General features: G+C 69.5%; 45 protein-coding genes and 3 tRNA genes (1 of these 48 running past the window's edge). 19 read left to right on the forward strand and 29 right to left on the reverse strand.

The window, feature by feature from the left end; all coding sequences use genetic code 11:
• The 3 genes from J2851_RS22650 to J2851_RS22660 all read right to left on the reverse strand — a co-directional run.
• On the reverse strand, positions 1-113 hold a 113-nt coding region (locus J2851_RS22650; RefSeq protein ID WP_132295269.1), incomplete at its 3' end, for a GTP-binding protein.
• Between the two features lie 80 nt (positions 114-193).
• Positions 194-267: transfer RNA gene (locus tag J2851_RS22655), tRNA-Gly, on the reverse strand.
• Positions 268-331: 64 nt separating this feature from the next.
• Positions 332-417: transfer RNA gene (locus J2851_RS22660), tRNA-Tyr, on the reverse strand.
• Between the two features lie 144 nt (positions 418-561).
• Between J2851_RS22660 and rlmB the strand changes: the two genes are divergently transcribed.
• Positions 562-1,446: a 23S rRNA (guanosine(2251)-2'-O)-methyltransferase RlmB gene (gene rlmB, locus J2851_RS22665; RefSeq protein WP_209769081.1), complete on the forward strand. Its 885-nt coding sequence runs from the start codon at positions 562-564 to the stop codon at positions 1,444-1,446.
• Between the two features lie 24 nt (positions 1,447-1,470).
• Here rlmB and J2851_RS22670 read toward each other — a convergent pair whose 3' ends face one another.
• Positions 1,471-3,441 carry a bifunctional 2',3'-cyclic-nucleotide 2'-phosphodiesterase/3'-nucleotidase gene (locus J2851_RS22670; RefSeq protein ID WP_209769082.1) on the reverse strand — a complete coding sequence of 657 codons (1,971 nt, stop codon included), beginning with the start codon at positions 3,439-3,441 and terminating at the stop codon, positions 1,471-1,473.
• A 209-nt stretch (positions 3,442-3,650) separates the two neighbouring features.
• On the opposite strand from J2851_RS22670, the gene J2851_RS22675 reads away from it, so the two are divergent.
• From J2851_RS22675 to J2851_RS22685, 3 genes are all read left to right on the forward strand, one after another.
• Positions 3,651-3,726, forward strand: a tRNA-Thr gene (locus tag J2851_RS22675).
• An 85-nt stretch (positions 3,727-3,811) separates the two neighbouring features.
• Positions 3,812-4,264 (forward strand): hemerythrin family protein, encoded by a 453-nt coding sequence (locus J2851_RS22680; RefSeq protein WP_209769083.1) that lies wholly within the window; start codon positions 3,812-3,814, stop codon positions 4,262-4,264.
• 89 nt (positions 4,265-4,353) lie between these two features.
• The gene (locus tag J2851_RS22685) at positions 4,354-4,638 is read left to right on the forward strand and encodes a hypothetical protein (RefSeq protein WP_209769084.1); all 285 of its coding nucleotides are present in this window, start codon (positions 4,354-4,356) and stop codon (positions 4,636-4,638) included.
• 81 nt (positions 4,639-4,719) lie between these two features.
• Here the strand turns inward: J2851_RS22685 and J2851_RS22690 are convergent, their stop codons facing one another.
• Both J2851_RS22690 and J2851_RS22695 read right to left on the reverse strand, forming a co-directional pair.
• A complete protein-coding gene (locus J2851_RS22690; protein WP_209769085.1) occupies positions 4,720-5,289 on the reverse strand; it encodes a polysaccharide biosynthesis/export family protein in 570 nt (189 codons plus the stop codon).
• Between the two features lie 240 nt (positions 5,290-5,529).
• The gene (locus J2851_RS22695) at positions 5,530-6,822 is read right to left on the reverse strand and encodes an outer membrane beta-barrel protein (RefSeq protein ID WP_209769086.1); all 1,293 of its coding nucleotides are present in this window, start codon (positions 6,820-6,822) and stop codon (positions 5,530-5,532) included.
• An 863-nt stretch (positions 6,823-7,685) separates the two neighbouring features.
• Here J2851_RS22695 and J2851_RS22700 point away from each other — a divergent pair.
• The 5 genes from J2851_RS22700 (at position 7,686) to J2851_RS22720 (ending at position 13,016) form a co-directional block, all read left to right on the forward strand.
• Positions 7,686-8,126 carry a MarR family winged helix-turn-helix transcriptional regulator gene (locus J2851_RS22700; RefSeq protein WP_209769087.1) on the forward strand — a complete coding sequence of 147 codons (441 nt, stop codon included), beginning with the start codon at positions 7,686-7,688 and terminating at the stop codon, positions 8,124-8,126.
• A 206-nt stretch (positions 8,127-8,332) separates the two neighbouring features.
• The gene (locus J2851_RS22705; RefSeq protein WP_209769088.1) at positions 8,333-9,562 is read left to right on the forward strand and encodes an ABC transporter substrate-binding protein; all 1,230 of its coding nucleotides are present in this window, start codon (positions 8,333-8,335) and stop codon (positions 9,560-9,562) included.
• 144 nt (positions 9,563-9,706) lie between these two features.
• Entirely contained in the window at positions 9,707-11,548 is a 1,842-nt protein-coding gene (locus J2851_RS22710) for an ABC transporter permease (RefSeq protein ID WP_209769089.1), read from the forward strand.
• Positions 11,545-12,303: an ABC transporter ATP-binding protein gene (locus J2851_RS22715; protein ID WP_209769090.1), complete on the forward strand. Its 759-nt coding sequence runs from the start codon at positions 11,545-11,547 to the stop codon at positions 12,301-12,303. The genes J2851_RS22710 and J2851_RS22715 overlap by 4 nt, the downstream gene beginning before the upstream one ends.
• Positions 12,300-13,016, forward strand: a complete 717-nt coding sequence (locus J2851_RS22720; RefSeq protein ID WP_209769091.1) for an ABC transporter ATP-binding protein — start codon at positions 12,300-12,302, stop codon at positions 13,014-13,016. Before J2851_RS22715 ends, J2851_RS22720 begins: the two co-directional genes overlap by 4 nt.
• Before the next feature lie 104 nt (positions 13,017-13,120).
• Here the strand turns inward: J2851_RS22720 and J2851_RS22725 are convergent, their stop codons facing one another.
• Both J2851_RS22725 and otsB read right to left on the reverse strand, forming a co-directional pair.
• Positions 13,121-13,381 (reverse strand): hypothetical protein, encoded by a 261-nt coding sequence (locus tag J2851_RS22725; RefSeq protein ID WP_246500856.1) that lies wholly within the window; start codon positions 13,379-13,381, stop codon positions 13,121-13,123.
• Positions 13,382-13,460: 79 nt separating this feature from the next.
• Positions 13,461-14,285 carry a trehalose-phosphatase gene (gene otsB / locus J2851_RS22730; protein ID WP_246500857.1) on the reverse strand — a complete coding sequence of 275 codons (825 nt, stop codon included), beginning with the start codon at positions 14,283-14,285 and terminating at the stop codon, positions 13,461-13,463.
• 457 nt (positions 14,286-14,742) lie between these two features.
• On the opposite strand from otsB, the gene nagA reads away from it, so the two are divergent.
• On the forward strand, positions 14,743-15,885 hold the full coding sequence (gene nagA, locus J2851_RS22735; RefSeq protein ID WP_246500858.1) for an N-acetylglucosamine-6-phosphate deacetylase: 1,143 nt from the start codon (positions 14,743-14,745) through the stop codon (positions 15,883-15,885).
• A 249-nt stretch (positions 15,886-16,134) separates the two neighbouring features.
• Here the strand turns inward: nagA and J2851_RS35915 are convergent, their stop codons facing one another.
• Both J2851_RS35915 and J2851_RS22745 read right to left on the reverse strand, forming a co-directional pair.
• Positions 16,135-16,338, reverse strand: a complete 204-nt coding sequence (locus J2851_RS35915) for a hypothetical protein (RefSeq protein WP_246500859.1) — start codon at positions 16,336-16,338, stop codon at positions 16,135-16,137.
• A gap of 195 nt (positions 16,339-16,533) precedes the next feature.
• Complete coding sequence (locus J2851_RS22745) at positions 16,534-17,472, reverse strand: ROK family protein (protein WP_209769095.1); 939 nt, start codon at positions 17,470-17,472, stop codon at positions 16,534-16,536.
• A gap of 199 nt (positions 17,473-17,671) precedes the next feature.
• On the opposite strand from J2851_RS22745, the gene J2851_RS22750 reads away from it, so the two are divergent.
• On the forward strand, positions 17,672-20,221 hold the full coding sequence (locus J2851_RS22750; protein WP_209769097.1) for an ankyrin repeat domain-containing protein: 2,550 nt from the start codon (positions 17,672-17,674) through the stop codon (positions 20,219-20,221).
• Positions 20,222-20,400: 179 nt separating this feature from the next.
• Here the strand turns inward: J2851_RS22750 and J2851_RS22755 are convergent, their stop codons facing one another.
• The 16 genes from J2851_RS22755 to J2851_RS22830 all read right to left on the reverse strand — a co-directional run bounded on the left by J2851_RS22755 (position 20,401) and on the right by J2851_RS22830 (position 42,620).
• Complete coding sequence (locus tag J2851_RS22755) at positions 20,401-21,804, reverse strand: dipeptidase (protein ID WP_209769099.1); 1,404 nt, start codon at positions 21,802-21,804, stop codon at positions 20,401-20,403.
• A gap of 193 nt (positions 21,805-21,997) precedes the next feature.
• Positions 21,998-22,693, reverse strand: a complete 696-nt coding sequence (gene urtE, locus J2851_RS22760; protein ID WP_209769101.1) for an urea ABC transporter ATP-binding subunit UrtE — start codon at positions 22,691-22,693, stop codon at positions 21,998-22,000.
• Positions 22,694-22,884: 191 nt separating this feature from the next.
• Positions 22,885-23,631, reverse strand: coding sequence for an urea ABC transporter ATP-binding protein UrtD (gene urtD / locus J2851_RS22765; RefSeq protein WP_209769102.1), 747 nt, complete (start codon positions 23,629-23,631; stop codon positions 22,885-22,887).
• A gap of 1 nt (position 23,632) precedes the next feature.
• Positions 23,633-24,772: an urea ABC transporter permease subunit UrtC gene (gene urtC / locus J2851_RS22770; RefSeq protein ID WP_209769105.1), complete on the reverse strand. Its 1,140-nt coding sequence runs from the start codon at positions 24,770-24,772 to the stop codon at positions 23,633-23,635.
• Positions 24,773-24,776: 4 nt separating this feature from the next.
• Positions 24,777-26,390, reverse strand: a complete 1,614-nt coding sequence (gene urtB / locus J2851_RS22775) for an urea ABC transporter permease subunit UrtB (protein ID WP_209769106.1) — start codon at positions 26,388-26,390, stop codon at positions 24,777-24,779.
• Positions 26,391-26,583: 193 nt separating this feature from the next.
• Positions 26,584-27,891, reverse strand: a complete 1,308-nt coding sequence (gene urtA / locus J2851_RS22780; RefSeq protein ID WP_209769107.1) for an urea ABC transporter substrate-binding protein — start codon at positions 27,889-27,891, stop codon at positions 26,584-26,586.
• 212 nt (positions 27,892-28,103) lie between these two features.
• Positions 28,104-28,967, reverse strand: coding sequence for a sugar phosphate isomerase/epimerase family protein (locus tag J2851_RS22785; RefSeq protein WP_209769108.1), 864 nt, complete (start codon positions 28,965-28,967; stop codon positions 28,104-28,106).
• A gap of 313 nt (positions 28,968-29,280) precedes the next feature.
• Positions 29,281-30,462, reverse strand: coding sequence for a dihydrodipicolinate synthase family protein (locus tag J2851_RS22790; RefSeq protein ID WP_417281620.1), 1,182 nt, complete (start codon positions 30,460-30,462; stop codon positions 29,281-29,283).
• 15 nt (positions 30,463-30,477) lie between these two features.
• Positions 30,478-31,629, reverse strand: coding sequence for a Gfo/Idh/MocA family protein (locus tag J2851_RS22795; RefSeq protein ID WP_209769109.1), 1,152 nt, complete (start codon positions 31,627-31,629; stop codon positions 30,478-30,480).
• Positions 31,626-32,891, reverse strand: coding sequence for an enolase C-terminal domain-like protein (locus J2851_RS22800; RefSeq protein WP_307420182.1), 1,266 nt, complete (start codon positions 32,889-32,891; stop codon positions 31,626-31,628). The genes J2851_RS22795 and J2851_RS22800 overlap by 4 nt, the downstream gene beginning before the upstream one ends.
• A gap of 238 nt (positions 32,892-33,129) precedes the next feature.
• Positions 33,130-33,960 (reverse strand): ABC transporter ATP-binding protein, encoded by an 831-nt coding sequence (locus J2851_RS22805; RefSeq protein ID WP_209769110.1) that lies wholly within the window; start codon positions 33,958-33,960, stop codon positions 33,130-33,132.
• 155 nt (positions 33,961-34,115) lie between these two features.
• Entirely contained in the window at positions 34,116-35,126 is a 1,011-nt protein-coding gene (locus J2851_RS22810; RefSeq protein ID WP_209769112.1) for an ABC transporter substrate-binding protein, read from the reverse strand.
• Between the two features lie 48 nt (positions 35,127-35,174).
• Positions 35,175-36,023 (reverse strand): ABC transporter permease, encoded by an 849-nt coding sequence (locus tag J2851_RS22815; protein ID WP_246500860.1) that lies wholly within the window; start codon positions 36,021-36,023, stop codon positions 35,175-35,177.
• 261 nt (positions 36,024-36,284) lie between these two features.
• Positions 36,285-36,983, reverse strand: coding sequence for a TetR/AcrR family transcriptional regulator (locus J2851_RS22820; protein WP_209769114.1), 699 nt, complete (start codon positions 36,981-36,983; stop codon positions 36,285-36,287).
• Positions 36,984-37,217: 234 nt separating this feature from the next.
• Entirely contained in the window at positions 37,218-39,563 is a 2,346-nt protein-coding gene (locus J2851_RS22825; RefSeq protein ID WP_209769115.1) for a caspase family protein, read from the reverse strand.
• A 279-nt stretch (positions 39,564-39,842) separates the two neighbouring features.
• On the reverse strand, positions 39,843-42,620 hold the full coding sequence (locus J2851_RS22830) for an SUMF1/EgtB/PvdO family nonheme iron enzyme (RefSeq protein WP_209769116.1): 2,778 nt from the start codon (positions 42,618-42,620) through the stop codon (positions 39,843-39,845).
• 400 nt (positions 42,621-43,020) lie between these two features.
• On the opposite strand from J2851_RS22830, the gene J2851_RS22835 reads away from it, so the two are divergent.
• A complete protein-coding gene (locus J2851_RS22835; protein WP_246500861.1) occupies positions 43,021-43,281 on the forward strand; it encodes a DUF3126 family protein in 261 nt (86 codons plus the stop codon).
• A 169-nt stretch (positions 43,282-43,450) separates the two neighbouring features.
• Here J2851_RS22835 and J2851_RS22840 read toward each other — a convergent pair whose 3' ends face one another.
• On the reverse strand, positions 43,451-44,065 hold the full coding sequence (locus J2851_RS22840; protein ID WP_209769117.1) for a hypothetical protein: 615 nt from the start codon (positions 44,063-44,065) through the stop codon (positions 43,451-43,453).
• Between the two features lie 111 nt (positions 44,066-44,176).
• On the opposite strand from J2851_RS22840, the gene J2851_RS22845 reads away from it, so the two are divergent.
• The 5 genes from J2851_RS22845 to J2851_RS22865 all read left to right on the forward strand — a co-directional run bounded on the left by J2851_RS22845 (position 44,177) and on the right by J2851_RS22865 (position 53,071).
• On the forward strand, positions 44,177-44,554 hold the full coding sequence (locus J2851_RS22845; RefSeq protein ID WP_209769118.1) for a hypothetical protein: 378 nt from the start codon (positions 44,177-44,179) through the stop codon (positions 44,552-44,554).
• A 432-nt stretch (positions 44,555-44,986) separates the two neighbouring features.
• On the forward strand, positions 44,987-50,401 hold the full coding sequence (locus J2851_RS22850; protein ID WP_246500862.1) for an AMP-binding protein: 5,415 nt from the start codon (positions 44,987-44,989) through the stop codon (positions 50,399-50,401).
• Entirely contained in the window at positions 50,398-51,171 is a 774-nt protein-coding gene (locus J2851_RS22855; protein WP_209769119.1) for an ABC transporter ATP-binding protein, read from the forward strand. The genes J2851_RS22850 and J2851_RS22855 overlap by 4 nt, the downstream gene beginning before the upstream one ends.
• Positions 51,164-51,973, forward strand: a complete 810-nt coding sequence (locus J2851_RS22860; RefSeq protein WP_209769120.1) for an ABC transporter permease — start codon at positions 51,164-51,166, stop codon at positions 51,971-51,973. Before J2851_RS22855 ends, J2851_RS22860 begins: the two co-directional genes overlap by 8 nt.
• 120 nt (positions 51,974-52,093) lie before the next feature.
• The gene (locus tag J2851_RS22865; protein ID WP_246500863.1) at positions 52,094-53,071 is read left to right on the forward strand and encodes an ABC transporter substrate-binding protein; all 978 of its coding nucleotides are present in this window, start codon (positions 52,094-52,096) and stop codon (positions 53,069-53,071) included.
• A gap of 10 nt (positions 53,072-53,081) precedes the next feature.
• On the opposite strand, the gene J2851_RS22870 is transcribed toward J2851_RS22865, so the two are convergent.
• The gene (locus J2851_RS22870; RefSeq protein WP_246500864.1) at positions 53,082-53,408 is read right to left on the reverse strand and encodes a peptidoglycan-binding domain-containing protein; all 327 of its coding nucleotides are present in this window, start codon (positions 53,406-53,408) and stop codon (positions 53,082-53,084) included.
• A 207-nt stretch (positions 53,409-53,615) separates the two neighbouring features.
• Positions 53,616-54,738, reverse strand: a protein-coding gene (gene prfB, locus J2851_RS22875) for a peptide chain release factor 2 (RefSeq protein ID WP_209769123.1) whose coding sequence is annotated in 2 segments (ribosomal slippage) — positions 53,616-54,668 and positions 54,670-54,738 — 1,122 coding nt in all. Because the reading frame shifts where the segments join, the coding sequence is not laid out codon by codon here.
• 561 nt (positions 54,739-55,299) lie between these two features.
• On the opposite strand from prfB, the gene J2851_RS22880 reads away from it, so the two are divergent.
• Positions 55,300-56,739, forward strand: coding sequence for an MBOAT family O-acyltransferase (locus tag J2851_RS22880; protein ID WP_209769125.1), 1,440 nt, complete (start codon positions 55,300-55,302; stop codon positions 56,737-56,739).
• A 13-nt stretch (positions 56,740-56,752) separates the two neighbouring features.
• A protein-coding gene (locus tag J2851_RS22885) for an SGNH/GDSL hydrolase family protein (RefSeq protein WP_209769127.1) crosses the window boundary here: on the forward strand, positions 56,753-57,671 show its 5' portion. It continues 32 nt past the right edge of the window; 919 of the gene's 951 nt are visible here — the first part of the coding sequence; it begins with the start codon at positions 56,753-56,755; the stop codon falls past the right edge of the window.

The following is a 57,671-nucleotide window of genomic DNA, read 5'->3' on the forward strand; positions in this document are numbered from 1 at the left end:
TCGGCCAGCACCTTCGTGATCGCCGCCGTCAGCGACGTCTTGCCGTGGTCGACGTGGCCGATCGTGCCAATGTTGCAGTGCGGCTTGTTCCGCTCAAACTTTGCCTTCGCCATCGCTTTGGTCTTTCGTTCCCGACGTTCCGGACGCACACAATGGCCCGGCCGAGATCGATGTTTCCCTAAGCGCGCGGGATTGGAGCGGGTGAGGGGAATCGAACCCCCGTCGTAAGCTTGGAAGGCTTCTGCTCTACCATTGAGCTACACCCGCCTGCCGAGCCCCGCCCGGCGCTTGCGACCGGGAAATGCGATCACGGACAAGCCGTGGACGGTAGTGGTGGAAGGGGCTGGATTCGAACCAGCGTACGCGTACGCGGGCAGATTTACAGTCTGCTGCCTTTAACCACTCGGCCACCCTTCCTCAGTCCGCTGCGGGACGTGCCCGCCGCGGAGTTCGGCACTATGAGAATTTTTCGGGCCTTGTCAACACGTCTGAAGCGGTCCAAACCAGAAATGTGAAAATTAGCCCGTTGGGGCTGCGCCCCACCCTCTTCCGCCGGACACCATGACCCGCAAGACCAAGCCCCTCCCCCCGACCGGCCGAGCCGACACGCGCCCGGAGTCCGCCCCCAGGAACAACGCCGAGAACCGTCAGGAAGGGCGTCCGGGCGGGCGCTCCCAGGGCGGCCGCCATCAGGGCGGGCGCGGCGCCCAGGGCGTGCTGCTCTACGGCCTGCACCCCGTCAGCGCGGCCCTGCTGAACCCGGAACGGCGCGTGCACCGCCTGATGGCGACGGAGTCGGGCCGCACCGCGCTGGAGCCCGTGCTGGCCCAGGCCAAGGCCCGCGGGCTCGCCCTGCCCGGCCTGATGCCGGCCGACCGCACGGACCTCGACCGCATGCTGCCTCCGGGCGCGGTGCACCAGGGCGTGGCGCTCGACGTGGCGCCCCTGCCGGAGGTCGGGATCGAGGACATCTGCGCGGAGGCCGACTCGGACCACTCGGCCCTCGTGGTGGTCCTGGACCAGGTGACCGACCCGCACAACGTCGGCGCCATCCTGCGCTCCGCCTCGGCCTTCGGGGCCAAGGCGGTGGTGGTGACGGAGCGGCACGCGCCGGAGACCACCGGCGTGCTCGCCAAGAGCGCGTCGGGTGCCCTGGAGGCGGTGCCGCTGGTCCGCGTGACCAATCTCGCCCGCGCGCTGGCCGACCTTCAGCAGGCCGGTTTCTGGACGGTGGGCCTTGCCGAGTCGGGGGACAAGACGCTCGCCCAGTGCAACCTGACGGGCCGCACCGCGCTGGTCCTTGGCGCCGAGGGCAGCGGGCTGCGCCGGCTGACCATGGAGCGGTGCGACCTGATCGCGCGGCTGCCCACCCAGGGGCCGGTCGGCAGCCTGAACGTCTCCAACGCCGCGGCGGTGGCCCTGTACGAGGTGGCGCGGCTGCGCTGAGGCCGCCGCGCCCTCCCCTGCCCCCTATTGGCCGAGCTTGATCGCGTACTTGGCGAAGCCGTTCGCGGCCTCGCCGGCCGCGACGATCCGCCCGTCGGCCGGCAGCACGTCCTTGGCCTTCGGCGACGACTCGAAAGTGACCAGCGGGTTGCCGTCCAGCCGGGCGAAGGTCCAGTTGCCGTCGGACGACGGGTTGATGGTCTTCTGGTCGTAGATGTAGCTGATCAGCGCGGTGCGGTTCTCGTCCGGCGCCTCGATGGCGATGGTCTTGCCGTCGAGCGCCGGGAACTTGCCGCCACCGCCGGCACGGTAGTTGTTGGTCGCCACCAGGAACTTCCGTGCCTCGTCGATGGGCTTGCCCTGGTAGGCCAGGTTCTTGATCCGGTGCGCGTCGGGGTGCACCACCTTGCCGTCCATGTCGTAGCGCCAGGGCTGGCTGAGGTCGATCTCGTAGGTCACGCCGTCGATGACGTCGAAGTTGAAGGAGGGGAAGCCGGCGTTCAGCAGCGGCTGCTCCTCCGTCTTCTTCGGGTCGATGGTGTTGAACATGCCGGACGACATCTCCAGCCACTCCCGCACCTCGTCGCCGGTCACCACGACGGCGCGCAGCGTGTTGGGGTAGAGGTAGAGGTCGGCGGCGTTGCGGATGGCGATCGGCCCGGCCGGCACGTCGGTGTAGTAGTCGGCGCCGCCGCGCCCGCCCGCCTTGAAGGGCGCGCCGGCCGACAGGATCGGCAGCGTCTCCAGGTCCGTGCCCTTCACCAGCCGCTGCAGGTACCAGGCCTGCGCGTTGGTGACGATCTGGATGGACGGGTCGTCCTGCACCAGCGCGAAATAGCTCTGGATGCGCGCGGTGGTCTCGCCGACCGGCTTGCGGACGTAGGCCAGCGTCTCCTCATGGATCGCCTTGGCGCCCTGCTCCACCTCCGGGTCCGAGTCGACCAGCGCGACGCGCTGCTTGTCCTTCAGCTCGGAGATCGGGCGGGTCGCCGTCTGGGCGTCCGCGACCTTCCACCGGCCGCCGTCCTTTTCCAGCACGAGGTCGACGACGCCCAGGTGGCTGCCCCAGAAGCCGGGCATGACCACCGGCTTGCCGTTCACCGTGCCCTTCGCGATGTCGGCGCCGGGCAGCTTGGCGTAGATCGGGCCGGGGAAGACGTTGTGCTGGTGCCCGGTCAGCAGGGCGTCCAGCCCCTCCACCTGCGTCAGGTGGTAGGCGGCGTTCTCCTCGCCCTCCTGGGGCGGCTCGGCCGACAGGCCGCTGTGGGCCAGCGCCACGACGAGGTCGGCGCCCTCCGCGCGCATCCGCGGGATCAGCGCCTTCGCCGTCGCCACGATGTCGTGGGCCACCGCCTTGCCCTGCAGGTTGCTCTTGTCCCAGTTGACGATCTGCGGCGGGGCGAAGCCGATGACGCCGACCTTCAGCGCCTGCTCCTTCCCGGCCTCGTCGGTGACCTTGGTCTCGATGATCCGGTACTGCTCGAAATAGGGCTTGTCGTTGGACGGGTCCGAATCGCCGTCCGCGTGGAAGACGTTGGCCGAGAAGATGGGGAAAGCGGCGCCGGCCATCACCGTCGCCAGGAAGTCGAGCCCGTAGTTGAACTCGTGGTTGCCCAGCGTGCCGGCCGTGGTGCCCAGCTGGTTCAGCGCCTTGTAGACCGGGTGCACCTCGCCCGGCTTCAGCCCCTTCTCCCGCGCCACATAGTCGCCCAGCGGGTTGCCCTGGATCGTGTCGCCATCGTCGAACAGCAGCGTGTTCTTCGCCTCCGCACGCGCCTTGCGGATCAGCGTCGCGGTGCGCGCCAAGCCCTGCGAGGGGTCTTCCTTGTCGCTGTAGTAGTTGTACGGGAAGATCGAGTCGTGCAGGTCGCTCGTCTCCAGGATCCGCAGCTTCACCGTGCTTTCGGCGGCCAGCGCCGAACCGGCGAGCGTCGGCGCGGTCAGGGCCGTGGACGCGGCGAGCGCCAGCGCGAACAAGGCGGATGTGGGCTTCATGACGTCTCCCGGTGGTGGCGTTTGCGGTGCGCCGGTGTGTTGTCTGCTGCGGTCTCCGGGGGCTCCTCCCCAGCGGAAAACTGTCACCCAACGGAGACTGCCCCGCAACCGATCCGTCGTCGCCCCCGCCCTTGTGCCGGCAAATGCGGAGCTGATGCTTGTCCCCGGCGGCGCGGGACGCTAAGTTATGCGCCCGCCGCGAGCGGAGCGCCGGTTTAGCTCAGTTGGTAGAGCAGCGGTTTTGTAAACCGAAGGTCGCGGGTTCGAGCCCTGCAACCGGCACCATCCCCCGAAGGACGTCCCAACGGACCGGCTCCGCGCCCGGGATGCGCTCCTTGCCAAGGCTGTGGGGCCAGGGGGTGTGGACAGCATGACGCACGCCGTTTCCGGATACACGCTGCAGGCCACCGGCTCCGACGCCATCGACGCGGAGCACGGCGCGATCATGGACATCCTGGAGTCCCTGACCCGCGGCGGCCCGGTCGACACCGCGGGGCTGGTCGCCCTGCGCACGGAGCTGGCCCACCATTTCGACACCGAGTCGGCGGAGATGGCCGTCCTGCCGCCCGACCGGCGGGAGCAGCACGAGCACGCGCACCGCAGCTTCCTCGCCACCGTCGATTCGCTGGCCGAAACGGCGCGGAACGGCGGAACCGTCAGCGGCGACGAGGTGAACCGGCTGATGCTGTGGTTCATCGTTCATTCCAACACCGCCGACACGGAGCTGGTGGAGACCGCCCGGCGGGCCGCCGAACCGCCGCCGATGATCGACATGGCGGACTGGCTAGCCTCGCTCGACGATCCCGATCTGCGGGACGCCTGACCCGGCCCGGAACTGGTCATGGCCCGGAACCCGTTGCGCCCCCGCCCGGTTGGTACGGGATGCATCCGACACCAGACCGAGGTTCCCGCATGGCCGAGTCGCCCCCGGACCGTTCCAAAAACCCGCCGACCATGGCGGCGCAGCGCCTGCGCGACGCCACCGACAAGGGGCTGACCGGAGACAAGGTCCCAGCCGCCGATCCCGCGGCCTCGCCGCTCGGCACAGACGACGAAGCCGCGGGCACGCGCCCGCCGCCCGAGATCGCCACCGACATGGAGGTGCCGAAGGACCAGCGCACCCCGTCCGGCCACGCCAAGGGCGCCGACGCCTTCATGACCGGCGACTACCGCGGCCGGGACAAGCGGAACGAATAGCCGCGGCCCACAAACGAAAAAACCCTCTCCCCGGGTGGGGAGAGGGAGGCGTCGTTCCGCTGCTGCCGGCGGATGGAGGACTCAGAAATACCGTTCCGGCACGCGCAGCACGTCGTCCGGCATCACCTGCGTGGTGATCGGAGCCCGGCGCAGTTCCTTCTTCGGGTCGGCGCCGCGGGTGATCAGCACGTAGTCTTCCTTGGCGCGGTAGGTGTAGCCGCCGGCCATGGCGACCGCGGCCATCGCGGTCATCCCGTTCACGTACTGGTACTGGCCGGGGTTGCGCACCTCGCCCAGGATGAAGAAGGGACGGTGGTTCAGGACCTCGACGCTGACCTTGGCGTCCTTGACGTAGCCCTGCGACAGGCGCCTGGCGATGTCGGACTCCAGTTCGCGGGTCGTGTGGTTCTTGGCCGGCACCTCGCCGATCAGCGGCATGGCCACCTTGCCGGAGCCGTCGACGCGGAACTCGCCGGACAGCTGCTCCTCGCCGAAGACGATGACGCGCAGCGCGTCGCCGGAGCCCAGACGGTAGTCCGTCATCTGGCCGACATCGGCCGTCTCAAGGGGCGCATTCACACCGGAGCAGGCGGCCATGGCGACCGCGATCGCGGTCAACCCGAGCGCGCGGAACACGTGACGTCGTTTCATCCCTTACCCTTCCCTGGCTCGTGGGGACAACGGGGCGGGCCTGTCCTGGTGGACAGTCCGGCCCCTTTGCGGTCTCGGAGGGAGACTAGCAACTCGCACGCGCTTGGGAAAAAGTGGAGAGGAAGTAACGCCAACGGAGGAAAAGGAATCGCGCCTCTGCATATGCCGGAATACTAAAAGGGCGTCAGCCGGTCGGCCAACGCCCTTTTCGCAAGTCTCGCCTAAGTCCAGGCCGGCGGGTTACAACTGGGCGCCGACGCGGAGATAGACCAGGTTGTCCGAGTAATCGAAGCCGCTGAGGTTCGAGCTACGCTTTTCGTAAGTGTAGCCGCCGTTCAGGTACAGATAGCGGTTCAGCTGGTAGCTGGCGCCGGCGCCGGCCGTGTAGACGTTGTCGGTGCGGTCCACGCCGTTGAAGTCGTCCTGGCGATACTGCAGGCGGGCGTTCAGCAGCAGCGTGCGCAGAAGCTCGTGGTCCGCGCCCAGCGCGAAGACGGTGCGGTTGTAGCTCGACGCCTGCTGGACGCCACGGGTGAAGGTCGTCTCGCGGACCTGGCGGCTGAGGGAGGCGGTGACCGTGGTCAGCTGGGTGACCGTCCAGTTCAGCCGGCCGCCGATGGCCAGGCCGCTGAAGTCCTTCAGCGACGGGTCGTCGTACTTCTTGCTCAGGTAGCCGGCGTAGATCTCGCCGGTGATCAGGCCCGTCAGGTCGTTCGACAGACCGGCGACCACCTCGTAACCGTCCGAGTCGCGGTTGATGCCGCCGAAATCGGGGCTCAGCCGGTAGCGGGTCCAGGAGTAGGTGCCCTGGACGAAGGCCTCGTAGCCCTCGATGAACTCATAGCCCACGCGGCCGGTGGTGGCGTAGTCCCAGCGGTCGCGGTCCTCCTGCGACTCCGTCACGCCGTTGGTCAGCTTCGCGTCCTCGTAGGAGGTGTAGTGCGCGAGGCCCGACAGACGGAAGCGCAGGCGGTTGAAGCGCTGGTTGAAGGCGGCGTCGGCGCCGGTGGTGTAGTAGTTCACCGGCTCCGCGAAGCGCGAGGTGCCCGGCGAGGTCTGGATGTCCGGGTCGGACCGGCCTTCGTGGTCGCGGCGGTTGAAGATCAGGCCGCTGATCGAGGAATCGCGGGTGATGTCGTACCGCCCGTCCGCCTGGACGCGGTAGTCCTGATAATTCTCGCTGCTGTAGTCGAAGTAGTTGCCGAAGCTGCCGCCGGCCGAGAAGTTCAGCGCGTGATTGTTGAAGTCCGAACGGACGTCGACGCGCGGCTGGGTGACCCAGATCGCGTCGCTCTTGGTGTTGTTTTCCGTCGCGAAGACGTTGCTTTCATAGGTCACGCCGGTTTCCAGGCGCGGCAGGACGCGGAACGAACCGAGGCGGATGCCGAGCTGTTCGACCTCCGGCCGGCGGCGCTCCAGCACGGTCTCGCCGCGCTGCAGTTCCTGGGCGTTCGCGGGCTTGGACGCCGGCAGCGTCGTCAGGACGGTCGACGCGAGGGCGAGGGCGAGGAAGGACAGGGAACTGGGCTTCATGGGTCACCGCGCTAGGCTGAAATCAGTGGCACGTATCGGACGGGCGGCCGAATGGCCGGGCTATTCTGCAATCGCCGCTCCGGCAGAAGCGGTCAGTCGCTGCAAAGACAACTCATACCGTGATGTCAATGCAACAGTGAAGCTGACGGCGTGCGGTTTTTGCGCGTTTGTGTGCTGTTGGCGCAACAAGACTTGCGTCAGACGCGCGGACTATTGCTTTGCATGCCAACGCTTACATCGAACGTCATACGACTGGGCGCGGCGCGCGGTGGGGAACCGTCCCGGCGCCCGCCCGTTCAGCAGGGGATCAGTCCGCAGAACAGGAGACAGGCCACGATGACGAAGCGGATCGACACGCCCCCGCCGCCCAAGTCGCCCATCCACCCCAGCGACGACCGTATGCCCCCCTACACGCCCGGCAGCGTGCCCCCGCCCGAAGGGGACGTCCCGCGGTCGGACCGTGAAAAGACTCCGCCGCCCAATACATACCCGCCTAAGCAGAATCCCTAATTGAAATCCGGTCAACCGGCTTGGTAAGACCAGCCTAGGGCGCTCGACCGAAGAGACCGTCGCAAGGTCACACCGGCGACTGTTTGGACCCTACACCGTATTTTGGTAACGAATGCTTTAGGTTATTAAAAGGTGAATAATCCAGGACTGTGGCCCTATGCCGCAGAAACAAACGTTGCCCGTCAAAAATTGCGTACATAGGCTTCTCTGCGGAGCACGCACGCATTTGGCATACATTTGAGGTTTTCCCTCGAATCGACGCCTTGGTCCGAAAAGACACCCGCACGCGCCGCTCCGCAGCCCCTCCGCTGGTCCCGCTCCACGGGACGGCCATGCAAAGCTCGTGTGCGCACATGGATCACATCGCCCAAACGACGCCTGACGAATATTTGCTCACCGAACAGGTGCACTATCGCCTTCGCCGGGCTCATCAGCGCGCGTCCTCCATCTTCATGGACGTCATCGGCGACGCGCAGCTCACCCCGACCCAGTGGGCGGCCCTGGTGACGCTGCGGACCGAAGGCGCGCTGTCGCAGAACCAGCTCGGGCGCTTCACCTTCATGGATCCGGCGACCACCCAGGGCGTCATCCTGCGCCTTGTGGAGCGCAACCTGGTGGAGCGTCACCCCGATCCGCAGGATCGTCGGCGCACCAGCGTGCGCCTGACGCGCTCCGGGCAAACGCTTGTCGGCACGCTGCTCGCCAACGCGATGCAGGCGCATTTCCGGACGCTGGAGCCGCTGTCGGCGGACGAGCAGGCGACCTTCCTGTCGCTCCTGTCCCGGCTGATGTGACGCCTGCGCGGCGGTCGGACGGTCGACCCCGGACGGAGCGACCGACGATGGCGCGACGCAACGGAACGGTGACTTTTGCGGTGGGTTTGCTATGAACGCAGCCATCGCGTTCACGCGGCCACCGCGGTGGGTCTCCCTCGCAGGGGTTTCCGTTGCACAGGGTTGCGCCGCCGAATCCGCCAACCGCGCCGGGGTATCGCAGGACCATGAACCGCCGCCACACCCTTCTGCTTCTGGGCGCCGCCGCCCTTTTCGCCGTCGCCCAGCCCGCCGCTTCCTACGCCCAGACATCAGGCCCGGCATCCGGTGAGCCGATTCGCGTCGGCGAGGTGAACAGCTACACCGGCCTGCCGGCCTTCACCATTCCCTACCGCCAGGGCTGGCAGCTCGCGGTGGAGGAGGTGAACGCCGCCGGCGGCCTGCTCGGCGGCCGCAAGCTGGAGGTCGTCTCCCGCGATGACGCCGGCAAGCCCGACGACGCCGTCCGCGTCGCGCAGGAGCTGATCAGCAACGAGAAGGTCGCGCTGCTGGCCGGCACCTACTTCTCGCACGTCGGGCTGGCAGTCGCGGATTTCGCGGCGCGCAACAAGGTCCCCTTCGTGGCGGCGGAGCCGCTGACCGACGCCATCACCTGGACCAAGGGCAACCGCTACACCTTCCGCCTGCGCCCCAGCACCTACATGCAGGCCGCCATGCTGGTGGAGGAGGCGGCCAAGCTGCCGGCCAAGCGCTGGGCCACCGTGGCGCCCAACTACGAATACGGCCAGTCGGCGGTCTCCTGGTTCAAGCAGCTCCTCCGGGAAAAGCGCCCGGATGTGGAGTTCGTGGCGGAGCAATGGCCGGTCCAGGGCAAGCTGGAGGCCGGGCCGACGGTGCAGGCGCTGGCCGCCGCCAAGCCGGACGCGATCTTCAACGTCACCTTCGGCGCCGACCTCGCCAAGTTCGTGCGCGAGGGCGAGGGCCGCGGCCTGTTCCGCAACCGCCCCGTGGTCAGCCTGCTGACCGGCGAGCCGGAGTATCTGGAGCCGATGAAGGACGAGGCGCCGGAGGGATGGATCGTCACCGGCTACCCCTGGGAGCAGATCGACACGCCGGAGCACAAGGCCTTCCGGGACGCCTACCAGGCCCGCTTCAAGGAGCCGCCGCGCCAGGGCTCGGTCGTCGGCTACGCCACCTTCAAGGCGATCGCCGCCGCCGTCGCCAAGGCGGGCTCCACGGATCCGGAGAAGGTCGTGGACGCGCTGTCCGGCCTCCAGGTGACCAGCCCCTTCGGCCCGGTGACCTTCCGCGCGCTCGACCACCAGGCGACCATGGGCGCCTATGTCGGCAAGACGACCGTCAAGGACGGCCACGGCACCATGAAGGACTGGCGCTACGCCGACGGCGCCAACTATCTCCCCTCCGACGAGGCCGTGGCCAAGCTGCGGGCTGAGTGAGTGGAGAAGTCCTGGCGTTGGGCCCCCACCCTAACCCTCCCCCACTGACGCGGGGGAGGGAATATCTCCTCCCCCCGCGAAGTGGGGGGAGGTTGGGAGGGGGGCCCAACGCGAGCACGCCCCCAACCATGGCGCGGCCCTGACATGTCCTTCTACTTCGTCCAGTTCCTGAGCGGCCTTGCGGCGGCGGCGACGCTGTTCCTGGTGTCGTCGGGGCTGACCATCGTGTTCGGCGTGACGCGGATCGTGAATTTCGCGCACGGCTCCTTCTACATGCTCGGCGCCTACATGGGCTGGAGCCTGATCGAGCGCTGGGGCACCACGCCGCTGGGCTTCTGGGGCGGCGTCGCGCTCGCCTCCCTCGCGGTCGGGCTGCTCGGCGCGCTGATGGAGGTTGGGCTGCTGCGCCGGCTCTACCGCTCGCCGGAGCTGTTCCAGCTGCTCGCCACCTTCGGCGTCGTGCTGGTGGTGCAGGACGTGGCATCCGCCGCCTGGGGGGCGGAGGACCTGCTCGGCCGCCGCGCGCCGGGGCTGAAGGGCTCCGTCGACATCCTGGACCAGCCCTTCCCGCTCTACGACCTCGTGCTGATCGGCCTCGGCCCGGTCGTGCTGGGCCTGCTGTGGCTGCTGTTCAACCGCACGCGCTGGGGCACGCTGGTGCGCGCCGCGACGCAGGACCGGGAGATGGCCGCCGCACTCGGCGTCGATCCCGCCCGGCTGTTCACCGGCGTGCTGTTCCTGGGCTCGGCGCTGGCCGGGCTTGGCGGCGCGCTCCAGGTCCCGCGGGAAGCGGTGACCCTGCACATGGACATGGCCATCGTGGTGGAGGCCTTCGTCGTCGTCGTGGTCGGCGGCATGGGCAGCCTGACCGGGGCCTTCGTGGCCTCCCTGCTGATCGGGCAACTGCAGGCCTTCGGCATCCTGGTCTTCCCGCAGATCACCCTGGTGCTGGTCTTCCTGTTCATGGCGGTGGTGCTGGTGATCCGTCCCTACGGCCTGCTCGGCCGGGCGGAGGACGCGCCGCCGACCGCGGCCAGCCCGGGGCCGCCGCTGGTCCTCGCCGCCGGGCTCGGCCGCTGGGCGCCCGCCCTGCTGTTGGCCGTGCTGGCGCTGGTGCCGCTGGTCGCCGGCGACTACGCGCTGATCGTGCTGACGGAGGTGGTGATCCTGGCGCTGGTGGCGGCCAGCCTGCACCTGCTGATCGGGCTCGGCGGGCTGGTGTCCTTCGGGCACGCCGCCTATTTCGGGCTGGGCGCCTACGGGGCCGCGCTGATGGTCAAGCATCTGGCCGCGCCGATGCCGCTGGCCCTGGCCGCCGCCCCCCTGCTGGCCGGCGTGGGCGCTTTGATCGCCGGCTGGTTCTGCGTGCGGCGGTCGGGCCTCTATTTCGCCATGCTGACCCTGGCCTTCGCGCAGATCGCCTGGTCGGTGGTCTTCCAGTGGTACGGGGTGACGGGCGGTGACAACGGCATCCTCGGCGTCTGGCCGCCGGGCTGGGCGTCGGGCAAGGCGGCCTATTACTGGCTGACCCTGGCGCTGGCCGGCGGCGCGCTGCTCCTGCTGCGCCGCGCCGCCTTCGCCCCCTTCGGCTACACGCTGCGCGCCGGCCGCGACTCGGCGCTGCGGGCGGAGGCGGTGGGCATCGACGTGCGCCGGCACCAGTGGCTGGCCTTCGCGCTGGCCGGCTCCGCCGCCGGGCTGGCCGGCGGGCTCTATGCCTTTGCCAAGGGCAGCGTCTTCCCCACCCTGATGGCCGTCCCGGTGTCGGTGGACGCGCTGGTGATGGTGCTGATGGGCGGCATCCAGACGCTGAGCGGCCCGGTGGTCGGTGCCGCCGTCTTCCACCTGCTGGAGACACAGGCGATGAGCCTGACCGACTGGTGGCGCCTCGGCCTCGGCCTGATCATCGTGGTGCTGGTGCTGGCCTTCCCCAAGGGCATCGCCGGCTTCGCCCGCGACCTCTGGCTGCGGAGGGCGGAACGGTGAGCCGCCCCCAAAATTCCAAGCTGGTGGTCGAGAACCTGCAACGCGCCTTCGGCGGGGTGAAGGCGGTGCGCGGCGTGTCCTTCTCGCTCGCCGCGGGGGAGGTGCTGGCGCTGATCGGCCCGAACGGGGCCGGGAAGAGCACCTGCTTCAACCTGCTGAACGGGCAGCTCCGCCCCGACGCCGGCACGGTGCGGCTGGACGGGGTGGATCTGGTCGGGCTGCCGCCGCGCAAGATCTGGCGGCTGGGCGTCGGGCGCACATTCCAGATCACCGCCACCTTCGCCTCCATGACGGTGGCGGAGAACGTGCAGATGGTCTTCCTGTCGCGCGCCCGCCGCCTGCTCGGCCTGTGGACGCCCGCCGCCGGGGCCTTCCGCGACGAGGCCCAATCCCTGCTGGAACGAGTCGGCATGGGCGCGCAGGCCGACCGTCCCTGCGGCGTGCTGGCCTACGGCGACCTGAAGCGGGTGGAGCTGGCCATGGCGCTGGCCGGCGATCCGAAGATCCTGCTGATGGACGAGCCCACCGCCGGCATGGCGCCGGGGGAGCGGCAGGACCTGATGGCCCTGACCTCCTCCCTGGTGCGGGAGCGCGGGCTCGCCGTGCTGTTCACGGAGCACGACATGGACGTCGTCTTCGGCCACGCCACGCGCATCATCGTGCTCGACCGCGGCCAGCTGATCGCGGAAGGGCCGCCGGATGCCGTGCGCGCCGACCCGCGCGTGCAGGCCGTCTATCTGGGGAGTCCCGCATGACCGCCGCCCCCCTGCTGACGGTTGGGAATCTCCAGGCCTGGTACGGCCGCGCGCACATCCTGATGGGGGTGGACCTCCAGGTCGGCCGCGGCGAGGTGGTGGCCCTGATGGGCCGCAACGGCGCCGGCAAGACCACGACCATGAAGGCGGTCATGGGGCTGCTGGACGCCCGCACGGGTTCGGTCGGTTTCGACGGGCGCGACGTCTCCGCCCTGCCCCCGCACCGGATTGCCCGGCTCGGCCTCGGCTACGTGCCGGAGGACCGGCGGGTCTTCACCGACCTGACCGTGGAGGAAAACCTGGAGGTCGGCCGCCAGCCGCCCCGCGCCGGCGCCCCCGCCTGGACGCCGGAGCGGCTCTACGCCCTGTTCCCCAACCTCGCGGAGATGTGCGGCCGCCGCGGCGGCCGGATGAGCGGCGGCGAGCAGCAGATGCTGACTCTGGCGCGCACGCTGATGGGCAACCCGTCGCTGCTGCTCCTCGACGAGCCGTCGGAGGGGCTGGCCCCGCGCATCGTGCAGCAGATGGCCGACGCCGTCCGCGCCCTGAAGGCGGAGGGTCTGTCGATCCTGCTGTCGGAACAGAACCTTGCCTTCGCCGGCGCCGTCGCCGACCGCGCCTGCGTCATCGAGAAGGGCCGAATCCGCTTCGACGGCCCCATGCGGACCCTGCTGGACGACGAGGAGGCCCGCCGCGCCTATCTGGCTGTTTAATCTGGCGGTCTCGTAGGTTGGGTGGAGCGCCAGCGCAACCCAACACACTGTGCACAGCGACGATGTTGGGTTGCGCTGGCGCTCCACCCAACCTACGGGCGCGCTTATGCCAAAATGTCCAACACCCGCTTGGTGTTGTCGTCGGCGGCCTGCATGACCTTGACGTTGGCGGCGAAATCGACCTGCGCGCTGCTGAGGCTGACGACGACCGCCGGGTCGATGTTGCCGGCGGCAAGCTGCGTCCCGGCGTCCTCGGCGCGGGCCTGCGCGCCTTGCAGGCCGGCCAGGGCGGAGGCCTGCGGCTCCGGCAGATTCGGCAGTGGCATGTTTGTAAGGGAGGGCGCACCGATCGCGCTGATGCCCATGGCGGGGAACTCCTCTGGCTCAATCGCCGAGACTAAGCCGGAACCCATGACGCGTCGATGAATTTCCCGCGCCCCGCCGTCAGGAATCGGCGAGCCAGTCCGTCAGCCGTTCCAGGAAGGCGGCGGCCTCCGCCGGGTCCTTCAGGCTCCAGGCCGCCGCGGTGGCGCCCGGCGGGTCCATGACGCGGATGCCGATGCCGTGCCCGCGCTCGGCCAGCGAGCGGAAGGCGTCCTCGTCCGTCTCGTCGTCGCCCAGATAGAGCGGCGCGGTCCCCTCCCCCGCCAAGCCCAGCGTGTCGAGCAGGGCCAGCACCGCCCGCCCCTTGTCCCAGGGGATGTTGGGCCGCAGCTCGTGGATTTCCTTGCCGCCGGTCACGCGCAGCTGCGGATGGGCGGCGGCGACCGTGCGCACCGACTCCGCGACGGCGGACTTGTCCGGCTGGGCGACCCGGCGGGTGTGGACCGCGATGGCGAAGCGCTTGCGCTCGACCAGCACACCTTCGACGTCCGACAGCCCGTCCTTCAGCGCGGCCTCGGCGCTGTCCAGGTCGGCCAGATACTCCACGCCGATCTGGGTGCGCAGGCCGGGGCCGCGGATGTCGAAGCCGTGGCTGCCGGCGTAGACCAGCTCCTCCAGCCCCACATGGCGGGCGACGTCGTCCAGGTCGCGCCCGCTGACCACGGCGACCGGGCAGAGGCTGGCGAGCCGGCGGATGGTGGCCCGCACCTCCTCGCCCAGCAGGGCGAGGTCGGGACGCTCCACGATCGGGGTCAGGGTGCCGTCGTAATCCAGGAACACCGCCGGCTGCCGGCCGTCGAGCGCCGCGGCGAACGAGTCGAACCCGTTCAGCGCCGAAGGCTTCGCGGTCCCGCCGGGGGAATCGTCGGACGTCGGTTGGGTCAAGGCTGCCTTCTCCCTTTTCATCACCCACGTGGTGACAAACAACGGCGGGGAAAAGGCCTTGGGTCCGTGCGACGTCCGCAGGGAGGGGTCGGTTCGGCGCAGCGGAGCCATGTGGCAACCGCGCAACACCCTCTCCGGAAAAAGCTTCGGCCCCGCGAGGGGGCCGGCGCTTGGGGTTTGCACCCACGTAAGAACTTGTTAATTTTGCAGCGCAGCAAGCGATTGCTGCTTCGCCCTTCTTGGGCGTTTCCTCCCTAAACTCAGGCCGCTGCGTGCAGCGGCCTTTTTTCTGCCAGAAACCCATCCCCTCTGGCAATCCCTATCAAACGGCATACTCCAACAATTCCAACGGAGTAACCACATGAACTTTGTGGTTACAGGCGCGCATCCGACGCTTGCGCCGGTGCCGACAAGGCGCTTTCCTGTCGCCGCAACGCGCGCCAGCGGGGACAAGTCCTTGAAAGCATTGATCAACGCCACGATCCACACCGGCGATGCCGTGCACGACGGGGCCGCCCTGCTGATCGACGGGCCGCTCATCGCCGGGGTCGTGGCGCGCGACGCGTTGCCCGCCGGGGCGGAGGTGCAGGATCTGGGGGGTGGCCTTCTGGCGCCCGGCTTCATCGACCTCCAGGTCAACGGCGGCGGCGGGGCGCTGTTCAACGACACGCCCGACGTCGCGACGCTGCGGCGAATCGCGGAGGCCCATCGCCGATTCGGCACCACGGGCCTGCTTCCGACCTTCATCACCGACGACGCGGCCAAGCGCGCCGAGGCCGTCGCGGCGGTCCGCACCGCCATGGATGAGGGGGTGCCGGGTGTGCTGGGCATCCATCTGGAAGGCCCGCACATCGCGGTGGAGCGCCGCGGCGTGCACGACGCCCGCTTCATCCGCGCGCCGGACGACGCCGACCGCGCCCTGCTCGACTCACTGGCCGACCTCCCCGCCCTGGTCACCCTGGCGCCGGAGGTGGTGCCGCACGCCACCATCCGCGCGCTGGCCGCGGCCGGGGTCCGCGTCGCCGCCGGGCACAGCGCGGCGAGCTGGGCGCAGGCCAGGGACGGCTTTGCCGCCGGCATCACCGGCGTCACTCACCTGTTCAACGCCATGAGCCAACTCGGCTCCCGCGAGCCCGGCCTGGTCGGCGCGGCGCTGGCGGACGACGCGGTCTGGTGCGGAATCATCGTCGACGGGCACCATGTCCACGACGCCTCGGTCCGGCTGGCCTGGAAGGCGAAGGCGCCCGGCCGCCTGTTCCTGGTCACCGACGCCATGCCGCCGGTCGGGGCGCCGCCGGGGGAAGGCTTCCGCCTCTACGGGGAGGCCATCCAGGTGGCGGACGGGCGCTGCGTCACCGCGGACGGCACGCTGGCCGGCTCGGCCCTGGACATGGCGACGGCGGTGCGCAACGCGGTGCGGCGCGTGGGCATCCCGCTGGACGAGGCCCTGCGCATGGCCGCCGCCTACCCCGCCGACGTCATGGGCATGGCTGCGACACGGGGCCGCATCCGGCCGGGGCTCGCCGCCGATCTCGTGCATCTGGACGCGGATCTGACGGTGCGGGCGACCTGGATCGGCGGCGCCATGGCGGTGCCCTGAACGGAAACCCGAACAGAAACCCTGCACGCCCGCGCGAATCTGTCGTATAGAGACGCCAAACCTGGATCGAGGAGACTCCCATGGACATCGCCCTGATGGTCGCCGCCGTCGTGTTCTTCTTCTGGCAGACCATTTCCGAGTGATCGGGCGCCGGACGCACCCTCGACCGGGCGTGCGCAGGCATCGGTGAATGAGAAAGGGCGGCTCCGCAGGAAGCCGCCCTTTTTCCATTGCGGACCGCTATACCGGTCAGGTCGGCAGGGCGGCGGCGTCGCGCTCCGGACGGTCGAGCCGCGCATGGGCCGAGGCGACCAGCCGCAGAGTCTCCATGATGGACCCGATGGCCTCGTGCAGGTCGGCCTGTCCATCCGCGGTCGGCATCGCCGCGACCACCGATTCCAGCTCTTCCGCCGCGTCCTGCAGGCGGGCGCAGGCCTGCTCCAGGTGCCGCATGGTCGCAGCGCCGTTTGCAACACGCACAGGCGTCGCGCCTGCCATACCCTGATATGCATTTCGGTTTGCAAAATGCAGCGCTGTCGGGTTGGCGGCGGCACGAGAACCAGCTTTTCTGCGAAACATGGGGCAGCTCCCTTTCGTTCGCTCCTAACGGAGCAAGAGTCGCGCCAAATCACAGCAATTTTGTTTCGATTATGAATGGGTCGGCCACAGCCACGCCGCGCCGCGCACGCCGCTGTCCGCGCCGTGCCGCGCGCGGACGAAGCGGGTGCGCGGCGCCGGGCTCAGCGCCCAGCGTCCCCACAGGGCCGGCACGCTCTCATACAGCCCCGGCAGGCCCGACAACCCGCCGCCCACCACGATCGCGTCGGGATCGAGCAGGTTGATCACCGCGGCCAGCGCGCGGGCCAGCGCGTCGGCGTGGTGGCGGAGCGTCCCCAGGGCCGCCGCGTCGCCGGCCGCCGCGCGCGCTGCGATCTCCGGTGGTTCGATCGCCTCCCCGGTCCGCCGCGCGTGCAGCCGGGCGAGGCCGGACCCGGACAGCAACGTCTCCACGCAGCCGCTCCGGCCGCAGCCGCAGGGCTCCGGCGGGCCGTCCTCCGGCGTGCGCCAGGGCAGCGGCGTGTGGCCCCATTCGCCGGCCAGCGCGTTGGCGCCCGGCAGGATGCGCCGGTCGACCACGATGCCGCCGCCGACGCCCGTGCCCAGGATGATCCCGAACACGACGGAGGCACCGGCCGCGGCGCCGTCCACCGCTTCGGACAGGACGAAGGTGTTGGCGTCGTTGGCGATCCGCACCGGCCGGCCGAGCGCCCGCGCCGCGTCCTCCGCGAAGGGCCGCCCCTCCAGCCAGGGCAGGTTCACCGCCCGCACCGTCCCGGCGGCGCTGTCCACGACTCCCGGCAACCCGATGCCGACGGTGGCCCCCGCCATCTCCACCCTGGAGCCGGCTTGGCTCTCCAGCGCCCCGACGGCCTGCGCCAGCGCGGCGAGCGTGGCGTCATAGGCGCGCGGCGTGTCGGCGCGGTGCCGCGCCAGTTCCCGCCCGTCGGCGTCCAGCAGCGTGGCTGAGATCTTCGTCCCGCCGAGGTCGACACCGATGCGCGCGGGGGTCCCAGAGGCAGCGTCCATGGCAGCGTCCATGATGGGATCGGTTCTGGTGGAAAAGGAGGCAACCCTATACCGCCCCGCCGGCACCCGACCAGCCCCGACGCCGCTCCACCCTCTCCAAAAGAGGGGACGGCACCGCCCCTTTGCACCGTCGCAGGACGCGGGCGCGTCACTAGAGTCAGGATACATGTTTCATTCATTATGGATTGCGCGCGCCCCCATGGACCGAACCGCTCCGAAAGCCACGCCGTCCTCCACGCCGCAGCTGGGCACGCCCTCCCAGGCCGGGCGCCTGCGGCCCGACCAGATGGAGGTCTTCGACGGCCTTCTGCTGGCGCTTCTGGCGCGAAAGCGTCTGCTGCTTCTGGTGGGAGATGCCGGCTCCGGCCGTGCCGCGGTGTTCCGGCAATTGGTGGAGCAGGTCGAGTCCGACGGCGCCCTGGTGCTTCCGGTGTCGGCCAGCCCGGGCGCGCAGGTGGAGGATCTCGTCGGCTCCGCCGGCGACGCGGTGCTGCCGTCGGACAATGGCGAGCGCGATTTCGACACGCTGATCGAGGAGTTGGAGGAGCGGCTGGACCTCGCCGGGGCCGGGCTGCTGGCGGTGGAGAACGCCGGCGTCCTGACGCCGCCGGTTCTGGGCGACCTGATCGACCTGACCCGGTCGGAAACGGCCGGCGGGCGCTTCCTGCAGGTCCTGCTGTGCGGCACGCCGGAGATGGAGCGCTCTCTGGCCCGCCCGGGCCTTGCCGAGGCCGTGCGCGAGCTTGGCGTCATCTACCGCATGACCCCGGGCGCCGGCCCGTCGGTCACGCCGTCGGCCCAGCCCCCGGGCATGGGCAATGGGATCGGCGCCCCCGCCGCCATGCGGCCGATCGGCCCGCCCCCGCAACCGGCGCCCCCGCAACCGGCGCCCCAGGAACCGCCCCGCGAACCGACCCGCCGCGAGCTGCGCGCGCCCGCACCGGCGCCCGAGCGCATCAACGACCCGCGCGTGAACGACCCGCGCACCGCCGACCCGCGCACCGCCGACCCGCGCACCAACGACTGGCCGGCCAACGACTGGGACGCGCCGGACGGCTGGACCATTCCGGAGGCCGGCTCCCCCCTCGCCTCCGACATGCCGGTGGCGCCGCCGCGGCGGCGTCACGCCGCGCTGGCCGGTGCGGCGATCACCACGCTGATCCTGCTGGGCGCCGCCGGCGCCGCGGTGACGCTGGCGGTGCCCGGCGCCTCGCCGGAGAAAGCCCTGGACGCCGCCCGGCAGGGCTGGACCGACCTGCGCGCCTTCGTCACGGAGCATGTCGGCAACCCGCTGTCCGACACCGGCACGACCACGGCTACCCGCGATCCCGCCCGTGATCCCGCCCGTGATCCCGATGCGGTCGCCCTCGCCCGCGTGCAGAATCCCGCGACGGCGCCCGACAACCGGACGGTTCCGGCGAAGGGAAATGCTCCGGTCCGCTCCGACGCGCCGTCCGCCGCCCTGCCGCCCGGCATGGCCTCCGGAACGGGATCCCAGGTCGCGGCGCTCGACCCGGCAAGCGTTGCTCCGTCCCACAGCGCCCCGCCGCCGGTCGCCAAGCCGGAGCTGCCGCCGCTGGCCCCGACCATCACGGCGCCGCGGGTGCTGCCCCCGCCCAGCGACCCGCTGTCGGCGGAGCCTCCTCCGCCGAAGCCGCGCGCCGACCAGGGCGAAGGGCCGACGTCCGGCTCCGCGACCCTGCCGCCGCTGGTGGACGAGGGGCCGTCCGCCGCCGCGACCCAGGGCGCGGCCCCGGCGCCGGCCGCCCCCCTGCCGACGGACGGTGACGCCGGGCTGACCCAGCGCGTGCGCGGCCTCGTCGACCAGGCGCGCCGGCAGATCATCGCCAAGCGGCTGACCACCCCGCCGGGCGACAATGCCTACGAGACCGTGTCCCGCCTGCGCGAGGTCGCCCCCACCACGCCGGAGATCGGCGAGCTTCTGGGGACCATGGAGGAGACCTACCGCCGCTGGGCCGCCATGGCCGAGCGCGACAACGACTTCGATGAGGCCAAGCGCTTCTACGAGCGCGCGCTGATCGTGGCGCCGAGCAACGGCGACCTGCGCGAGCGCATCAAGGCCGCCAGCGAACACCGCGTCAGCCCGGCCGTACCCGCCGCTCCGGCCACCGCGACGGCGGGCGCCCCCACGACCACCACGGTCGCCAACCAGCCGCCCAGCCTGGACAGCCGCGACTCCGCCCTGTCCCTGCTGCGTCGGCCGGACGAGCTGAAGCGCCTGCTGGACGGCGGCGCCGACGCGAACAAGCGCGTGGACAACGGCAAGACCCTGCTGATGCTGGCCTCTGAACAGGGGCTGGCCGACGCGGTGAAGGTTCTGGTGGACCACCGCGCCCGCACGGAGCTGCGCACCGCCGACGGCGCCACCGCCGTGATGTACGCCGCCTGGGGCGGGCATGAGGCCGTCGTGCAGGCGCTGGCCGCCGCCGGGGCGGAGCTGGACGCCACCAACGACGATGGCAAGACCGCGCTGATGGCGGCCTCGGCCCGCGGCCACATGGGCGTGGTGCGCGCCCTGCTCGACCGCGGCATCGCGGTGGACCGCGTGGCGAGCCACGGCTGGTCGGCCCTGATGTACGCCGCCAACAACGGCCACGACCGCGTCGCCAAGCTGCTGGTGGAGCGCGGCGCCAACCCCTTCCGCATGGACACCGCCGGCAACTCCGCCCTCACGCTGGGCGCCCTGCAGGGCCACATGCAGGTGGTGGAAGCGCTGAAGCCGCGGTGAGTGCGGTCCACCGGGTCACAACAACCACTTCACGGATTTCGCGGATTTGGCCGCGGATGACACGGATTGATTTTTACTTGCCCCGTGCTGCCTGATTGATCAGCAAGCGCTCGGCACGTTCGAACAATCTCCGTGTCATCCGTGCTCAAATCCGCGAAATCCGTGAAGAATTGCAACCCTTACAACGCCGCGAACCGCGCCAGCATCGCCGCGTGGGAGCGGATGCCGTTGTGCAGGCACTTCACCTCGAACTTCTCGTTCGGTGAGTGGATGCGGTCATCCTCCAGCCCGAAGCCGACAAAAATGGAATCGAAGCCCAGCGCCTGCCGGATGTAGCCGCCGACCGGGATCGACCCGCCGCTGCCGACCAGCGCCGGCTTGTTGGCGTAGACGTCGCCCAGCCCCGCCATGGCGGCGCGCAGGTAGGGGCTGTCGGTCGGCACCTGGACGCCCGGCGAATGGCTGAACACCTTGAATTCCCAGCGGCCGTCGGCCGGCGTGCGCTCCTCCAGGAAAGCCTTGATGCCGGCCAGGATCTTCTCCGGGTCCTGCGCTGGCACCAGACGGCAGGACAGCTTGGCCGAGGCCTTGGCCGCGATCACCGTCTTGGAGCCCTCGCCGGTGTAGCCGCCCCAGATGCCGTTGAGGTCACAGGTCGGGCGCGACCACAGTCGCTCCAGCGCGCTGCGCCCGGCCTCGCCCACGGGCGTCTTCAGCCCGACGCCGGCCAGGAAGGCCGCCTCGTCGAAGCCCAGGTCGCGCCACATCGCCTTCTCCTCGTCCGTGGGCTCGGCCACGTCGTCGTAGAAGCCGGGGAAGCGGACGCGCCCCTGGTCGTCGTGGATCTGGCCCAGGATGCGGGTCAGCGCGTTGATCGGGTTCAGCACGGCGCCGCCGAACATGCCCGAATGCAGGTCGTGGCTCGGCCCGAACAGCGTCGCCTCGACGTAGAGCAGGCCGCGCAGCCGCGTGGTGATGGCAGGCGTCTCGATGTTCCAGCTGTTGGTGTCGGTGATGACGCAGACGTCGGCCTTCAGCTCCTCCGCGTTGGCCTTCAGGAAGGGCAGCAGGTTGGGGCTGCCGGTCTCCTCCTCGCCCTCCAGCAGGACGGTGGCGCGGATCGGCAGCGTGCCGTGCACGGCGTGCCAGGCGCGGAAGGCCTCGATGAAGGTCATCACCTGGCCCTTGTCGTCCACCGCACCGCGGGCGACGATGCGGCGGCCGTGCTCCGCCTCCACGATGGCCGGCTCGAAGGGTGGGCTGTTCCACAGCTCCAGCGGCTCCGCTGGCTGCACGTCGTAGTGGCCGTAATAGAGGACGTGCGGGACGTCCTTGCCGCCGCCGGGGCCCTGGTGGTGGGCGACGACCATCGGGTGGCCCGGCGTCTCGCGCACGGAGGCCTCGAAGCCCAGCGCCGTCAGCTCGCGCGCCAGCCAGTCCGCGGCGCGGCGCACGTCGCCCTTGTGGGCCGGGTTGGTGCTGACGCTGGGGATGCGCAGGAGGTCGCAGAGGCGGCCGACGGATTCTTCGAAGCTGCGGTCGACCTGTTCGAGGACGGGTTCGACGGAAAGGGCACGCGACATTCGGAACTGCCTTGGCAAAGAAAGACTGTCCCGATGGTAGCGCATCGCCGGCTATCGCCAAGGGCAACAATCGACAAGCCAGCCATCACAGAAGAAGCCATCCCCGCGGCGGCGGCGCTCCGGCTTCGCGTGGGAAGCACAGATCGCCAGGCCGGGCCGCTGCCGCCGCGAGGATACCGGGAGTGAAGGCGCGTCAGACGGTCAGGTACCGCCGAACCTCGCTCTCCACCAAGCCGTCGCGGCTGCCCGCCAGCATGACCTCGCCGCGCTCCATCACCGCCCAGTCGTCGGCCAGGTCGCGGGCGAACTCGAAATACTGCTCCACCAGCAGGATCGCCATGCCGCCCTTATCCCGCAGATAGGAGATGGCGCGTCCGATGTCCTTGATGATGGACGGCTGGATGCCCTCCGTCGGCTCGTCCAGCACCAGCAGCTTCGGCCGGGTCACCAGCGCCCGCCCGATGGCGAGCTGCTGCTGCTGCCCGCCCGACAGGTCGCCGCCGCGCCGGTCCAGCATGGACTTCAGCACCGGGAACAGCTCGAACACCTCGTCGGGGATGGAGCGGTCGGCGCGCTTCAGCGGCGCGTAGCCGGTCAGCAGGTTCTCCCGCACGGTCAGCAGCGGGAAGATCTCGCGCCCCTGCGGGACGTAGGCGATGCCGCGCCGGGCACGCTCGTAAGGCGCCAGCTTGGTGATGTCGCCGCCGTCCCACGTGATGGCGCCGCCGGACACCGGCTTCAGCCCGACGATGGCGCGCAGCAGCGAGGACTTGCCCACCCCGTTGCGGCCGAGCAGGCAGGTGACCTTGCCCACCTCGGCCGTCAGCGAGACCCCGCGCAACGCCTGCGCCGCACCGTAATGGAGATCGACCGAACGAACGTCGAGCATGCGCTTCGTGCCTCTTGTTTTCCCTCAACGCGTCGCGGGGCGGACGATTCACCACTAAGACACAAAGAACACTAAGAAGATCACAAAGACGATCAAAACCGGATCGGCCTTACCATCGGCCCGAATCCCTTAGTGAAATTCTTTGTGCCCTTTGTGTCTTAGTGGTGGAAACCCCTCACCGTCACGACACTTCACCGCCCCAGATACACGTCGATGACCTGCTGGTTCGCGCTCACCGCGTCCAGCGAGCCTTCGGCCAGCACCGAGCCCTCGTGCAGGACCGTCACCTTCACGCCCAGTTCGCGGACGAAGACCATGTCGTGCTCGACCACGATCACCGAATGCTTGCCGGCGATGTCCTTCAGCAGGCGGGCGGTCTGCTCCGTCTCCGCGTCGGTCATGCCGGCCACCGGCTCGTCCACCAGCAGCAGCTTCGGGTCCTGGGCCAGCAGCATGCCGATCTCCAGCCACTGCTTCTCGCCGTGGGACAGGCTGCCGGCTTGGCGCTCGCGCTTGGGCGACAGGCGGGTGATGTCCAGGATCTCCTCGATCCGCACGCGGTCGTCGCGGCTGACGGCGTAGGTCAGCGTCTTCAGCGGCCGGCGCGGCGCCTTCAGCGCCAGTTCCAGGTTGTCCCACACCGTGTGGTTCTCGAACACGGTCGGGCGCTGGAACTTGCGGCCGATGCCCAGGTTGGCGATCCCCGCCTCGCGCATCGCGGTCAGGTCGGTCTTGCCCTCGAACAGGATGGTGCCGGTGTCGGGCCGCGTCTTGCCGGTGATGACGTCCATCATGGTCGTCTTGCCGGCCCCGTTCGGGCCGATGATGGCGCGCATCTCGCCAGGCTCGATCAGCAGCGACAGGCTGTTCAGCGCGCGGAAGCCGTCGAAGCTGACCGACACGCCGTCCAGGTACAGCAGGGTGTCTTCGGCGCTCATGTCAAACCCCCTTCTGGTCGGCCGGCTTGGCGGCGACGGCACCGCGCGACGGCAGGCGCTGGCGCAGCTGCGCGGCGAGGCCCAGGATGCCCTTGGGCAGGAACAGCGTGACCAGCACGAACAGGCCGCCCAGCGCGAACAGCCACAGCTCCGGCAGGGCCGCGGTGAAGTAGCTCTTGCCGAAGTTCACCAGCACCGCGCCCAGGATGGCGCCGGCCAGCGTGCCGCGGCCGCCCACGGCGACCCAGATCACCGCCTCGATGCTGCTGGCGGGCGAGAATTCCGACGGGTTGATGATGCCGACCTGCGGCACGTAGAGGGCGCCCGCCACGCCGGCCATGCAGGCCGACAGCGTCCAGGCGAACAGCTTGTAACGCTCCGTCTCGTATCCCAGGAAGCGCACCCGGCTCTCCGCGTCGCGCACGGCAACCAGCACCTTGCCCAGTTTCGAGGCGACGATGCTGGAGGCCAGGACGTAGCCGATCGCCAGCGCCACCACCGTCGCCACGAACAGCCCGACGCGCGTCGAGGCGGCCTGGATGTCGAAGCCCAGGATCTCCTTGAAGTCGGTCAGGCCGTTGTTGCCGCCGAAGCCCATGTCGTTGCGGAAGAAGGCCAGCATCAGCGCGAAGGTCAGCGCCTGCGTGATGATCGACAGGTACACGCCCGTGACGCGGGAGCGGAAGGCGAACCAGCCGAAGGCGAAGGCCAAGGCACCCGGCACCAGCACCACCATGATCGCGGCGAACCAGAACTGGTCGAAGCCGTGCCAGTACCAAGGCAGCTCCTTCCAGTTCAGGAAGACCATGAAGTCCGGCAGGATCGGGTTGCCGTAGACGCCGCGCGGGCCGATCTGGCGCATCAGGTACATGCCCATGGCGTAGCCGCCCAACGTGAAGAAGGCGGCGTGCCCCAGCGACAGGATGCCGACGTAGCCCCACACGAGGTCGAGCGCCAGCGCCAGCAGCGCGAAGCACAGGTACTTGCCGAGCAGCGCCACCGTGTGGGTGGACAGGTGCCAGGCGGAGTCCGGGGCCGTGCCCAGCGCCATCACCGGCACCGCGACGGCCAGCAGGGCCAGGACCGCCAGAAGCACGCCGGCCTTCTTGTCGAGGCCCAGCAGAAGGAAACGGGTCAGCATCGGATCAGGCCTCCACCGCCCGGCCCTTCAGCGCGAACAGGCCGCGCGGACGCCTCTGGATGAACAGGATGATGAAGATCAGCACCAGGATCTTGCCCAGCACCGCGCCCGCGTAGGGCTCCAGGAACTTGTTGACCGAGCCGAGCGCCAGGGCGCCGACCAGCGTGCCCCACAGGTTGCCGACGCCGCCGAACACCACGACCATGAAGCTGTCGATGATGTAGCCCTGCCCCAGGTTCGGGCTGACGTTGTCGATCTGGCTCAGCGCCACGCCCGCCAGCCCGGCGATTCCGGAGCCGAGCCCGAAGGTCAGCGCGTCCACCCGCGCGGTGCGGATGCCCATGGCGCTGGCCATGTTGCGGTTCTGCGTGACCGCGCGGATGCTGAGGCCGAACCACGTCTTGCGCAGCGCCACCAGCAGTGCGGCGAAGACCAGGAAGGCGAACACCACGATCCACAGGCGCCCATAGGTGATGGTCAGCCCACCGACCTGAAAGGCGCCGGACATCCAGCTTGGCGCCCCCACCTCGCGGTTCGTCGGCCCGAAGAGGGAGCGCACCGCTTGCTGCAAGGCCAGCGACAAGCCCCAGGTGGCGAGCAGAGTCTCCAGCGGACGTCCGTAGAGCCAGCGGATCACGCTGCGCTCGATGACCACGCCGACCGCGCCGGAAACCAGGAAGGCGACGGGCAGCGCCACCAGGATGGACAGGTCGAACAGGCCGGGCGCCCAGGCCCGGAAGGCCTCCTGCACCAGGAAGGTCGCGTAGGCGCCGATCATCACCATCTCGCCGTGCGCCATGTTGATGACGCCCATGACGCCGAAGGTAACGGCGAGCCCGATGGCCGCCAGCAGCAGCACGGAGCCCAACGACAGCCCGTACCACAGATTCTGCGCCGCCCCCCACAGGGCCAGCCGGTTCTCCACCGCCGCGACGGCCTTCTCGGCCGCGGCCTTGACCGCGTCGCTGCCGCCACTCGCGGCGCCGTTCAGCAGGGCCAGCGCGTCCTGGTCGCCGCGGTCCTTCAACACCTCGATGGCGGCGAGCTTGTCGTCGTCCGGGGCGGAGGATCCCAGCAGCACGGAGGCGCGCGCCTGGGTCATGGCGCGCTTCACGCCCTCGTCCGTCTCCTTGGCCAGCGCCGCGTTCAGCGCGTCCAGCGCGTTCGCGTCGCGGCTCTTGAACACGGCCTCCGCCGCCTGCCAGCGCGTGCCGGCGTTGGGGCTCATCAGCGTGAGGGCGCCGAGCGCCGCGCTCATGGAGCGGCGCAGCGCGTTGTTGACCTTGATCTTCTCGACCGCGTTGCGGTCCGCCTCGCCGATCGGGGCGCCGGTGACCGGGTCGGTCAGCGCGTAGCCGTTGCCGGAGCGCTTGGCGACGACCACCGCGCCGTCGGGCTTGCGGACATGCAGGTCGCCGGCCTGCAACGCCTCGATCACCGGCACGGCGGCCGGGTCGCCCGTCTCGGCGAGCTTGGCGAGGGCCTTCTCGGTGTCGGCGTAACTCCCCGCGCCGAGCCCGCGGACCAGCGGTTCGAGGCGGGCATCCATTTCGGCGGCGTAGGCGGGAGCGGCCAGCGCCAGAAACGCGGCCAGCAGCCAGCAGAATGCGCGGTGCATGGAAGGTCCTTCGGAGTGTATGCGGGCGTGTCGCGTTGGGCCCCCCTCCCAGCCTCCCCCCACTTCGCGGGGGGAGGAGTTTGGCGCCGGAGCGGCGGCAGTCCCCTCCCCCGTCGAAGATGGGGGAGGGTTAGGGAGGGGGCCCAATGCTACGACCTACTCAGAACCCAAAGGGCTCAGAACCCAGGAGTCCTCACGACCCCTTGCCGCCGCACTTGCCGGTCTTCACGTTGAAGTTGCCGCAGGACATCGGCGCGCGCCAGTCGGAGATCAGGTCCTTGCTGTCCGCCAGATAGTCGGACCACTCGTCGCCGACCACGAGACCCGGGGTCTTGGACACGGTCTCGAACTGGCCGTTCTCCTGCACCTCGCCGATCAGGACCGGCTTGGTGATGTGGTGGTTCGGCAGCATGGCCGAATAGCCGCCGGTCAGGTTCGGCACGGCGACGCCGACCAGGCTGTCGATGACGGCGTTGCTGTCGGTGGTGCCGGCCTTCTCGACCGCCTTCACCCACATGTTGAAGCCGATGTAGTGCGCCTCCATCGGGTCGTTGGTGACGCGCTTGTCGTTCTTGGTGAAGGCCTTCCACTTCTTGATGAAGTCGGCGTTCTCCGGGGTGTCCACGGACTGGAAGTAGTTCCAGGCGGCGAGATGCCCGACCAGCGGCTTGGTGTCGATGCCGGCCAGCTCTTCCTCACCGACCGAGAAGGCGACGACCGGGATGTCCTGCGCCTTGATGCCCTGGTTGCCCAGTTCCTTGTAGAAGGGGACGTTGGCGTCGCCGTTGATGGTGGAAACGACGGCGGTCTTCTTGCCGGCGGAGCCGAACTTCTTGATGTCGGCGACGATGTTCTGCCAGTCGGAATGGCCGAACGGGGTGTAGTTGATCTTGATGTCCTCGTCCTTCACGCCCTTGGACTTGAGGTAGGCTTCGAGGATCTTGTTGGTCGTGCGCGGGTAGACGTAGTCGGTGCCGGCCAGCACCCAGCGCTTCACGCTTTCCTTTTCCAGCAGGTAGTCGACGGCCGGGATGGCCTGCTGGTTCGGGGCGGCGCCGGTGTAGAAGACGTTGCGGGAGGACTCCTCGCCCTCATACTGCACCGGGTAGAAGAGCAGGCCGTTCAGCTCCTCGAAAACCGGCAGAACCGACTTGCGGCTGACCGAGGTCCAGCAGCCGAACACGGCCGCGACCTTGTCCTTGGTGATTAGCTCGCGCGCCTTCTCGGCGAACAGCGGCCAGTTGGAGGCGGGATCGACGACGACCGGCTCCAGCTTCTTGCCGAGCACGCCGCCCTTCTTGTTCTGCTCTTCGATCAGCATCAGCATGACGTCCTTCAGGGTCGTCTCGCTGATCGCCATGGTGCCGGAGAGGGAATGCAGGATACCGACCTTGATGGTGTCCTGGGCCGACGCAGGCCCGGCGAAACCCGCCGCGAACCCGAGCGCGAGGCCCGCAGCCGCCACAAGGGAACGTCCCGTCTTAAGCCCCGACTTTAGCATTGTGAGTACCCCCCGTTCGTTGGACAGGCGCCCGCCTCAGGCGCCTCGGGGCACTCTTTCGCAAATGGGATGCCACACCGGGGGATGTTCCGAAAATCGTGCGATTCCAACAGGCCCGCCCGGGCGGCATCCGCATAAGCACTGTGCAACGTCATAGGACTTGCACGTATTTTAGGCTATTTCTGAAAAACGATCACATTTTAGGCATTGCGTCAGACCGCGGAGCGGTGACGCGCGATGCACGTGCGCAAAACCTCATCCATCGGCAGGCCCCACCAGCGGTTCGAGAAGATCTCGACCTCGGAGAAGCCGGCGAAACCGCACTCTTCCACCCAGCCGCGGATGCGCGGGATGTCGATCACGCCGTCGCCCATCATGCCGCGGTCGAGCAGCAGGTCGGTCGTGGGCACCAACCAGTCGCAAACGTGGAAGGCCAGCAGACGGTTCCGTCCGGCGCGGCGGATTTGCGCCTCCAGCTCCGGATCCCACCAGACGTGGTAGACGTCCACGGCGAGGCCCAGTGCGCCACTCCCCGCCGGGTCCAGCCGGTCGCAGAGGTCCAGCGCGTGGCGCATCGTGTTCACGCAGGCGCGGTCGGCGGCGTACATCGGGTGCAGCGGTTCGATGGCCAGCGGCAGGTTGGCGCCGCGGGCATACTCCAGCAGCTCCGCGATGCCGTCCTCCACCTGCGTCCGGGCCTGCGCGATGTCCTTCGTCTCCGGCGAGCCCGGCCGGGAATATTGCGGCAGCCCGCCGACCACCAGCACTAGGCACGGCGCGCCCAGCGCCACCGCCTCGTCCACAGCGCGGCGGTTGTCGTCGCGGGCCTCCCCCCGCTGGTCCGGGCCGGCCGGGAACATGCCGCCGCGGCAATAGCCGGACAGGGCGAGGTCGTTCTCCCGCACCGCCCGCACCGCCCGCTCCAGCCCCACCGCGGCCACCTGGTCGCGCCAGGGCGACACGCCGCGGATGCCGTGGCGCGCGCAGGCCTCCGCGATCTGCACGAGGTCGCCCTGCTTGCGCACTGTGGCGGTGTTGATCGACAGCCAGCGATGATCGCCGGAAAAGTCGCGCATGATCGTGTATCTCCCCGGAAATCCTGTTCCCTCTCCCCTCCGCTCTCGCGCAAACGAAGTTTGCGCTGACGCGGCAGGCGAACCTTTGGTTCGCCGAGAGCGGGGAGAGGGTTAGGGTGAGGGGGCACTCCCTCTCCCCCCTGGGGAGAGGGCCGGGGTGAGGGGGTTGCGCGCGTGCCGGACATTCGGCAATAGCGCAGCCCCCTCACCCGGCGCCTGACGGCGCCACCCTCTCCCCAGAGGGGCGAGGGTTTCCCCCTCACCCGGCCCTTCGGGCCACCCTCTCCCCAGGGGGGAGAGGGAAAAGCGCGGCTCACACCGCCTCCACACCCCTGACCGCCATCACGTCCGCCATGCGCCACACCGCCCGCTCCGGGTCGGTCAGCAGCCCGGCCTGGTCGGCCAGCCGGAAGATGTCCGCCAGATGCAGGGTGGAGCGTGCGCTCTCCTGCCCGCCGATCATGGTGAAGTGGTCCTGGTGGCCGTTCAGGTAGGCCATGAACACGACGCCCGTCTTGTAGAAGCGGGTCGGCGCCTTGAAGATGTGGCGGGACAGCGGGACGGTCGGCGCCAGGATCTCGTGGAAGGTGCCTTCGTTCCCCGCCGCCAGTTCGGCGAGCGCCGCCGCCGCCGCCGGGGCGATGGCGTCGAAGATGCCGAGAAGGGCGTGGGAGTGGCCCTGCTCGTCGCCGGCGATCAGCTCCGCGTAGTTGAAGTCGTCGCCGGTGTACATGCGCACGCTCGGGTCCAGCCGGCGGCGCATGACGATCTCCTTCTCCTTGTCGAGGAGGGAAATCTTCACCCCGTCCACCTTGGACGCGAAGTCGTTGATGATCCCCACCGCCGTGTCCAGCGCCACGGGGAAGTCGTTGGTCCCCCAGTAGCCGGCCAGCGCCGGGTCGAACATGTCGCCCAGCCAGTGGATGATCACCGGGTTGCGCACCTGGGACAGGATGCGGCTGTAGACGCGGACATAGTCCTCCGGCCCCGTCGCCACGCGGGCCAGCGCGCGGGACGCCATCAGGATCACCCGCCCGCCGAGATCCTCGACGGCCGCGACCTGCGTCTCATAGGCGCGGATCACGTCGTCGACGCTGCGCGCGTCCTCCGGCGCCAGATGGTCGGTGCCGGCGCCGCAGGCGATGAGAGCGCCACCGCGCTCCTTCGCCGCCGACAGCGACCGCCGGATCAGCTCCAGGGAGGCGTTCCAGTCCAGCCCCATACCGCGCTGGGCGGTGTCCATCGCCTCGGCCACGCCGAAGCCCAGGTCCCACAGATGCTCGCGGAAGGCAATGGTGCGCTCCCAGTCGATGGCCGGGGTCAGCCACGGGTCGTTGTCGGCCAGCGGGTCGGCCACCATGTGGGCGGCGGCGTAGGCCACGCGGTTCAACGGCCGGTCGGTGCGCGCGGGGAACCCCCGCGCGGGCGCCAGCGTGTAGGTCTCCAGCGAGCGGTCGGCCCGCGGCAGCTTGATGGTGTGCGCCATGGATGCCATGGATGAAGTCTCCCGTCAGGCCGTCAGCGACGGAACGTCGACCCAGCGGCGCTCCTTCCAGCTCTTCAGCGCGGCCTCGACCAGCTGCACGCCCTTGGCGCCTTCGATCAGGCCGTGGTTGAAGGGCGCGTCCTCCACCACATGGCGGATGAAGGACTCCCACTGGGTCTTGAAGCCGTTGTCGACCGGCTGGTTGTCGGGCACCGGCTGCCAGGTGCTGTAGAAGTCGATGGTCTGCTTCTGGTCCGGGTTCCACACCGGGCGCGGCGTGCCCTGGCGCGGTTGGATCACGCAGTCGGTCAGGCCGGCCACCGCCGAGCCCAGCGTCCCGTCCACCTGGAAGGTGACGAGGTCGTCGCGGTAGACGCGCGTCGCCCAGGAGGAGTTGATGTGGGCGATGACGCCGCCCTCAAGCTCGAAGGTCGCGTAGGCGGCGTCGTCGGCGGTCGCCTCGTAGCGCTTGCCCTGCTCGTCCCAGCGCTCCGGGATGTGGGTGGCGCCGAGGCAGGAGACGCTCTTCACTTGGCCGAACAGGTTGTCGAGCACGTAGCGCCAGTGGCAGACCATGTCGAGGATGATGCCGCCGCCGTCCTCCTCCCGGTAGTTCCAGGAGGGGCGCTGCGCCGTCTGCCAGTCGCCCTCGAACACCCAATAGCCGAACTCGCCGCGCACCGAGAGGATCTTCCCGAAGAAGCCGCTGTCGCGCAGCATCTTCAGCTTCTGCAGGCCGGGCAGGAACAGCTTGTCCTGCACGGTGCCGTTCTTCACTCCGGCCTGCTCGGCCAGCTTAACCACGCGCAGCGCCTCTTCCAGGTTGGTGGCGATGGGCTTCTCGCAATAGACGTGCTTGCCGGCGCGGATCGCCATCTCCAGCAGCGTCGGGCGCATCTGGGTGGTGCCGGCGTCGAAGAAGATGGTGTCGTCCGGGTTCGCCAGCGCCGCTTCCAGGTTGTCGGTCCAGCGCTCCACCCCGTGGCGCTGGGCAAGCTCGCGGATCTTCTCCGCGTTGCGGCCGACCAGGATGGGGTCCGGCATGACGCGGGAGCCGTCGGACAGCGTGACGCCGCCCTGCGCCCGGATGGCCAGGATCGACCGGATGAGGTGCTGGTTCATCCCCATGCGGCCGGTCACGCCGTGCATGATGATCCCGAGGCGCTTGGTGCTCATGGTGCGAACTCCCTGAAACTCTCTGGTTCTTTTAGTGGTGACAGCCGGTCCCACGCCGGCTGCGCCGCGCTGGCGAAGCCGGGGACGGCCAGGGTCGCGGTCGGCAGGCTCCCGCCCGCCGTGGCGAGGCGAACCGTGCCGCCCTCACCCGTGTAGAAGCCGGGGTGCGCCTTGAGGAAATCCTCGGCCTCCGGCGCCCCATCAAAGCCGTTCCCGTACTGGTGCCCGTTGCGCTCCGCGTGGCCGATGCCGAGCAGGGCGACCAGCGCGGTGTCCTGCTGCACGGCAAGCCCCGCCTGGCAGGTCAGGTCCTCCGCCGAGATGAAGTGCGGCGCACCCCAGGCGGCGCAGCGCGCACGGTTCAGCAGGGCCTTGTAGAGCCCCTTGCAGGACTTGGACGAGACACCCCGGTAGCCGACCTCCCGAGCCCTTGGAAAAGCGTCGTAGCCGTCGTCGCTCTCGTCGATGATCAGCGGCACACGCTTGGCAAGGCACCCCAACGGTTCACCCAGGGCCCGCTCCCGCGCGATCGGCTGCTCGACATAGAGCAGGTGCTGGCGGAAGACCGCCAACGCCGGATCGCGCTCCATGGCCTCCATCAGGCCGGCCAACGCCGCGGCGTCCGGATACTGCTCGTTGCCGTCCAGCGTGGCGCGGTAGCCCTCTGCCGCCGTGTCCAGGACGCGGGCGATGGCCTTCAGCCGCTCCACATCGGCGGCGACATCGCCGCCCAGCTTGATCTTGAAGCGGCTCAGCCGCTCCCGCTCCAGCAGGCCGCGCAGATCCTCCGGATCGTCCAGCAGCCCCACCGTGTGGCGGATCGCCACCGCGCCGAGCGGCCTCAGCCCGCCGAGGAACCCGTCCAGGTCGAAGCCGGCGAGGTCCGGCGTCAGCCGCGCGTCGAGCCCGGCGACGTTCGCCGCCATGCCCGTGAAAAAGTCCGTCCCCAGCGCCCGCAGCAGCCCGTCCAGCACCGCCTTGTCGATCAGCGCCGGCCCGTAGGCGGCGGTCAGGTCCGGCAGTCCCGCCGCGCGGCAGGCCTTCACCTGCGCGCCGTAGGCCGCCGCGTGGTGCCCGAAGGCGCTGTCCAGCCGGTCTTCGGCCCGATAGGCGTCCCGCGCGCTGCGCAGCGACCGCCGCAATCCGTCCACCGTCTCGGCCGGAGACCGGGAAGGGTTCTTGTCGAACCACTTCGGCATCATCATCTCGGCCGTACCGCCCCAAGCCTCGCCGACGCCCTCCACATCGACCAGAGCGCGCACAAAGGCCTGCGGGGCCGCCTCCACAGTCACCGCGCCGAAGCGGAAAGGCTTCGTGAACGGGACGGGGCGTTCGTAGAGGTCTATGGCGCGGATGCGGAGACGGGGTGCGGTGCCCCCTCCCGCCCGCTCCCGCGGGCACCCTCCCCCGCTTCGCGGGAGAGGGACGGGATCCCCTCCACCGCGAAGCGGGGGAGGGCTAGGGAGGGGGCCGCGTGGCGAGGTCATGATCGCGTCCGCCTCAGTCCAAATGCCCCTGCGCGTTGAAATGCGCGCGGATCCTCTGGGTCAGTTCGATGAAGACCGGGTGGCCCATGACGTCCAGCGTCCGCGGGCGCGGCAGCGGGACCTCGTAGGTCGCGGCGATGGTGCCCGGACGCTCCGACATCACCATCACGCGGTCGGCCAGGAACACCGCCTCGGGGATGGAGTGGGTGATCAGCATCACGGTCTTGCCGGTCTCGTGCTGGATGCGCTGCAGCTCCACGTTCATGCGCTCCCGCGTCATGGCGTCGAGCGCGCCGAAGGGCTCGTCCATCAGCAGGATCTTCGGGTCGTGGACCAGCGCCCGGCACAGCGAGGCGCGCTGCTGCATGCCGCCGGACAGCTGCCAGGGGTACTTGTTCTCGAACCCCTCCAGCCCGGTCATGCGGATCAGGGCGCGGGCGCGCTCCAGGTACTTGTCGCGCGGCAGCCGGCGGACCTCCACCGGCATCATGATGTTGCGCAGGACCGACCGCCAGGCCAGCAGCACCGGGCTCTGGAACACGATGCCCACGTCGTCGTGCGGCTCGGCCACCGTGGTGCCTTCGATGCGGATCGCGCCGGAGGTCACCGGCAGCAGGCCGGCGACCATCTTCAGCAGCGTGGACTTGCCGCAGCCCGACGGGCCGACCACCACCAGGAACTCCCCGTCCCGCACGTCGAAGGTGATGGGACGCAGGGACGGCACCTCCCCATCGCGGCTGCGGTAGGTCTTCGTCACGCCGTCGATCTGGATCAGGGTCTTCTGCGACAGGCGGGCGGTTTCCGCCTCGGCCGACCCGACAACTTTCAAATGAGGCTGTGCCATCCCTGCCCTCCCGGATTCTTTCTAGCCCCACTCCCCTTGTGGGAGAGGGGTTGGGGTGAGGGGTAAACGTCGGCGCGGAAACACCTTTCCGGCCTTCGGCCGCCCCCTCATCCCAACCCTTCTCCCACACAGGGGAGAAGGTCTTTGCGGCCGCGTTACTGGCTGCTGCCGCTGGTCGCCGCCGGGTCCGCCGGCAGGAAGTCGCGGGTGTAGAAGGCCTTCGGGTCCTTCTTGGCCGACGCGTCCACGCCGCCGTATTCGACCAGCATGGTGACGCTGTCGGCCATGTTGGCGTCGCTGACGCGGAAGGGCCGCATGTTCTTCGTCTCCGCGGTGCGGTACAGCGGCGTGGTCAGTTCGAAGCCTTCCAGCAGCGTCGCTTCCTGCCCGGCCTTGGGGTTCGCCTTCAGAATCGCGCCCACGGCCTCGCGCGGCGCCTTCTCCGCCCCCTCCACCGCCTTGGTGGTGGCGGCCATGAAGCGCTTCACGAGGTCCGGGTTGTCCTTCAACGTGTCCTTGTTGGCGATGATGCCGCTGGAAACCATGTTGACGCCGTAGTCGGAGAAGCGGATCGGCGTCACCGACTTGCCGGTGGCGTCCTTGATCTTCATGCTCTGGTCCATGACGTAGCCGAGCAGCAGGTCGGCCTGCCCGTTGATCACGGCGTTCAGCTTGGTCTGGGCGTCGCCCGACACGACGCGGAAATCGCTCTCCTTCAGGCCGGCCTTCTTCAGGAACAGCGGCCAGATCTGGGACATGCTGTCGCCCGGCGTCATGGCGACGGTCTTGCCCTTGATGTCCTCGGCCTTGGTGATGTTCTTCTCAGCAAAGCCCATGGCCGACATCGGGTTGACCTGGAGCAGAACGCCGGGGGAGATCACCGGCGCGCCCTTCACGGCCGCCTTGATCATGGTCGGCACGTCGACGTAGCCGAAGGTCACCGTCTTCGCGGCCACGGCCTGCGTCGTCACGGCGGACCCGCGGCCTTCCTGGATCTCCAGGTCGATGCCCTCGGCCTCGTACAGGCCCTTGTCCTTGCCGTAATAGAAGGGCGCGTGCTCGCCGTAGACGTACCAGTTCAGCATCAGCACGACCTTGTCACCGGCCTGGGCCGGCAAGGTCGTGGCGGTAAGCGCGCAGAGCGCCGCGAAGAGCGTCTTCCTCATCTCGTTTCCTCCCGTTGGATGCCCGGCCGGTTGTTTTCTTGTTGGCCGTTACGAAGTCGCGTTGAAGGTGTGGCGGTGGCTGGCGTGCCAGGGGATGACCAGCCGCTCGATGACGTCGATGATCCAGAAAAGCACCACCCCGATCAGCGCCAGCACCACCAGGGCGGCGAACATCAGGGGAAGCTCGAAATTGCCGATGGACCGCTGCAGCACGAAGCCGATGCCGGAGTTGGCGCCCACGAACTCGCCGACCACCGCGCCGACAACGGCCAGCGTGATCGACACCTTCAGGCCGGCGAAGATGGCCGGCATGGCGTGCGGTAGGCGGACCATCGTGAAGGTCTGGAGGCGCGAGGCCTTCATGGACTTCGCGAGATCCATCATGTCGGTGTCGACCGACTTGAACCCCTGCACCGCCGACACGACGATCGGGAAGAAGGCCAGCAGGAAGGCGGCGATCACCTTCGGCAGCAGCCCGAAACCGAACCACACCACGAACAGCGGCGCGATCGCCACCTTGGGGATCGACTGCGAGAAGACCAGCAGCGGGTAGACGTAGGCCTCCACCGTCCGCGACCCGGCGATCAGCATGGCGACCGGGATGCCGAACAGCACCGACAGCGCGAAGCCGCCCAGCGTCGCCAGCGTCGTCGGGACCGAGGCCGCGAGCAGCTGGTCCCAATCGGACATCAGCGCCAGCGCCACGTCGCCCGGCTTCGGGATCAGGTAGGCGGGGATCGCGAAGACCCGCACGGAGACGTCCCACAGGACCGTCAGGATCACCAGCAGCAGAACCGGCCGGAACCAGCCGGAGTTGGCGAGGCGCACCAGGAAGTTCAGCGGAGTGCCGGATCCGTCACCCGATCCCTTGGCGCGAGCCGCAATGCCGAATGCCATCGTCCTTCCTCCCGCCGGTCGGGCTGGGCGCGGTGGATGCGCTCTTTTAACCGGCTGGTTAAAAGTACGTCCGGGCGTGGCCGTGGGTCAACTACGCCAAAGGGGGTGGCGGATAATACGTTCGGCAAGCATTTGCATGTGGAAGCTTCGTAGGGCGCCGTAGGTTGGGTGGAGGCGCAGCCGCAACCCAACACCGCCGGCATGGCGACCATGTTGGGTTCCGCCTTCGGCTCCACCCAACCTACGAAAAACAAAGGGTTTTCAGGCGCGCAGCGAGGACAGGACCAGTTCGACCATGTGGGTCAGGCGGGCGGTCTTCTCGTTCTCGGCCAGCAGGTCGCGGCCGAAGATGACGGACAGCGTGTGCACGTTCGACAGGTAGAAGTAGGCCAGCCCGGCGATGGAGATGTAGAGCTGCACCGGGTCCACGCCGGGCCGGAACACGCCAGTGGCGACGCCGCGCTTCAGCACGTCGGCGATCATCTGCACGAAGGGGGAGTGCATGGCGTGCACCTTCTCCGACGTCTTCAGCAGCTCCGCCCGGTGCAGGTTCTCGATGTTCAGCAGCGCCATGAACTCGGGATTGTCGAGGAAATACTGCCAGGTGAACTGGATCAGCCGCGCGATGGCCTCCGGCGGGGTCAGCGTCTCCAGGCTCAGCGTCCGCTCGGCGACGCGGATGTGCTCGTAGGCGCCCTCCAGAACGGCGAGGTACAGGCCTTCCTTGTTGCCGACGTGGTAGTAGAGCATCCGCTTGTTGGTGCCGGCGACCTCGGCGATGCGCTCCACGCGGGCGCCGCCCAGGCCATAGCGCGCGAACTCCTCGGTCGCGGCGGCCAGGATGCGGGCGCGCGTCCCCTCCGGATCGCGCGTGACCTTCGGCGCGTCTGTGTCTCCGGCGGTCTTCCCGGGGCGGGGCTTGCGCGGCCTCGTCTTCTTCGGGTCGATCAGCGTCTCCATTCCCTCCCGTCCTCAGGCAAGGTCAACGGCACGAATCATTCAACACAAAGGCACAAAGAACACAAAGAGTTTCACAAAGAGCGCCCGCATGACCGGCCCTTTCCGGACCGCCGACGCTCCTTTGTGCCCATCTTCGTGGTCTTTGTGCCTTTGTGGTGAAAATCCCGACCACCAAAATTCCGTATGGCGAAAACCCTGCGCCCCCCGGTCAGTCGTCCCGATTCATCACCGCGATCACTCGCTCAGCAGCGTCGCGCCCCGCCAGATGCCCGGCCGCAGCGCGCCGCCGTCCATGATCGCAGCACCCGGCCCGTCCTGGATGCCGCCGCGGAAGACGCCGACATGCCGGGCGCCGCCGCGCATGACCAGTTCGCCGTTGCCGTTCGGCAGGCGGTCGACCACCACGCCGTCGTAGCGGTCGCCGTTGGTGAAGACCAGCTCGCCGTGGCCGTCGACGCGGCCCGCCTTGATCTCGCCGGCGTAGGAGTCGCCGTTGGCGAAGTGGTAGACGCCCGGCCCGTTCGGCACGCCGTTGCTGAAGGTGCCCTCGTAGCGGTCGCCGGAGGTGAAGGTCATCACGCCGACGCCGGACATCTGGTCGCCCTTCCACTCGCCCTCGTAGACCTGCCCGTTGGCGAAGCGGTAGATGCCGACGCCGTCCTTGCTCACCGTGCCGCTCAGCCCGAAGCCTCCGCTGCCCCGCCCCCAGGCGCCCTCGTAGACGTCGCCGTTGGGGAACTTGTAGACCGACGCGCCGCCGGACCCGCTGCGCCCCTGCTGCGCCGCCTGGCGGGCGGAGGCCTGGACCTGGCGCGCCCGGTTCTCCGCCGCGCGGCCGGCGTTGGCGGCGCTCGCCGCGCGGGACGCGGCACTCCGTCCGGCCTCCACCGCCTGGCGGTAGGGGGGCGCCAGACCGGCCGCCACCGGCTCGCGCGAGCCCGCCGAGCGGCCGGCCGGCTCGCTGGGCAGCGCCGCGATCTCGGTCGAGCCGGTCGTCCCGGCGAGCGAGCCGGCCAGCGGATCGACGTCGCCGCGCGTCACCGCCGGCGCCGGAGACGCGTTGGGCGCCAGGGACACCGGGCGCCCCGCCCCCGGTCCATCCGCCGCCGAAGCGCTCGCCCCGGGCACGTCGCCGACGCGGCCGGACAGGGTGCCGGTGGACACGTAGCCCTCGTTCCCGAAGCGGTCGCGCACCAGAGCCCAATTGGAGTCCGGCACCGATTCGACCAGCGTGACCAGCTGCCCCTGCTCCAGGTCGCGCACGCTCCGCGCGCCGAGCGTCGGGCGGGCGAACATGTTGGACTCGCGCAGCACCGCGTAGATGCCCGGCGCCGGCCCGGAGGCCGCCGGCGGGTTGCCCTGCGGCTGGCCCCCTTGCGGCGGCATCGCCGCGGAGGCGACGGGAGTCTCCGCCTTCGCCTTGTCCTCGGGCTTGGCGAGATTGGCGGCGTAGGCGTAGCCGGTCTTGCCCTCATGCTCGACGCGCAGCCAGCCGCCGTTCTTCTTCGGGCGTCCGGTGATCTTCACCTCGGCGTCGTGCCGCAGGCCGCCGATCACCGCCGCCTTGTTGTCGGGGCCGGCGCGCAGCTTGGTGTCGCGGGTCACGACGCGCGTCTCGTCGAGCGGGTCCACCTCGATCTCCGCGACGACGGGCATCGGGGCCGGCATCGGCGTCGGCACCACCGCCGGCTTGTCCTCCGGCTTCGGCTCGGGCCTGGCGGGAGCCGGCAGCGCGGCGACGGCCGGCCCGGTCTTCGGGGTGCCCGGCACCAGCACGAGGCCGCCGTTGAGCTGGTCCTGCAGCCAGGGGTGCTGCTCACCGCGGGTCTTGCCGACCACGGTCCGCGCAACCTCGCCCAGCGCGTCGAGCAGGCCGACGCCCGGCTTCACCATCTCCTGCGCCAGCGAGGCCGTGAAGACGCTCGGCCCGTTCCCGGACAGCGCAGCCGGCGGCGTCCCCGGCCGGTGGGAGTAGACGACGAACAGGTTGTCGAAGGCCGACGGCGCGGTCAGCACCGGCTTCACCGACCGCCCGGAGTCACCCATGGAGGACGCCAGCGTCTCGGCCAGCGGATGGCTGGGCACGGGATCGAACACCGCGACCGCCTTGCGCCCGCCGCGCTGGATTTCCTTCAGCACGTAGTCGAGTTCGATGGTGTCGAAGATGACGTCGTATTCGGAGGCGAGCTTGGCGTCGACCGGGACCAGGAAGCTCTTCGCCGACAGGCTCAGCGCCACGCCGGAATAGTAGAAGAAGCCCAGGTCGCCCTCGCTCAGCGCGTCCTGGAAGCGGCTGATCGCCGCCACCATCCCGCGGTGGTCCAGGTTGTCGGCGACCGTGACGGCGAAGCCGGCGCGCTTCAGCGCGTCGGCCATGGTCGAGGCGTTGGCCGCCACCCCGGCCGCGGTCCCGCCGTTGTGGTACTGCGCGTTGCCGACGACCAGCGCCACGCGCTTGTCCTGCGCGGCGGCGGCACCGGCCGACAGCAGGATCAGGACGACGCCCAAGACGACCTTGCCCAGGGCGACGTTCCGGCAAAGGGCGTTACGACACCAGCGCACCACGGTCATGTCCTCCATCAGACGAACTATGCAGCTAACCCCTTCAGATAAGCCGCCAGCACAAAAGCTGTAAAGACACTTACCGAATTGGCTGCTGTCATAGGCCCATTCGAACAGCAATGTACCGCACCCATTCCGCGGAAATTCTTGCAATTTCGGAGCATTTTCGCCGCAGAAGCGGCAGTGTGTCATGCGGACAACACAAAACAACGGCTAGTGTTGGTCTTTTCCAGTGACAAAGTCTGGGCGCGACTTTGTCACGGCGCTGTGGCGCGGGTCACAGATGCGGCGAAAGAATCAGTTCATGTCCCGCGCCACGCGGAAGCCGTCGGCCACGTAGCGGACGTCGGCGTCGTAGCCGATGCGCGTGGTGACCGCGATGGCGTCCAGCTCGTCGCGCCAGGATCCGCCGCGCAGCACGCGCTTGCGGCAGTCGCCGGTCGTCCAGGCGCTGCCGTCCGCCGGTGCGCCCTTGTAGCCGGGGTTCCAGCAGTCGGCGACCCACTCCGCCACGCCGCCGCTGGTGTCGTAGAGCCCGAAGCCGTTCGGCTGGAAACTGCCGACCGACGCCGGCCGCATCCGGTCGAAGGACCCGCCGCAGTCGCGGCAGTTCGCCTGCTGCACCCCCTGGGTCAGGCTCTCGCCCCAGGAAAAGCGCGTGCTGGCGCCGCCGCGCGCGGCGTATTCCCACTCCGCCTCCGACGGCAGGCGGTAGCGCTGGCCGGTCTTGCGGCTGAGCCACGCGACGTAGGCCTCCGCGTCCTCCACATGGACGTTGTGGATCGGCGTGTCGTCGGACACGTTGGCCATGCGCGGCATGGCGGCGCAGCCCCCGCCCTCCATGCAGGCGCGCCACTCCGCCACGGTGACCTCGTAGACGCCGATGGCGAAGGGCCGCGCGAAGGCGACGCGGTGCGCCGGCCGCTGCGTCGGGTCGCCCTTGTCGTTGCCCATGGTGAAGCTGCCGGCCGGGATGCGCGTCATCGGCGGGCACTGCGGGCAGTCCTGGAAACTGTTGCCATTCCCCTGCGCCCGCCTCTGCGACGGGCCGGTTCCGGGTTGGCCGCCCCCGGCTTGGCTATTGTCGGACGGGCTGCCCGGCGGGGCGGCCATGGCGAGCCGCTGGCGGTCGTCCGGCCCCGCGGGGCGCAGCGCCGGGCCGGGGATGAAGCCCTGCGCGCCGTCGTCCAGCGTCACCCGGTACCAGTCGGCGTCGGTGACGCGGCCGAGCACGCGGACATAGCCACCCTTGGCGACCCCGCCCACCGCGTCGGAGCGCGTGTCGGGCCCGGCCCGCAGCACCGAGTCGGAGACCGCCACATACATCCCCTCCCCCGTCGGCTCGACGCGCAGCTCCGCCGGGGCCGGGGTCTTCGGGGCCGGGCTCGGCTTGGCCGCCGTCTTGGCCCCGCCTGAGGATCCGCTGCCGGTGGCGCCGCTCCCCGACGAGCCCGCGGAGGCCACGCGCGCGGCCTCGACCTTCAGCACGTTCAGACGCTCGCGCGCCGGGGCGGTGAAGGGGCCGTTGTCGAACAGGCGCAGGAAGGCCTCGACCTCCGCCGGGTCGCGGCTGTCGCGGACGCGGCGCCACAGCGCCTCCTCCAGGTCGGCGGCGGGGGGCGAGGCGCCGGCCTCCTCCACCTCCAGCACGGAACTCAGCATCGTGCGACCGCCGCGCCCGTCCTCGACCAGCACGCTGAACACCCCGGCGCGGCCGACGGACGAGCGCTCGGGGTCGAAGTTCAGGGCGGTCAGCTGCTCGGCGGTCAGGCGGTCGCCGGCTTTCAGCACGGTCGTGCCGTCGCGCACCTTGCCGCGCTCCGGCACGCTGTTGACGATGAAGGACAGCGGGTCGCCGTCCGGGTCGGTCGGCAGCTCCAGCCGCAGGGCGTTCACCACGGTGCGGATGGTGCGCTCGGCCGCCGCCACCGGCGGGCGGTTGCTCGGCTTGATCAGCACCGGCACGCCGCCGCGCGCCACGCCGCCGCGGCCGTCCATCACCGCGAAGTCGAAGCTGCCGCCATCGCCCAGGTGGGTGGCGTCCGGCTTGAAGGTGGTGGCGACGAGCTGGTCGACCGTCAGGTAGTCGCCGATCAGCACCACCCGGTCGCCGATGCGCACGCTGCCGCCGCGCGGCAGCCCGGTCACCTGCGCGAACAGCTGGTCGTTGTCCGGGTCGGTCGGCCGGCCGATGCCCACCGGCTCCGCCCCGCCGCGGTCGAACACCTCCAGCGTCTTGACGTCGGCCAGCCTCGGCGGCCGGTTCTCCGGCAGCGGGTTGAAGTAGAAGGGCGCGGCGCCCAGCGACCCGTACAGGAACGGCTCCTGCCGCCCCTGGGTCAGCTGCATCACGTCATCGCGCACCCGGCGGAAGAACAGGCTCAGCTCCAGCCCCGGCACGTCGAAGTTCTTCAGCAGCGACAGGGTGTAGGGGCTGTGGTCGCCGCTGCCGTCCTCGGCCACCGCGTCGGCGCGGGTGGCCATGGCGACCAGCGTGTCGGTCGGCGTGTCGTCCACCCGCGCGAATCCGGAATGCACCTCGGTCTTCTTGGTGCCGGAGCGGACCAGACGGTCGGCAAAGGGGTTGTTGCGGCAGGCGTCGAGGATCAGGATGCCCAGCTTGCGCGCCTGGGCCAGCTCGCCCATCGGCAGGTTCAGCGGCAGCGCCTCGTAGACGAGGTCGCGTTCGCGCTCCAGCCGGGCGTCGGCGGGAATCAGGAAGTTGGTTCCGCCGACCTGCATGCCGTGCCCGGCGAAATACAGGAGCGCCACGTCCGCCTGCGCCGCCCGGATGCCGAATCCGCGCAGCGCCTCGGCCATGCCGCGGTTGTCGAGGTCGAACTTCTCCTCCACCGTGAAGCCCAGCTTGCGCAGGGCGGCGGACATGGCCTTGGCGTCGTTGCGGGGGTTGGGCAGTTCCGGCGCATGGACATAGGCGCCGATGCCGACGACGAGGGCGATGCGCTGCTCGGTCGAGGCCGCGCGCGCGACGGACCATGGGGCAACCCCGGCGGCGACGGCCACCAGGGCGCCGAACACGATCGTCATCACGAGACGGCACAGGCGAGCGACCATTGTCACCCCCATCGTCACCCCACAGGCGTGATGCCCCGATTTCGGACAGCCATCAGCTTGGCCGGAACGTGGTAATCCTCGTTCCTAATCGTTCAGTATTGGATCGCGACCCTCGGAACAAGCTGGCAAATGAGGGTACTGCGTTCCACCAGCCGGGTTCATACCCGACGGTTGCAACGACCGTGCCCCGCCTACTCCCTTTTCGGGGGATGCTGTCCGACGACTTCCGCGGTCGCGCCGCGGGCGGGGCTACGGCGCGGGGAATTCTTATACCGCCGCGGTCGATCCGGCTGTGAAGCGCTTAACACGGAATCGCCTTGCGCGGTCGATGGCGAGGTAGTGCTTTCCCTTTGCCCGAAAGCTTTCTATATGACCGCTTCGACAACACAGGGATCACGCCATGCCGCCCGCAAAGCCGACGGTCGCGAAGATGACCGAAACCGAAATCGCCCGCGTGCAGGCCTACCTGCGCAAGACGCTCGGCAACGACAAGATCACCATCGAGCCGCCGGAGAAGGCGGGGCAGTCCGCGGAAGTGATGCTGGCCGGCGAGTTCGTGGGCACGCTGCACCGCGACGTGGACGAGGGCGAGGTGTCCTACGCCCTGCACGTGGTCATCCTGGAGGAAGACCTCCCGGCGGCCCCGGCGACGCGGCGCTGAGGCGCCCAGGGCAGTCGCGTTTCACTCCCTCTCCCGCCCCGGGAGAGGGAAGGGGCCCACGCGAAGCGTGGGAAGGGTGAGGGTACCGGCGAGGATCAAGGCGCTGATCCTTGCTGCACCCTCACCCGGCCCTCCGGGCCACCCTCTCCCGGGGCGGGAGAGGGATTTATCAGGCCGCGGGGACGCTGTGCTTGCGCAGCTCCGCGGCCAGCCCCGCCAGAAGCGTCTCCCCGCCGGCGAGCGTCAGCCCGTGCACCAGCACGATGGCCGGCTGGTGGTTGCGCCGGTGCATGACCAGCCGGTAGCCGAGAGGCCTCGACGACTTCTTGCCAGGCCCCGCGGCGTCCAGCGCGACCGCCCCGCCGGCCAGCTCCAGTTCCGCCCGATGCTGCCGCGATGTGACCGGCTCCACCCGCGTGACGAACAGCGGGCGCGGGCTGCCCGGCGCGTAGAGCGCGAGGTCGCGGATCGTCTTGTGCGGGTAGACGTGCCCATAGGCCTTCAGCCCCTCCGCCGTCACCGTCAGACGGACGGCCCCGCGGCCGATCAGCCGCACCAGCACCACCGCCCACAACAGGATCAGCGGGATCGCCCCCATGGCGGCCAGCCAGCGCAGCATGGTCGCGGTCGGCTCGGCGGTCAGCTCGGCAGCAGCCACGAAGCACGCCTCCAGCAGCACCGCGTACAGCAGGACGCTGGCGCGCACCGGCGATTCGCGGTCGGTCGTCGCCTCGAACACCGTGTCCGCGCCGACCTCCTCGCGGGAAACCTCGACCCCGGCCATGCCGCCCACACCCTCGTCGCCTGCGCCCGCACGCCCTATACAGCCCGCGCGCGTAGTGCGCTATAGGGATGGTTCGCGCCGGGCTGTTTTGATTCGCACCGAGGGACCGTCATGAGCGACCCGTACCGCACCTCGCTGCGCACCGCGGCCGACTGGGGGCTGGTGGCGCTGGCAATCCTCGCGGCGGCGGCCCTGACCCAGCCGGTCGGCGCACGCGACGGCGCGGAGCTGTCCTGGTTGGCCGAGCCGATGGCGCTGATGTTCCTGCTCGGCACCGCGCTGGCCGTCGTCGCCGGCCGCACGGCCCCGTCGCGCGCCAAGGGCGCGGTGGTGGACATCGGCGGGGCGGCGCTCGCCTGGCTGCTTCCGCTCCACCTCGCGGGCAACGGCGTGGACATGGCGCGCGGCTGGGGCCTGTGGCTCTACCTGCTGGCCGCCACCTTGATGCTGGGACGCGCGCTGCGCCTGCTTCTGTCCGCTCGGCGCTGAAACCGGTCACCACAGAGACACGGAGGCACAGAGAATCCGCCCCCTCCGTGTCTCTGTGCCTCTGTGGTGAATCGCTCCCCACACCGTCCGGTATTCCGGGCACCTGTCCGGAACCGCGGACAGATCGCCCGGCAAGCTGACTTGCGCAAGGACCGAAAAGCACGCCTTTTCAATCGTTGCGCGGCTTGGCACACGCATTGCTTTGTTTGTCAACGAACCGTCCCATGGCCGCGTCGTTCCCTGCGGTCCTGGTGAACGATTCCTCCAAAGCATCTTGCCGGCCGCCCCGCAAAGGGCGGCCGGTCTTTTTTTGGGAATGACCCGCCCCCGCACGGCCCCATTGCAGCCCGGGGCGGGCGGCGGGCTATAGTGGTGGCCGCCGCGCAACGCCGCGGCCACGAACGAAGAAGTGCCCTCAGGGGGAGGAAACCCATGGACCAGTCCGTGACCGCGGACTCCGCCGCCCAGCCGCCGCTGCCGCGGGACGTGACCGTCAACCCGATCCGCTCCGCCGCCGATTGGCAGCGCCAGCGCGCCGCCTGCGAAGCCGACCCCGGTGCCTTCCACGGCGCCATCGCCGCGGAGACCATCCACTGGTTCGACGGCTCCAACTGGCTGATGCGCGACGCGGACGGCGTCTGGCGCGGCTGGAACGCCACGACCGGCGAGCCGGTGGAGCGCGCGGACTTCACGCCCTGGACCCAGGCCTTCGACGGCTCCGACGCCCCCTTCTACCGCTGGTTCGTGGGCGCGCGCACCAACGCCGCCTTCAACGAGGTGGACCGCCACGTCCTGTCCGGCCACGGGGCGGAGGTCGCCTACTGGTACGAGGGCGACCGCTGGGACGCCGCCGCCAACGGCGGGCGCGGCGCGCCGGTGCACCACGTCACCCTCACCCGGCGCGAGCTGCTGGTCCGCTCCGCCCTGGCCGCCCTGGCGCTGCGCGATCTGGGGCTGGAGCAGGGCGACCGCATCGCGCTGAACATGCCCAACATCCTCGACCAGATCGTCTGGACGGAGGGGGCGAAGCGGCTGGGCGTCATCTACACCGCGGTGTTCGGCGGCTTCTCCGACAAGACGCTGTCCGACCGCATCGAGAATGCCGGCGCCCGCGTCGTCATCACCGCCGACGGCGCCAGCCGCAACGCGGAGGTCGCCGCCTTCAAGGAGGCCTACACCGACCCCGCGCTCGACCGCTTCGTGGCCCTGCCCGCGGCCCTGCGCATCACCGAGGACGTGCTGCAAGCCAAGCTCGGCGACGTTGCGCTGATGGACCCCGTCCGCAAGGGCCTGGAGGGCGAAATCACCGTCGCCCCCGCCGACGTCATGCGCGAACTGGGCAAGGCGCTGGACCGCGCGGGCCATCTCGACGCCGCGACCATCGCCGACCTGCGCGCCAGCGTGGCCGAGGCGCTGACCGCCGCTCCGCCGCGCGTCGAAAAGGTCATCGTCGTCCGCCACGTCGGCCTGCCCGACATCGCCTGGACGCCGGGCCGCGACGTCTGGGCGCACGAGCTTCTGGCAAAGGCCGAGGAGACGCTGTGCCGCGCCGCCGGCCTGCCGGACATGGCCGCGCTCCGCGCGCTCGAAGACCGCGCGCTCTACGCCGCGATCTCCAAGGCGGTCCCGTCCGTCCCGGTGGACGCCGAATACCCGCTCTTCATCATCTACACCTCGGGCTCGACCGGGAAGCCGAAGGGCGTGGTGCACGTCCACGGCGGCTACGTCGCCGGCATCGCCCACACCATGAAGGTCAGCTTCGACGCCCTGCCCGGCCGTGACGTGATCTACGTGGTCGCCGACCCCGGCTGGATCACCGGCCAGAGCTACCTGATCACCGGCACGCTGGCCGCCCGCATCCCCGGCATCGTCACGGAGGGCGCGCCCGTCTTCCCCAACGCCGGCCGCTTCGCCTCGATCATCGAGCGGCACAAGGTCACCATCTTCAAGGCGGGCGTGACCTTCCTGAAGACGGTCATGACCCACCCGGAGAATCGGGCCGACGTGGAGCGCTACGACCGCTCGTCCTTGCGCGTCGCCACCTTCTGCGCGGAGCCGACCAGCCCCGCCGTGCAGGCCTTCGGCATGGCGGTGATGACCCCGCAATACATCAACAGCTACTGGGCGACGGAGCATGGCGGCATCGTCTGGACCCACCCCTACGGCAACCCCGACCAGCCGCTCCGCGCCGACGCCCACACCTACCCACTGCCCTGGGTGCTGGGCGACGTCTGGGTCCCCGAAGGCGAGCCCGACGCCGGGGGCCGCGTCCCCTACCGCCCCGCCGAGCCGGAGGAGAAGGGGGAGATCGTCGTCACCGCCCCCTACCCTTACCTGACCCGCACCATCTGGGGCGACGCGGACAATGTCGGCCAGCCCGGCTGGACGGGCGACCTCGACCGCTTCGCGAAGACCTACTTCGGCCGCTTCCGCGACGGGCAGGGCAACCCCGTCTGGGCCTACCTGCAAGGCGACTTTGCGCGGAAGTACGCGGACGGCAGCTTCAGCCTGCACGGCCGCTCCGACGACGTGATCAACGTCTCCGGCCACCGCATGGGCACGGAGGAGATCGAGGGCGCCATCCTCCGCGACAAGCAGATCAACCCCGACAGCCCGGTCGGCAACGTCATCGTCGTCGGCGCCCCGCACCGCGAAAAGGGCCTGACCCCCGTCGCCTTCGTCCTGCCCGCCAAGGGGCGGGACCTGACGGCCGACGACGAGCGCCGCATGAAGGACCTCGTCCGGCAGGAGAAGGGCGCGGTCGCCGTCCCCTCCGACATCCTGGTGGTGCCGGCCTTCCCGGAGACGCGCTCCGGCAAATACATGCGCCGCTTCCTGACGGCCATGATGAACGACGAGCCGCTGGGAGACACCTCCACCCTGCGCAACCCGGAGTGCCTGACCGACCTCGACGCCCGCATCCAGGCCTGGAAGCGCGGCCAGCAGCGCGCGGAGGAACAGACCCTCATCGAGCGCCAGCGCTTCCTGTCCGTCCAATACGACCGGCTCGCCGACGGCGTGCGCATGGCGACCGTCGCCATCGACAACCCGCCGGTCAACGCGCTGTCCGACCGCCTGCTGGACGAGCTGGACACGGCGATCTCCCACCTCGCCCGCCGGCCGGACATCCGCGCCGTGGTCATCACCGGCACCGGCCGCAACTTCGTGGCCGGCGCCGACATCCGCCAGCTGCTCGACGAGGTGCAGGACGAAGGCGAGGCGCGCGCCCTGCCCGCCAAGGCCCACGCGGTCTTCCGCGCCATCGAGGCCATGGACAAGCCGGTGATCGCCGCCATCCGCGGCGTGGCGCTCGGCGGCGGCTGCGAGCTGGCCATGGCCTGCCACCTCCGCGTCGCCGACCCGCGCGCCCGGCTGGGGCAGCCGGAGATCAACCTGTTCCTGCCCCCCGGCTACGGCGGCACCCAGCGCCTGCCGCGCCTGCTTCTGCGCAAGGACGCAGAGCGGGGGTATGAGCGCGCGCTGGAAATCCTGCTGTCCGGCCGTCAGATCGACGCGGAAACCGCGCTGGAATTCGGGCTGGTGGACGTGGTGGCGCGCGGTGCGGATGATGCACTGACGCTGGCGAAGAGCTTGGCGCGGGAGGCGGCACTTGCCCCCACCCTAACCCTCCCCCGCTTCGCAGGGGAGGGAACTGCCGCTGGAGCGTTGCAAGGGTCCTGTCTCCCTCCCCTGCGAAGCGGGGGAGGGTCGGGGTGGGGGCAAGACTCCCCCGAAATCGCACGTCTCCTGAAACAAGCCCACGCCGTCGGCCGCGGCCAAGTCGCCGACACCATCGTGGACCTCGTCACCACCGGCCTGCGCGACGGCTTCGACGCTGGCTCGCAAGCCGAGATCGCCGCCTTCGCCCGCTTCCTCCTTGACCCAACGCACGGCGCCAAGAAGGGCATCGCGCTGTTCCTGGAGAAGAAGTCCCCGCCCCTGCCCGCGCGCCCGCGCCGTGAGTCCCGCGACGGCGTCCTGCCCATCGGCAGCCCCTTCTTCCCCGGCGCGACACCCCTGCCGCAATGGCAGCTCGCCCAGGCCGTCGTCCGCGACCTGGAGACCGGGGCGGCATCCCACGGCGACCCCGCCGACGCGGAGCAGGAGGTCGTCGTCCCCGTGCCCGAACCGAGCCCCAACCAGGCGCTCGTCTACGTCCTGGCGTCGGAGGTCAACTACAACGACGTCTGGGCGCTGACCGGCATCCCCATTTCCCTGTTCGACGAGCATGACGAGGACGTGCACATCACCGGCTCCGGCGGAGTCGGCATGGTGGTGCGCATGGGCGAGGCGTTGCAGGCCCAGGGGCGGCTCGCCGTCGGCGACCTCGTCGCCATCTACTCCGGCGTGTCGGACGTGTTGGATCCGGAGGCCGGGGCCGACCCGATGTTCACCGACTTCCACATCCAGGGCTACCAGTCGCCGGACGGCAGCCACCAGCAGTTCATGCTGGCCGACGGCCCGCAGCTGTTCCACCTGCCGCCCGACCTCGCGCTGGAAGAGGCCGGCAGCTACATGCTCGCCGCCGGCACCGCCTACCGCGCGCTGTTCACCGCGCTCGACGTCCGGCCCGGCAAGCGCCTGCTGGTGGAGGGGGCGGCCGGCGGCACCGGCGCCTGGACGGTGGAGCTGGCGCTGGCCCGCCGCATGAAGGTGACCGGCATGGTGTCGTCGGAGCGCCGCGCCGCCGCCATCCGCGCCCGCGGGGCTGGCGCCGTGGACCGCTCCGTCGCCGAAAGCGCCTTCACCCGCATCCCCGCCGACCCGTCGCAATGGGCGGCGTGGGAGGAAGCCGGCCGGCCCTACCTCGACGCCCTGCGCGCGGCGAACGGCGGTGCACTGGTGGACTACGCCGTCAGCCACGCCGGCGAGGCGACCTTCCCGCGCACCTTCCAGTCGCTGGCCGAGGGTGGCGCGCTGACCTTCTTCGGCGCCTCCAGCGGCTATCACATGACCTTCCTCGGCAAGCCCGGCTCCGCCGAGCCCGCCGAGATGCTGCGCCGCGCCCGCCTGCGCCCGGGCGAGGCCGTGCTGGTCTTCTACGGCGCCGGCGCGGTCGGCCTGCGCGACGACATGGCCCTGTCGGCCATCGAGGCCGCGCGCGAGTCCGGCGCGCGGATCTGCGTCGTCACCGACCAGGACTCCGAACGCGACTTCGTGCTGTCGCTGGGCTACGGCGAGGCCCTGGCCGGTGCCGTCTCGCTCGCCGAGATTCGGCGCCGCGTGCCGCACTTCGTCTGGCCGGACACCATGCCGGACCTGCCCGACCCGCAGCGCGAGACCGCCGCCTTCAAGGAGGCCGTACGCCTCTTCACCGAGGAGACCTTCAAGCCGCTGGGCCAGGCGGTGGGCCGCATCCTGCGCTCCGCCGACAACCCGCGCGGCATGCCGGACGTGGTGGTGGAGCGGGCGCGGCGCGACACGCTGGCCGTCTCCACCATGCTGGTGAAGCCGCACACCGGCCGCGTCGTCTACTGCGGCGACATGAACGGAAAACGGTACAGCTTCTACGCGCCGCAAGTCTGGATGCGCCAGCGTCGCATTCTGATGCCCACAGCGGCCATCGTCGGCACCCACCTGTCCAACGCTGCGGAAATCGCAGGGCTGAACCGCATCATTGCGTCCGGGGCCGTTCGTGTGCCAACGACTTACCTCGGCGCCTGGGACGAGTTGCCCACGCTCCATCAGGCCATGTGGGAGAACTGCCTGCCCGAGGCGACGGGCGGGGCCGCCAAGGCGGTGGTGAACCACGCCCTGCCGGAGGCGGGCTTGAAGACCAAGGACGAGTTGCTGATCGCCTGGGCCGGCCAAGCCCAGGGCCAAGGGGCCGTCGGAAAGGAACAATGAGGCTTATCATCAAGGACCTGTGCCACCGCTACGACGACCTCGTCGTGCTGGAGGGCATCGACCTGACGGTGCGCGAGGGGGAGGTTCTGGCGGTCATCGGCCCCTCGGGCTGCGGCAAGTCCACCCTGCTGGGCATCGCGGGCGGCATCGTCGCCCCGACCTCCGGCACGATAGAGACAGCGGGCGCCGTTCCCGACGGCTGCCTGAACCCGGTCACCTTCATCTTCCAGGATTTCGCCCTGCTGCCCTGGCGCAGCGTGGAGGACAACCTCGCCCTGGTGCTGGAGCATCACCCCCTCCCAGCGGCGGAGCGGCGGGAGCGGATCGAGGCCGGCCTGCGCCGCATGGGGCTGTGGGACTTCCGCAAGGCCCTGCCGAAGCAGCTCTCCGGCGGCATGCGCCAGCGCGTCGGCATCGCCCGCGCGCTGGCCGTGCGCCCGGCCATGCTTTTGCTGGACGAACCGCTGTCGGCGTTGGACGCCCAGACGCGCGAGCTGCTGATGGAGGACTTCCTCGCCCTCTGGCAGCGGGAGCGGACGACCGCCCTCTACGTCACCCACAACCTCGACGAGGCGCTGCGGCTGGCCGACCGCGTGGTGGTGCTGAGCCGCCGGCCGGGCCGCCTGCGCGAGATCGTGACCATTGAGGAGCCGCGCGACCAGCGCCTCCAGCCCTCCGCCCAGGCCCATCTGGCGGAGGTGCGCGACCGCCTGTGGCACCTGATCCGGGCCGAGGCGCAGCTGGCCGACCGGGAGATCGCCAATGCCTGACACCAGTCTCCCGGTGACCCCGGCCCAGCCCGTCCGTTTCCGCGGCGGCGGCTTCACCGTCCGAACGCACCGCTGGGCGGCGCTGCTGGCCTTCGCGGTGCTGATCGCCGTCTGGGAATCGACCAACCGCTTCGGCCTCGTCAGTCCCCTGTTCCTGCCGCCGCCGAGCGCGGTGGCCAAGGCGCTGGGCGCCATGGTTGCCGACGGCAGCCTGTGGCAGCACCTGAAGGCCTCGCTGATGCGCATCGGCGTGGGCTGGGCCATGGGCACGGTCTGCGGCATGGCGGTGGGCTTCGCCATGGGCATCGGCTCGGTCGCGCGGGCGGTCGGCGTGCCGCTGGTGTCGGCCTTCTTCCCGATCCCGAAGATCGCGCTGCTGCCGCTGTTCATCCTGTGGTTCGGCATCGGGGAACCGTCGAAGTTCGCCACCATCGGCTTCGGCGTCTTCTTCCCGACGGTGATCGCCACCTACAGCGCCATCGATTCGGTGCCGCGCAACCTGATCCGCATGGCGCAGAGCTTCGGCCTGCCCTGGGCGTCGATCCTGCGCAAGATCGTGCTGCCGGGCGCCCTGCCCGGAATCCTGGCGGGATTCCGCATCACCGCGTCCATCGCGCTGATCCTGGTCGTGGCGGCGGAGATGATCGGCGCGGAATACGGCATCGGCGCCTTCGTGCTGACCGCCGGCAACCTGATGCTGACCGACCAGCTGCTGGCCGGGGTGCTGGTCCTGTCGCTGCTCGGCCTCGCCATCGGCACCGTGCTGTCGATCTTGGAACGCCGCCTGCTGAAGTGGCGGTAAGCTGTTGAAATCGCAAACCTGTTGGGTTGCGGCTGACGCCTCCACCCAACCTACGAAAACACTAGGGAGAAGACACTGATGACTGTCGTGCGTTGGGGCCGTCGGACGGTATTGGGAGTTATGGGCGCTGCGGCCCTGGCGCTTTCGGCCGCGCCGGCCTTCGCCCAAAGCCTGGAGAAGACCTCCATCGGCGTGCTGGCGCTGGCCTCCTCCGGGCCGATCTTCATCGCCAAGAGCAAGGGCTACTTCGAGAAGGAAGGGCTCGACGTCGACCTGAAGATGTTCACCTCGGCCCAGCAGGTGCCGGTGGCCGTGGCGTCGGGCGACGTGGACTTCGGCGTCACCGGCCTGACGGCGGGCTTCTACAACCTCGCGGCCAAGGGTGCGGTCACCATGATCGCGGCGCAGAGCCGTGACGAGCCGGGCTTCGAACTCAGCGCCTACGTCGCGGCCAACACCGCCTTCGCCGCCGGGCTGAAGAAGCCGGCGGACCTGAAGGGCAAGCGCATCGCCATCACCACCGTGGGCTCCACCTTCCACTACATGCTGGGGCTGCTCGGGCAGAAATACGGCTTCACGGTCAAGGACCTGACCATGGTGCCGCTGCAGGACGTGCCGAAGATGACCGCCGCCTTCAAGGGCGGGCAGGTGGACGCCATCGTGGCGCCGGTGACGGTCGCCCGCCAGATGGTCGCCGATGGCGCCGGCACGATCATCGGCTGGGTCGGCGACGAGACGCCCTGGCAGCTCGGCGCGCTGTTCACCGGCCCGAAGACGATCGCCCAGCGCCGCCCGACGGTGGAGAAGTTCATCCGCGCCTACCAGACGGCGCTGGCCGAATACCACGCAGCCTTCAACACCAAGGACGCGTCGGGCGCTATCGTGAAGGGCCCCGGCTACGACAGCCTGCTGGCCATCATCGCCGAGGCCACCAAGCAGAAGCCCGAGGTCGTCGCCGCCGGCCTGCCCTACGTGGACCCGCAGGGCAAGCTTCTGATCGACGACGTCGTCAATCAGGTGAAGTTCTGGCAGGCCGAGGGCCAGGTGGACAAGGCGCTGGACGCCAAGTCCATCATGGACCTCAGCTTCGTGAAGTAAGCGGGAGCGCTCAGCGCTTGCCCGGCGCGTAGACCTTCGGCTGGGCGAAGTTCAGGTGGTCCAGAAGCTCCTTGGTGACGCAGCCGTCGACGGGGAGCTTCGCCGCCTTCTGGTAAGCGCGGACGGCGGAGCGGGTGTTGGGCCCCATCTTGCCGTCCGCCGTGCCGGCCTTGAAGCCGTGCTCGTTCAGCGCCGACTGGGCGCCCTGCACATAGGCGTACCGCATGTCGGACGGCATGTTCTCGTCCGGGCAAACCGCGAAAGCCGGGGATGCCGCGAAGGCGGTGAGGGCGATGCAGGCGGCAATGGCCCTACGGGTCATGGTTGGGCGGGTCATGGTTGGTCTCCGTTCTTGTTTGCGGAGATCAACACGGCAGAGGCCGCGATGCTTCGGAAGGGATAAAAATTGGTGGCGTCCGGTGCCCCCACCCTCCCCACTTCGTGGGTCCCCTCCCTCCCCCGCTTCGCAGGAGAGGGCCAGATCCCCTCCCCTGCGAAGCGGGGGAGGGTTAGGGAGGGGGCAATACGCTGCCGATGCTGAACATTACGCCGCCGCCTCGTCGCCCTGCCCCTTCAGCCGCGCCGCCAGCGCCGCTTCCAGGAAGGGGTCGAGCGCGCCGTCCAGGACCGCCTGGCTCTGCGACGTCTCCACGTTCGTGCGCAGGTCCTTCACCATCTGGTACGGGTGCAGGACGTAGGAGCGGATCTGGTGGCCCCAGCCGATGTCGCTCTTGGTCGCCTCCAGGGCGGCCGCGGCGTCCTCGCGGATCTTCAGCTCCCGCTCGTACAGGCGGGCGCGCAGCATGTCCCACGCCTTGGCGCGGTTCTTGTGCTGCGAGCGCTCCTGCTGGCAGGCCACCACGATGCCCGTGGGCAGGTGGGTGATGCGGATGGCCGAGTCGGTCTTGTTGACGTGCTGGCCGCCGGCGCCCGACGCGCGGAACGTGTCGATGCGGCAGTCCTTCTCGTTGATCTCGATGTTGATCTTGTCGTCGATCACCGGCGAGATCGAAACGGCGGCGAAGCTGGTCTGGCGGCGGGCCTGGCTGTCGAAGGGGCTGATGCGCACCAGACGGTGCACGCCCGCCTCGGTCTTCAGCCAGCCATAGGCGTTGTGGCCGCTGATCTGCACGGTGGCGGACTTCAGGCCGGCCTCTTCGCCGGGGCTCTCTTCCAGCCACTGGGTCTTGTAGCCGTGCTGCTCCGCCCAGCGGGTGTACATGCGCACCAGCATCAGCGCCCAGTCCTGGGCTTCCGTGCCGCCGGCGCCGGCGTTCACCTCGACGAAGCAGTCGTTGGCGTCGGCCTCGCCCGACAGCAGGCTTTCGATCTGCAGCTTGGCGGCGCGCTCGCGCAGCGCGTAGAGCTGGGCCTCGGCGTCGGCGACGACGGTGGCGTCGCCCTCGGCCTCGCCCATCTCGATCAGCTCCAGGCTGTCGGACAGGTCGCGCTCCAGCGCGCGGTAGCCGTTGACCGAGGCCTCCAGCTGGGTGCGCTCGCGCATGATGGTCTGCGCGCGCGTCGGGTCATCCCACAGCTTGGGGTCCTCGGAGAGGTCATTCAGTTCGTCGAGACGACGCAGCGCGTTATCCCAGTCAAAGATGCCTCCTCAGCAGCGCCAGCGAGTCTCTGATCTCGCCAGCGGCCGCTTCGATCTCGGCCCGCATCGCGGTACCTCCTCGTCAGCCAGAGTTGATTCCAAAGTCATGCGGCCGGCCGCATGACCCTTTCGCACATGGCTGCGCCATGTGCTGTCGGGTATTAACCGAAGGCGTTTGATGGAAGCCATCAAACGCCTTCGGTATCAGGCCCCTATGTAGCGAGTTACGGCCGGCGTTGCACCCCCTTATTCCGCCTTTGCAAAAGGCCAAGCGGTCCCCATGGGCGCCCAAGTCGACCGGCCAAAAGGCGCCGCGCCGCCGGTCGGCTCCGACCCCGGTCGTAGAAAAACCGGCGAAGACGCATATCCGCTCCGAATAGCGGTCGGTCGTTCCAGGTGAGTACGTCCAATTCGGCCCCGCGAGGACCCGTTCGCGGCGGGATTAAACGGACGCTTGCTGTGATAGCGTCCTGCCCGTTCTGTGCCTCTACTTGAAAGAACGCATGGTTCGAGCACAGCCGCACCCACAAGGGAAACAGGCGCCCGGTCTGTCACCAACGCCGCCGGAACGCCCCGGTTCCCTTTGCCGGCCACAATCGTCGTCAACAACCGAGAAGCGCGGCCCACGATGAACTTCACGAGCCTTGGTTTCCTTGTGTTCATCACGGTCTTCACGGCGGCCTTCATGGCGCTGGCGCGCACGCGGCTGTTCACGCCGCTCCTGCTGGCGTCCAGCTACATCTTTTATGGATTTTGGGACTATCGTTTCTGCACGCTGCTCGCCCTGACGACCCTGATCGACTTCTATTGCGGATTGCGGATCGCCGACGCGCCGAACCGGGCCACCGCCCGGCTGTTCATGCAGCTCAGCCTCGGCACCAACCTCGGCGTCCTGTTCTTTTTCAAATACTTCAACTTCTTTGTCGACAGCGCGCACATCGCCCTGTCGTCGCTCGGCATCGACATCGGGGAGCGCACCCTGTCGATCATCCTGCCGGTCGGCATCTCCTTCTACACCTTCCAGAACCTCAGCTACGCGCTGGACCTCTATCTCGGCCACCTGGACAAGCCGGAACGGTCGCTGCTGCGCTACGCGACCTTCGCCTCCTTCTTCCCGCAGCTGGTGGCCGGCCCGATCGTCCGGGCGCGCGACCTGCTGCCGCAAATCCAGAACGGGCCGAAGCACGACGTCCCCTTCGCCTTCCGCTTCGCCGGGCTGGAGAAGCTGATCTGGGGCTATTTCCTGAAGCTGGGGCTGGCCGACAACGCCGCCGCCGTCGTGGACGCGCGCTTCGCACAGCCGGAGTTCTTCAACGCGCTGAACCACGTCATCGGGCTGATCTGCTTTTCCCTGCAGATCTACGGCGACTTCGCCGGCTACTCGCTGATCGCCATCGGCCTGTCGCAGATGTTCGGCTACACGCTGTGCGAAAACTTCAACCGCCCCTACTTCGCCCGGGGCATGCGCGACTTCTGGCGGCGCTGGCACATCTCGCTGTCCACCTGGTTCCGCGACTACGTCTACATCCCCATGGGCGGCGGACGCTCGGGCTGGCTGCGCATCCGGAACATGACCATCGTCATGCTGGTCTCCGGCCTGTGGCACGGCGCCAACTGGACCTTCGTCCTGTGGGGGGCCATGCACGCCGCGCTGATGGCGGCGGAGGACGGCGCCCGCTGGCTGGCGGCGCGCAGCCCGATCCGCCTGACCGGGATTCCCCTGGCGGCCGGGCGCCTGCTGACCATCGGCCTGGTCTTCCTGCTGGTGACGCTGACCTGGCTGCCCTTCCGGGCCAACGACCTGCACACGGTCTGGACCATCCTGGGCATCATCGGCGACGGCGACTTCAGCCTGCCGCGCGGAATGCAGCAGATGAGCTATTTGGTCCGCGTGGTCGTCTTCGCCGGCGTGGTGCTGATGATCGACGCGATGATCGAGCTGGGGGCCAACCGCCGCTACGCCGGGGTCAACGTGGTCGCCCGCTCCATGGCCTGCTCCACGCTGGTGTTGCTGCTGCTTCTCTTCGGCAATTTCGCCAACCGATCCTTCATCTACTTCCAGTTTTGAGGGAGCCCCTTCCATGATCCGCCTTCTGGCAACCCTGGGCCTGATCCTGGGCATGGTCGTCACCATGGACCGCGCCTTCGCGTCCTGGCTGGGCGAAACGCTGCGCCACGCGAGCGACCGCTTCATGACCGTGTACCAGGACGGTCCGCCCGCAGACGTGGTCGTCCTCGGCAACTCGCGCGCCGACAACCACTTTCCGGTGTCCGACCTCCAGCGGCTGACCTGCTGGAAGGCGCTGAACCTCGGCATGGGCGGCGCCCCGACCACGGTCGGCGACCTGCTGTGGCAGGACTATGTGGAGCGGCACGGCGCGCCGCGCCTGCTGTTGCTGGAGCCGACCAGCGTGGTGGACGACCCCAACGCGCTGGCCGACCTGCCGCTGCTCGCCTACTACTCGAACCGGGTGGACGGCTTCATCCGCAAGGTCGACCCGACCATGTGGGCGTCGAACAAGCTGTTCAACACGTTGATCTTCAACAATAACCAGACGATCCGGCTGGCCGTGGAGCGCGTGCGTCCGACCGGCGGCGACCGCACGCTGAGCGGCAGCATATCGCCCATCCTGAAGGCCCAGATCGCCCACGCCCCGACCGAGGTGATGGAGGGCTTCCAGCCGAACTGGGAGGCTCTGGACCACATCATCGCGACGGCGCAGGCGCACGGGACCAAGGTCGCCGTGGTCATCACCCCCTACTTCCCCGGCTACATCGAGAAGCTGACCAACTTCGACGCCTTCTTCGACGACCTGAAGCAGCGCCTGCCGGCCGATGTCCCGGTGATCGACACCCGCCGCGCGATGACCGACGAGGCGCATTTCGTCGACGCCCTGCACATCAACCAGGAGGGCGTCCAGGCCATGCTCGCCCACATGGAATCCGACCTCCGCCCGCTCGGCGGCTGCACCGGCGACGCCATCGCCCAACTCGGCGCCC

Origin of the sequence: Azospirillum rugosum (genome assembly GCF_017876155.1) — a bacterium.
Taxonomy (GTDB): Bacteria; Pseudomonadota; Alphaproteobacteria; order Azospirillales; family Azospirillaceae; genus Azospirillum; species Azospirillum rugosum.

Coding starts and splice junctions, on each gene's coding strand:
- rlmB (WP_209769081.1), top strand. CDS start 562: ATGACCCGCAAGACCAAGCCCCTCCCCCCGACCGGCCGAGCCGACACG.
- J2851_RS22670 (WP_209769082.1), bottom strand. CDS start 3,441: ATGAAGCCCACATCCGCCTTGTTCGCGCTGGCGCTCGCCGCGTCCACG.
- J2851_RS22680 (WP_209769083.1), top strand. CDS start 3,812: ATGACGCACGCCGTTTCCGGATACACGCTGCAGGCCACCGGCTCCGAC.
- J2851_RS22685 (WP_209769084.1), top strand. CDS start 4,354: ATGGCCGAGTCGCCCCCGGACCGTTCCAAAAACCCGCCGACCATGGCG.
- J2851_RS22690 (WP_209769085.1), bottom strand. CDS start 5,289: ATGAAACGACGTCACGTGTTCCGCGCGCTCGGGTTGACCGCGATCGCG.
- J2851_RS22695 (WP_209769086.1), bottom strand. CDS start 6,822: ATGAAGCCCAGTTCCCTGTCCTTCCTCGCCCTCGCCCTCGCGTCGACC.
- J2851_RS22700 (WP_209769087.1), top strand. CDS start 7,686: ATGGATCACATCGCCCAAACGACGCCTGACGAATATTTGCTCACCGAA.
- J2851_RS22705 (WP_209769088.1), top strand. CDS start 8,333: ATGAACCGCCGCCACACCCTTCTGCTTCTGGGCGCCGCCGCCCTTTTC.
- J2851_RS22710 (WP_209769089.1), top strand. CDS start 9,707: ATGTCCTTCTACTTCGTCCAGTTCCTGAGCGGCCTTGCGGCGGCGGCG.
- J2851_RS22720 (WP_209769091.1), top strand. CDS start 12,300: ATGACCGCCGCCCCCCTGCTGACGGTTGGGAATCTCCAGGCCTGGTAC.
- J2851_RS22725 (WP_246500856.1), bottom strand. CDS start 13,381: ATGGGCATCAGCGCGATCGGTGCGCCCTCCCTTACAAACATGCCACTG.
- J2851_RS35915 (WP_246500859.1), bottom strand. CDS start 16,338: ATGCGGCACCTGGAGCAGGCCTGCGCCCGCCTGCAGGACGCGGCGGAA.
- J2851_RS22745 (WP_209769095.1), bottom strand. CDS start 17,472: ATGGACGCTGCCTCTGGGACCCCCGCGCGCATCGGTGTCGACCTCGGC.
- J2851_RS22750 (WP_209769097.1), top strand. CDS start 17,672: ATGGACCGAACCGCTCCGAAAGCCACGCCGTCCTCCACGCCGCAGCTG.
- J2851_RS22755 (WP_209769099.1), bottom strand. CDS start 21,804: ATGTCGCGTGCCCTTTCCGTCGAACCCGTCCTCGAACAGGTCGACCGC.
- urtE (WP_209769101.1), bottom strand. CDS start 22,693: ATGCTCGACGTTCGTTCGGTCGATCTCCATTACGGTGCGGCGCAGGCG.
- urtD (WP_209769102.1), bottom strand. CDS start 23,631: ATGAGCGCCGAAGACACCCTGCTGTACCTGGACGGCGTGTCGGTCAGC.
- urtC (WP_209769105.1), bottom strand. CDS start 24,772: ATGCTGACCCGTTTCCTTCTGCTGGGCCTCGACAAGAAGGCCGGCGTG.
- urtB (WP_209769106.1), bottom strand. CDS start 26,390: ATGCACCGCGCATTCTGCTGGCTGCTGGCCGCGTTTCTGGCGCTGGCC.
- urtA (WP_209769107.1), bottom strand. CDS start 27,891: ATGCTAAAGTCGGGGCTTAAGACGGGACGTTCCCTTGTGGCGGCTGCG.
- J2851_RS22785 (WP_209769108.1), bottom strand. CDS start 28,967: ATGCGCGACTTTTCCGGCGATCATCGCTGGCTGTCGATCAACACCGCC.
- J2851_RS22790 (WP_417281620.1), bottom strand. CDS start 30,462: ATGGCATCCATGGCGCACACCATCAAGCTGCCGCGGGCCGACCGCTCG.
- J2851_RS22795 (WP_209769109.1), bottom strand. CDS start 31,629: ATGAGCACCAAGCGCCTCGGGATCATCATGCACGGCGTGACCGGCCGC.
- J2851_RS22805 (WP_209769110.1), bottom strand. CDS start 33,960: ATGGCACAGCCTCATTTGAAAGTTGTCGGGTCGGCCGAGGCGGAAACC.
- J2851_RS22810 (WP_209769112.1), bottom strand. CDS start 35,126: ATGAGGAAGACGCTCTTCGCGGCGCTCTGCGCGCTTACCGCCACGACC.
- J2851_RS22815 (WP_246500860.1), bottom strand. CDS start 36,023: ATGGCATTCGGCATTGCGGCTCGCGCCAAGGGATCGGGTGACGGATCC.
- J2851_RS22820 (WP_209769114.1), bottom strand. CDS start 36,983: ATGGAGACGCTGATCGACCCGAAGAAGACGAGGCCGCGCAAGCCCCGC.
- J2851_RS22825 (WP_209769115.1), bottom strand. CDS start 39,563: ATGGAGGACATGACCGTGGTGCGCTGGTGTCGTAACGCCCTTTGCCGG.
- J2851_RS22830 (WP_209769116.1), bottom strand. CDS start 42,620: ATGGTCGCTCGCCTGTGCCGTCTCGTGATGACGATCGTGTTCGGCGCC.
- J2851_RS22835 (WP_246500861.1), top strand. CDS start 43,021: ATGCCGCCCGCAAAGCCGACGGTCGCGAAGATGACCGAAACCGAAATC.
- J2851_RS22840 (WP_209769117.1), bottom strand. CDS start 44,065: ATGGCCGGGGTCGAGGTTTCCCGCGAGGAGGTCGGCGCGGACACGGTG.
- J2851_RS22845 (WP_209769118.1), top strand. CDS start 44,177: ATGAGCGACCCGTACCGCACCTCGCTGCGCACCGCGGCCGACTGGGGG.
- J2851_RS22850 (WP_246500862.1), top strand. CDS start 44,987: ATGGACCAGTCCGTGACCGCGGACTCCGCCGCCCAGCCGCCGCTGCCG.
- J2851_RS22855 (WP_209769119.1), top strand. CDS start 50,398: ATGAGGCTTATCATCAAGGACCTGTGCCACCGCTACGACGACCTCGTC.
- J2851_RS22860 (WP_209769120.1), top strand. CDS start 51,164: ATGCCTGACACCAGTCTCCCGGTGACCCCGGCCCAGCCCGTCCGTTTC.
- J2851_RS22865 (WP_246500863.1), top strand. CDS start 52,094: ATGGGCGCTGCGGCCCTGGCGCTTTCGGCCGCGCCGGCCTTCGCCCAA.
- J2851_RS22870 (WP_246500864.1), bottom strand. CDS start 53,408: ATGACCCGCCCAACCATGACCCGTAGGGCCATTGCCGCCTGCATCGCC.
- J2851_RS22880 (WP_209769125.1), top strand. CDS start 55,300: ATGAACTTCACGAGCCTTGGTTTCCTTGTGTTCATCACGGTCTTCACG.